The following is a 57,671-nucleotide window of genomic DNA, read 5'->3' on the forward strand; positions in this document are numbered from 1 at the left end:
CTTCGCTTGCCCTACTCCATCTGTTTACGACATGGTTTTTCGTCATCATCGTTCTATCACTGACGCTTCAACCTTTCATCCGTTGGTTTCAGCTGTTGAACCTCATCCTTCTCTATCAGGCCTTCTTTCTCGCTGTTTATGCACTCATCGTCTCATTCGGAAAACAATACGTTCCGATCGAGAACATTCAGTCGTTGCAACTTGGTCCCGTTTCCTTATCCCAACTTTATGTCGGTGAGCAAGGCAGTTTTCTCCGGTCAGCCAGTCTGACCAACAATCCGAATACGTTGGCAGCATGGCTCGTTCCTGGCGGTCTCATGGCCTGGATGTCTGTCCTGCAGTCGATTGCTCGCCGAAATCTCCGGTCATTCGTTCTGTTCGGGATTATCCTGATTGTGATTTTCATTGGTCTGATCCTTAGTGCTTCGCAGACTGGTCTCTATTCATTTTGTCTGCTTGCGCTGTTGACGACGATCTTATTGATTCCGGCCCATCGGTTGCGTTATCAGGTGACGGGGCTTTATCTGATTGGTGCCGCGATTCTCATCGGCTCACTGTCCCTCAACCACTCGTTATTCGCCAAGTTGATCAGCCTCAACGGAAGGAGTGAGTTATGGCAAGCCGGTCTGACCGCTTCACTCGACCGGTTTTGGTTCGGACACGGACTCGGCTCTGCTGTGATCGGGCTTGAACAACAGCTCGGACCGAGTACACTGTATACGTTCCACAGCACGCCTATTGTCTATCTGTATGAACTCGGATTTTTCGGACTGTTGCTGTATTCCGCGTCATTTCTGTTGATACTCGTCCGGTTCATTCAGGATTACCGCTACGACGATTCGTTAGCGATCAGTTTGTTGTTACTCAGTATCTGGTTGCTTTTGCTTCAGTTCACAGAAAGTGTCTTGATCCGGCCCAGTGGATTTTATTTCATTTGGCTCAGTTTTCTGATTTATGCGACACGCCGTCGCACGACCTCACAAGAAAGTACCCACACCTAGACGAACACCTACACGAAAGGGGTATGACATCATGAAGAAATGGACAGAACAACAAGTAATCGACAGCTTAATCGAGGCGAGTATTGCTTATCCTGCCTTGGACGCCAAGACGTATGCCCGCTGGTCGACCGGAAAAGAAATCCCGTCGATCACGACGATTATCAACGTGTTCGGATCATGGCGTGAAGCGTTGCATGCTGCTGGGTTATCATCCATTCGGCCATACTATTCCGATCAGGAGATCCTCGCTTTCATCAAAGAAGCTTCAGAACGTTTGCATCCGTTTCATAGCAACAGTTACCGCGAATGGGCCAAAGCCAAACACGGTCCTTCCTTGACGTTGATTAACCTTCGTTTCGGGTCATGGTCACGGGCCCTTGAGGAAGCACACATCGAGATGACACGTTCAATCTGTATGACAGAAGAACGCATTATCAACGCGCTCCTCGAAGCATCGGACGTTCTTCCGCGCCTGACGACCCAGACCTACTCGATTTGGGCGCAGGAAAACGGACATCCGACGGTCGCGACGATTGCCCGAAAATACGGTTCATGGGTTGATGCCCTCACTTGTCTCGACATCGCTCCCCCACGGCGGAAGTGGGTCGAAGAAGATGTCCTTGATGCGTTGAGACAGGCACAACGCGAGCTCCCATCGCTCAGCATCATCCACTACCGGAAATGGGCGGAAGGACGATCCGTCCCGAGTACGTCGACGATCAACGCCTTATTCGGGAGCTGGACGTCTGCTGTACAGTGCCTCAAACGATCCCGTGTTTCGATTTCTTGACGAATGTCATCTGTAATAAAAATGCCGACCGGATTTCTACACGAAACCCAATCGGCATTTTTTGCATTCATCGCTTGATTTGTTGCAGTTCAGCAGCAGAAACCAAGGTGACCGTGTCATGCTTTAGCATGTAGACATCACTCATGTACTGTCCGATTTGAGGGACGTTGACTTGTTGCATGAGATTCCGGTAAAGTTGCGCCGGAAAATTAATGCCACACTCGTAGGCGTGGGGATAGCCCCCACCAAAACGCGGATTAATTTCCGAAAGATACAATGTACCTGCGACATCAAACAAATCAAAATCGAGCGGACCCGTCAAGCCTGATTCTTCCAGGACGTGTTCAATTAATTCAAAAACGTCTTCCCGGACGACGGAACGACTTTTATCCGTCTCCCCTGCCCGCATCGTTAATTTCTCCTTGATGAAGATAGAGGTCACTTTTCCAGAAATCAAATCGACATACGCATCGACGCCGAGCTCTTGACCGACTAACAACTCTTGAACGATCAGATCGCGATTCTTCGTGAATAACTGTTCGACCTCTTCGAAGGTTTCCACCTGGCGGACTTCCGTACTGGCACTCCCGCTACGTGGTTTGACAAACACAGGCAGGCTCACTTCTCCTATGGAAAAAGCTTCTTGAAACGATTCCATCGAGGGATACGTCCGCGCATGGGCGATACCTTGACGCAGACAGTACTCATACATCGTATATTTATCGAAACAAAGTTGGCAGGCGGCATACGGTGAAACGACGACTGTCACCCCCACGGCTTGAAATCGTTCAGCTGATCGAGCCAGCAAACTGAGTTCCGGATCAATCAGTGTCAGGATGGCCGTCACTCCCGCCTCTTGACAAAGCTTCAGTAAATGATCGATGTAATCGACCTCATCTATCTTCGGAACGATGTAATGGTCCTCCGTCATATATAAGGCGGATGCCAATGGACTACAGTCTGCCGTACTGACACGTCCCGTCTTGAACTCTTTGACAAAATACTCGACGAGCTTTGCCCGGCGACCGGCGCTCGTAATCAATAGATGAGGATGCTGCATCCGATTTCACTCCTTTTAGTTAATGAGATTAATCTTTTTTTCGACTTCCATCATCAAAACCCTGCTTTTTCTCTAAAAAAACTAGGACAGAAGACTCACGGGCGCATCCATTGTTCACTTGGTCTTTTCTTCCAAAATAATCGATACAATAGAATCCCGATCAAAGCACCCGTGCCGTCCAGTAAGACATCCTGAATCAATCCGGTCCGTCCGCCCGTCAATATTTGATGAAACTCATCAAAGACGGCAATTGTAATTGCGACTGTATACGCAAACAAACCGGCCAACGCATACGGACGGATCATTCGATACGTTAAATCCACCAAGGCGATGCCGAGAACGATGAAGATGGACAGATGGGCTGCCTTTCGAATGAAAAACTCAACAAATCCAGAAGCACCAAGCGCTTCCACGCTGACTTCCCCATGGTAGTCAAACGAAATGAACCGAAGCTGTTCGACGAAACCTAAATCAAAGTACCTCGACAACCCAGGCTTTAACGACTGCTCTTCATATGGCATCGAACTCGAGATAAACAAGATGGTTACAATCAACAGGGTCACATAACCGGACCATGGAATTTTTTTAAACATATATGCCCTCCTTTTCTCGCTAACTATTAGAATAGCATGTTCTCTTTTAGAGAACTTCCCAATATTTTCAAATAACACATGATACCGTGAATTTTAAACCCATTAAATACATAATAATGTAATTATTTTTTATTAAAAACTTTTTTTTACATTTCAAAGGTTTGCGCTATAATGAAAGTGGTTATTTAGTACTAGTAAGCTTATCGGCAAGAATAGGAGGTGAGGCCCGTGGAACGTGCTCTCGGAAAAAAAATCATGAAATTGCGTAAACAACATCAGTTCACCCAAAAACACTTGGCTGAGCGATGCGGAGAAACGGTCACTTCGATTTCCGCTTACGAGCGTGGTCAACGAATGCCAAATACGCAAACATTAGAACGGCTTGCTCTTGCTTTGAATACGACTGTGATTGATTTGATTGATCCCCAATATGTCCAACATCCTTCATTACAAGAATTTATGGCTCAATCCCTCGAACCGACGCAACCGCTCGATTTCAAGCTCGTCCTGGAAGATGTTCTCGTCCACTTGACGCTCTCACCGGAAGTCTACTTTGATGGTCGTCTGCTGACACAAGAGGTCCGTGATCATATGGCGACAACCATTAATCAAGCACTCCAACAAGGTTTGCAATCGATTAAGATTTGACTTAAAAACACGATGAGAAGCGGACAGGATGTTTCCTGTACACATCTCATCGTGTTTTTACTTGCCGTTTCAATCAGATTTTAAGACATGGTGAATGTAAAGTTGACCGTCTTCATATGTCGCTTCCATCATCCGGTTGAAAAATGGAGACTTCGGCGTCTTTTCAGCTAAGAAAACACGTTCGAAGCGACTATGTGCTTGATCGACAAAACTGAGTTTGAGTTCCCGTGCAGCGGATTTGAATGTCAAATGTGTTCCGCTCTTACCAAAGGCATCGGGAAGAATAACATAATCCACAAACTCAAAACGCTCTTCCGGAAATAATGTTTCGATAAACGATAAACAACTGGCTTTCAGTTTTGCTACCTTCTCATCCATAACATTTACCTATCCTCCGATTGTCTGATGGCATCATGAAACTGATTAATAAGGGCTACTTTTGTTTATTACCCCACCTTTAGACCTAGTTAAACTAGTATTTAAAATATTTTTTATCCAATTTAAGGAACTAATCATCTTCAAAAAGGCTGACTTCTTTAATTTTTTTCTTCGTAACAACGATTTAAAGCACGCGATTTTTTTATGATACCAAAAAGGGACAGATCATAAAAAAATCTGCCCCTTTTGATAGTATAAGATAGATTGTAAAATCAACCGATTTTATCAAACTCTAAAATACTGATGCTTTTCCCGGCGTACAATGTCCGTCCCCGATACCTGGACAGTTTAGCAAATTCAAACAACGTATCTGTTTCGTACAGATGTTCCACTACATAACCAACCTTCTCATCAGAAGCCGATTTCAGATACGTATTAAAAATCAACCGGTCGCGATCGACCTTTTGACCGTAAAACAAGGTACAGTCCTCAATACGTCGCGAGGCAATCGGTTGGACATTTTGTCTTAAATAATCCGCTTTATGGATACTGATCAGTAATTGACCGTCCGTTGCCAATAAGTGACGGATATTCCGGAAGAACAACAACAGTTCCCCCCGTGAATATCGTGCAATTGTTGTACCCGGTAAAACGATTTTATCGAATACTCCATTCCCCATCACATCAATCAACTCATTGCTGAGACCATAGACCCGATTCAGGTATTGTTCAGAGATACCCGTAATCCGATTCAGTTCCGGTTCAACGAGATGCAAATCATATCCTTCTTCACATAGCAGATTGAAGAGATGCGGGGAAAAGTTCCCGTGCAGCAAGACACGGTCGTCTTTCTGCAGATACCGGCGATATAACATCAACTCATCAACTTCAGGCAAGGTGGACGTTTCTTGATAAAGTGCCATGAATCGGTCGTCTGCAAACAGATGATCGAGAACTTGAACACGTGAATAACTCCCTTTTCGCGCAAATGGACCGAATAATGGTCTGTCATCCATGATAGATCAACTCCTTATACGTCTGAATGGCCGATTCATAGTCTGTACCAAGCCGCTCTGGCAAAACATCAAACCGTTCCTTTTGATCAGCTTCGAGAATGGCGATGAATGTCTCATCCGTCTCAAACAACTGATTCGTCACCAGTTCGAAGGCGAAACATCCCTCGTTATTCTGAATCCCAATCATCGTCAGCGGACCAATCTTTCCGTCGGTCCGCGGCAGTTCAAATGCGCTGTAAGGCGTCACGAACTGACTGGTCTCTTGAAACGCTGAAGCGAGTTGAAACAGAACCGGATATAAGGCGAGCTGAGTAATCGGAGCGAGCGCTTCCCATCTCGCCAACTGATTTTGACGTAACTGACAAATATTTAAGTCGAACGCCGCACTAAGCAATAGCCGTTTTCCATAATCCGCGTAGATCCCGTCACTGTGAATGAACAGACGATGGGAGGACGGCATACCGGTGAGCGTCGCATAATCAAGAATCCCGATCCGCTGTTCCGGATTAGAGACGACACTTGTCTCATGCCACTGTTTGATAGCAGCATCCAACTCCTGGCGGTCAAACGTCGCCAATCGTTCTCTGACATTAAAGGATAACGTATCGGAAAAGGCTAACAAGACCGGCGTCCGGCTCATCAGTTCAATGACCGGCAAGTCATGACGCGTCGACTGATCAATGTACAACAAACTGTTAATCGTCATCTGATCAAACAGGGTGGGTACAATCGAGTCGAGTAACTCTGTTGTTTCGACATAGACGTGACGCAACGGTTGCGGCTCACGAGAAGCCGTATCCGGATAAACACCGGTGAATAAAGACATCAACGCATCTTGTAATTCAATCGGTTGCGTATGGACTGCCATCCCGTCTAACGGGATGGTTCCGTTCAAGAAATATGGATCACCGAACAAGACATCGCCCCGCTCATTAATCAGATGAAACTGAACATGTAACATCCGCTGTTGTAAATACGCGACAAGTCGCAAGGTCCGCTCCCCCGTTCCTCGCAGGACAAACAAATAATGTTCGAATTCTTGAAAGTCCATATAGTCGAGTAAATCCAAAAACGTATGCTGATCGTAATCATAACGATCCATTGAGAACCGGTGCTGCTCACAAAAAGTCGTGAGGGCATCGGTCGGGTCGAGTTGGTGTAACCAGCCTTCGCTTTCAGAAAGAACCGTTAGTCCGATCATATCCATGCTCCTTTCAGCAGTCTGTATTAAAAAAGGCTTCAAACCTGTGACGGAATGAAGCCACGTCAGCAAGAGACGTCATCATGAAGTTTTTAATTCTCGTTTCGCCGCCGGTTTGATCCGGTCCATTTCCCGACTTGCCAAGGGCGCGACCGAGACAGTAGCAACATTTAAGCACCAGCCGTAAGATGTCATCGTCCGGCGCGATTCTTTAAAGGTGAGATTCATAGGAGTTACCCCTTTCATTCGTTTAAAATGGCAGACAACACGTTGACGACTTTTTGAACTAAAAGTTTGGTATCAGATCCAGTTCCCTCTTATAATGGAAAAGGGTATCGTTTTCTCAAATCCACTGGACAGAAAGGACAGAACCCGATGGATCAATTCACGTCACCGCAGATTGGTCTGGCCCTTCGCCGCCTTCGCAAGAAACATAATCTGACGCAGAAGGATTTGGCGAATGGAATTTGCAGCCAGGCGGAAATCAGTAAGATTGAAAGTGGGACACATTCTCCGACCGTTGATTTGCTTTTTGCTTTATCACGACGATTACAGGTACCGATTACTGTTTTTTTGGATCATACTGAGCAACAAAACTCCATGAGACTTATCGATGACTCATTTTTAAGCAGGTTCAGAAATAAAGACTTTAATGCAATTTTTAATGAAACTAAAGCTTTTATTGAATCTTTATCAAATAATATTGAATTGAGCTTATTATATAAATATTACTTTCATTTGTGCGCTTACCGTCTAGGTAAAACCGATTTTAGAACTTGTATTATCGAATTACAAAATCTTTCTGATAAATACTCCACTATTTATTATTCACCAGATATGATCGTGAGAATTAAAGCAGCAATAGCAAATATTTATTATGAAAACAAAAGTTATAAGCACAGTTTAAGAGTATATGAAGAGATATTAAGACTTAATTTCGATAATGATGAAATGATTTTAAATAAAATCCGCATACAGTATAACTTTTCTAAAATTTTGATTGAATTAAAAAAGCCGGAAACTGCTTTAGCTTATGTTAACGATGGAATTCAACAAAGTATAAAGTTTAAAGACATGTCGTTACTTGGTCAGCTTTTATTTCAAAAAGGTGCTTGTTTGGAACTGACGAACTCTAGTTTAAAGGTTACAAGCGAGGTTTATCAAAAGGCATATTTACTTTTTGATTTACTCAATATGACAGAATACAAACAAATCATGCTTGAAAAGAAAAGTCATTACCTTAAGCCCCTTTAAAGACCCTAATTATACTAATGGTTTTACTGAATACTCCATTGGAAGATCGTTACGAGCCACGTCGCGTTTTACTGAATACTCCATCGGGAGATCGTTACGAGCCACATCGCGTTTTACTGAGTACTCCATCGGGAGATCGTTGCGAGCCACATCGCGTTTTACTGAGTACTCCATCGGGAGATCGTTACGAGCTACGTCGCGTTTTACTGAGTACTCCATCGGGAGATCGTTACGAGCTACGTCGCGTTTTACTGAGTACTCCATTGGGAGGTCGTTACGAGCTGTATCTATTGACTTCAAAGACTCAACTTCACTGAATCCAATTGATGCAGTTAATGCAAGCGCTCCAACAACTAATCCTAATTTCTTTTTCAAGTTCATAATGAACAACCTCCTAATTTTTTTGTCTAGCTCTGTAACAACATCATATAACCTTAGACCCCCTTCAGATATTCGAATACGAATATTCGATACATTTTGCACATTATTTACACTTACCATACCTTTCGTCTTAGGTCATAGGTCTCGAAACGTGCATATTATTTACATTTTATCCACCTTTGTGTCGATAAAGTGTATGAAAATAGATTTTTTAGAATATTCACTCACTCTCATCTTGATGATTTTTTCGTATACAAAAACCCGTTTCGTCTGCTGCACGCAAACGAAACGGGTTTAATTTATTTTGACGAACGGCGCAGTGCAATGAAATACCCTACTCCAAGTAAGACGATCAATCCGAGCAAAATGCTGCTAACCGTCGTTCGGGCAGGTGATTCCGGGATCCACAGACCGATCGCAAGATTGATTGCTGCAATCAATAAGACAAGCCAGACAATGATTTTAGGTCTCATTACTTCCTCCTCCACTTCGACGTTTCTTGATTTGTTTTTCTTCGTCAAAAACTTACAAAATCCCTCTTATTCGAAACATCCTGATATGATATGTTGACAGAAGACGATTTTTAACAAGGGGGACCTATGGATGAAAAAGTTAGCAGTATTTTGTGGTTCTAAAGATGGAGCAACACCCATTTTCCGTCAAGCCGCAACAACACTCGGGACGACGCTCGCAGCGCATCAAATCGGACTTGTCTATGGCGGTTCACGTGTCGGGACGATGGGCGCCGTTGCGGACGCTGTCCTCGCAGCCAACGGACAGGCAGTCGGTGTCCTGCCCCACTTCTTGCAGGAAAAGGAGATTGCCCATCCGAATCTGACAGAACTTCATCTCGTCGAATCGATGCATGACCGGAAAGCGAAAATGGCAGAACTGGCCGACGGATTCATCATCCTTCCCGGTGGTCCGGGAACGATGGAAGAGTTTTTTGAAGTCTTTACCTGGGCACAACTTGGTCTTCACGAAAAGCCGTGCGGCATCTTAAACATTGACGGCTATTACGATCCGCTCGTTGCGTTATTTCAACAAATGGAGACACAAGGTTTCCTGATTCCGGAACACGCGTCGATGCTGCTCGTCGAATCGGATCCGGAACGGTTACTTGAACGCTTCCGCTCTTACCGGGCACCGCAAGTAAAAACGTACATGAACACGAAGCAAACGTGACACATTCAGCTGACAACTACTCTCTTTCGACAGGGGTAACGGAACTCTCATCCGTCACCCCTGTTTTTTTAATCCTTCCAGCTCTCGACATACCGTTTGAGTAACTGCCGGACGTCTGCCTGAATCTCTGCGTCTTCGAGCGCAAAGGCTAACGTCGTCTCGACGTACCCCATCTTCTCCCCGACATCGAACCGCTTCCCTTCCACCTCATATCCGTAGACCTCTTCTTGTCCATTCAGCCGTTCAATTGCATCCGTCAGCTGAATCTCTCCGCCCGATCCCGCTCCTTGAGTCGCCAAGTATTCAAAAATCGCCGGAGTCAGGATGTACCGTCCGATGATCGCCATATTCGACGGTGCCGTTCCCTGGACCGGTTTTTCAACAAACTGACGGACCTGATATCGGCGTCCTGTCTGATTCAATGGATCGATGATGCCGTACCGGTGTGTGTCTTCCGTCGGGACGTGCCGGACGCCGACGACCGAGGCGTCCAGTTCTTCGTATTGATCAATCAGTTGTTTCAGACCCGGTTCTTCCGAGACGATGATATCATCTCCGAGCAAGACGGCAAACGGCTCATCGCCGATGAAGTGCCGGGCACTCCAAATTGCATGTCCCAGTCCTTTCGGTTCTTTTTGACGGATATAATGAATCTCCGCCATCGTCGTCGAGGCATCGACCTCTTTCAGCAAGTCGAGTTTCCCTTTTTGACGCAGGATGTTCTCGAGTTCCGGTGCGTGGTCGAAATGATCTTCGATTGCCCGCTTGTTCCGTCCGGAGACGATGATGATCTGTTCGATTCCCGATGCCACCGCCTCTTCGACGATATACTGAATGGTCGGTTTCGTTAAAATCGGTAACATTTCTTTTGGCATCGCTTTCGTCGCCGGTAAAAACCGGGTCCCGAGACCGGCTGCCGGGATGATGGCTTTTCTGACTTTTGACACGTACATTCCTCCTCAGCACTTGATCCGTTACTCGTAAGCATTCGCTTTCCAATCTCTTGTTCCCTGTTTTACTCAAAAAAAGACCAGAGACACACGTCTCTGATCCGTTCTTAAAATAGTTTAGTGAAGGCTTCTGTAAATGTCGCGAATGACGGTGTCTCATCGATAACCATCAGACTGCCGGCTGCAAGCACCAGTAAGCTGATCCCTGACAAGATCCATCCCGGATGTTTGACGGTATCTTCGGCATCCATGTTTTTCTTGCCCGGTTTTGCCTGGGCCCCCTGTTCCTTCAGACGATCCCGCCGGTACTGGTGCTGCTCTTCTTTCGTCAGCTTCTTGTATTCGGTCAGGAACTTCTTGTATTCCGGTACGACTTCCTTCGTCGTCCCGTCGAGTTTAACCTGTCCGTATTCGAGCCAGATGACCCGCTCACAAAAACTCCGAATCTGGTTCAACGAGTGACTGACGAAGATGATCGTCTTGCCTTCGTTCTTGAACTCGTTCATCTTGTCGATACACCGGTTATAAAACGTCTGGTCACCGACTGACAAAGCTTCATCGACGATCAGGATGTCGGCATCGACATTGACGGCGATCGCAAATCCGAGGCGCGATTTCATCCCGCTTGAATATTTTTTAATCGGTTGATCGATGAAATCCCCGATGTCCGCGAAATCAATGATCCCCGGCATCCGGCGTTCGATTTCTGCATCGTCCATCCCGAGCATCAAACATTTCAGGTGGATGTTCTCACGGCCGGTCAAAACGTTTTTCAACCCTTGGGAAACGGCGATGATCGCTACTTCCCCGTTGATCTCGACGTCGCCTTCGTTGGCATAGATGATACCGGAAATCAGATTCGACAGCGTCGATTTCCCGGAACCGTTGATTCCGACGAGACCGACGACTTCACCGGACCCGATATCAAGTGAGACATCGCGGAGCGCCGTAAACGTCTTAACGTTTTTACTTTGATTCTTAAACAGTAACTTAAATTTTTCTTTTGTCGTCGTGACCATATCGAACCGTTTCGTGACATGGTCGAGTTTTATCATAGACATGGCGATTTCCTTCCTTAAACGAGCTCGGTGAATGATTTACGGAACTTGATGTGTAAAAACGTTCCGGCTGTGAACAAGAGCAGTGTCACGCTCCAGAAATAAAGTCCCGTCGGCCACTCCTGCCAAACCCAGGCTCCGCCGAGCAGGCTCGCGCGGTATCCTTCCACAAGGTAAAAGACCGGATTCAGGCGAAGTACACCATGTAAGACATCCGGGAACCGTTCGATGTTCCACAGAATCGGTGTCAGGTAAAAGAGCATCCGCATCATCGACTGCAGGAATAATTGAATGTCTTTGACGAGCGTAATCAATGTCGAGAAACACAGGGAGAACGCGTAGACGAAGATGTAAGTCGCCGCCATATAATACGGGAGTTGGAGTAACTTCCATGTGATTGGAATACCGTTCAGGATGATGACGATGAAGACAATCAGGAGCATCGCGAAATGCTGGTACATCCGGGATAGGATGACATACGACGGAATCGCACTCATCGGGAAACGCATTTTTGTCACCATCGCCAGTCGGCTGTTGATCGAGTTCGATCCGCGCAACAAGGCATCATTGATGAAGAACCAAACGACGATCCCGCAGAGGAGCCAGACGATGAACGGCGTGTCACCGTCGACGTTTTTATTCCCTTTCAGACCGACACCAAAGACGAACCAATAAATAAAGATCTGTAAACCGGGATTGAGCAGCTCCCACAAAAGTCCAAGTCGTTGCTCCGCGTGCGCCGATTTAATCTCATAACGGGCGAGACGGCGAATCAGCGGAAAATTCTCCACTTGTTCGCGGATGATGCTTTTCATTTCTTTCCACATAATTAATTTCCTTCCGATCTGTAAAGGTACATGTATTTTAGTTCGGTTGCATCCAATTCAAAATAAAAAGACGGGCTCCGTTCGCGATTCTTCAAACGAACGACCGACTGCGGACAGGCAGACGCCTGCACGTTGATTCATTCCTCCCTTCCTTTTCAAGCACTCTTTTCCTATTAAAAAAGCAGGCACCGGGTGCCATACACTTAATCAATTCTAGCCATCGTTAAAATTCATGTCAATGTATTGGGCAAACCGACACCAAACTGTAGCTTTCTCCCCGATAAAAAAACCAGTCGGCAGCGGTATGAAAGACATCGCTACTGACTGGTTTGGAATGGGATAGAAGTGGAAATTCAATCGTCGTGGGCGGGGACGACAATCCCCAAATCAGTAAAATGCTCATCACACATAAGATGACCAAAACCATGGTGCCTTGAATCGTCTCTTTCATCGTCTTGTTGCTCTCCTCCCGCGGTTTCCTCATTTCTTCATCATACCGAACTCATGCACTGAACTCCACCAGTAGATTATCAATTAATGGGAATGTTTGACGATTTGATGTATATTTCCGTTTCTTTTTTCATTCGGACAGATTATAATGAAAGCGTTATCATTTTACATGTTTAGGTCAAATTAACCAGAAAAACGTGCTGAAACGGACGTCTCCCGCTGGTTGTCATGTCGTCCGACCTAAGAATTTACGAATTTTACAAAAGTTTTATCGCACCACCTGTCAAGAACGACTTATAGTAGAAGAAGAGGTCAACGATCGCATTTCGACCTTGTATTCATACACCCACTTTGAAGGAGGATTTTTACGCATGTATAAATCAAAACCGCTTTACGCGGCAGCCGTCGCTGTCGCCCTGACGACATCGGCAATCGTGCCGGTTGCACAGACTACTGTATCGGCAGCAACGCATGTCAAGGTCAAAACGGTCAAACTCAAGTCACTCGTCTTCACAAAAGGTGCCCCGGTCAAGTTACCTGCTACATACAAGGGCGAGAAAATCACGTGGAAAAGTTATGACCGTCACATCTTCAACCGCTATCAGACGGTCAAAGGAACGTATGGCAAGAAGAAATCACCGATCGAAGTGAAAATCCTCATTCAAAACTATGCCGTCAAGTTCGTTGAAAGTGTCAAGGAACAGACAATCTATGTCGGTGAAAAACCGGAACTTCCGAAAATGTTGGCTGTCCTCTATGCGACAGGCCGTGTCTACGACAAGCCGGTTCGCTGGTCGAAAGTCGATACGAGCGAAGCCGGCGTGAAATATGCCGTCGCGAGTTACACACGTCTCGGAAAAACAATCACACTCAAAGCAAAAATCAACGTCCTCGATATCAATAAAGATGATTTCTCAATCGGTTTGATGCACACGAACGATACGCACGCCAACCTCGATAAAGCACCAAAACGCGCGACTGTCATTAAAGAACTCCGCGCTGCCTATAAAGCAGACGGTACACCGTCACTGTTACTCGATGCAGGCGATGTCTTCTCCGGTTCCCTTTACTTCAACAAGTTCAAAGGACAAGCCGATCTCGAGCTGATGAACTATATGAAATACGACATGATGACGTTCGGTAACCACGAGTTCGATCTCGGGGATGCGGACAACCACTTAGCGTTACAGGAGTTCGTCACGAAAGCGAAATTCCCGTTCATCACAGCGAACGTCGATTTCAGCAAAAACGAATTACTCGGCGGTCTGCAATCGAAAACGATCACAGCCGGTCCTGAAAAAGGCAAAATCTATCAAGGCATCATTAAAGAATACAAAGGCCAAAAAATCGGTTTCTTCGGTCTGACGACAGAAGAGACAGCCGATATCTCGAGTCCGGGAACTGTCGCCTTCGCGAACTACATCGACAGCGCGAAAGCAGCCGTCAAAAAACTCGAAGACCGTGGCGTCAATAAAATCGTCGCTTTGACACACATCGGTTTTGATGACAATCCAGCCGTCGACAACGATCAGTTGCTCGCTCGTAACGTGGACGGCATCGATGTCATCGTCGGTGGTCACTCGCATACGAAACTTGAAAAATTCGATGTTAAGAGTGGAACAGTCGTCGATGATACGGTCGTACCGGGTAAAGCAGAACCGACGATCATCGCTCAAGCTTACCAGTATGGTGATTTCCTCGGAAATCTTAACCTGACGTTCGATTACAAAGGGAAATTGACAGAGTATAAAGGTTCATTGATCGACGTCTCGAAAGCAGCAGAAGATGCTACTGCCGCGTCTATCCTTAAACCGTACGCTGATCAAATCACAGAACTGAAAAACGAAGAAGTCGGCGCGAACATCGTCAACGAGCTCGCCAACCCACGCGCTGGTGATGGTTTCGCTCTAAATGTCCGGAACAGCGAAACGGCACTCGGAAACCTGATCACAGACGGGATGCTCCAAAAAGCGAAAGAATACAACAAAGATACAGTCATCGCGATGCAAAACGGTGGTGGAATCCGTGCTGCCATCAATGCCGGTCCACTCACGGTCGGTGAAGTCTTAACGACACTTCCATTCGGTAACACACTCGCAACAGCGAAATTGACAGGTCAGGAAATCAAAGACTTGCTTGAAATCAGCGTTGGCGTCGCTCCAATCGAAAACGGCGGTTTCCTCCACGTCTCAGGCATGAAGTTCGAATACAGCAGCAAACTCGCAAAAGGCGACCGTGTCACGAAAGTAGAAGTCAAAAACGGCGATACGTTTGAAGCCCTTGACCTTGCGAAAACGTATGTCATCGCAACTAATGCCTTCACAGCAAAAGGTGGCGACGGACTCACACCGTTCGAAGTGGCTTATAAAGCCGGCCGCGTGACGGATCTTGGTCTCTCGGACTGGGAAAACCTCCGCGACTTTACGAAAACACTCGGTCAAGTCGATTACAAAATCGAAGGTCGGATCGTCGATACAAAAGCAGAAACAAAATAATTCCGCAAAAAAAGACCGGGCTTAACAGCCGGTCTTTTTGCGTCTTCAGGAGGCGGATCACATCCCATCCTGTTGTTATATTCATAACGTCTGGGTCTGATTTTGTTTCAGCAAGATGATGATGTCATCAAGCTCATACTCCTGTGCCATCATCAATGGGGTATAACCATCGGCATTTTTGATTGCCGGATCGGCGCCCCGCTCAAGCAATAGTTGGACGGTCTCTTTTCCTTCGCCTTCAACCGCGTGATGGAGTGGTGTGTATTTCTCGTCGTCCTGTTGATTGATCTTCTCACCCCGTTCTAAGTACAGCTCAACCAATTCCTTGTTGTTGCTGTAGACCGCTGTGATGAACGGCCGTTCGCCGAACTCATTGACGGCGTCGACATCACTCCCGGCAGCAAGCAAGGCTTTAAAGACTGTTTCCAGCCCCTCACTCGACTTGCGGTAGCCGAGATAATGCAGGGCCGTATCGCCGTCGGCATCGACTGCCTGCATATCACTCTTCGGAATCAACGTTTCGATTTCTGCGAGCGTCCCCTTTTGAATCGCCGCCATCAGTTTCGATTCTCCAAGGTCTTCTTTCGCCGTCTGTTGGGCAACGGAAGAGGCACCATTCGACAACCAAGTGGGCAACTCAAGCTTGGTCACGGCGAAGACCAGACCGGCCAGGGCCAGACAGCTCAGACTGACGACGGCGGCACTCGCAATACGGGTCGACTGTTTTCGCGGAGCGTCGAGTCCGGCAAACGTCAACCGCCGGGAAATGGACGACTGATTTCGGAACAATTCACTGAGCGCTGCGGCAAACGGCATCGGTTGGCGTTTTTGACCGATATAGGCATCAAGGTTCAACGTCTGCCAGGAGACAGGACCGACAACGGACCGGACAAGCGCCGGGACACGTTCCTCTTCTGCAAGACAAGCCAGTGCCAGCCGGTCAGCCGTCTCTTCGCATGCCCGGAGATAAGCACTTCTCAGGAACGGCACCCAACTCCCGAGCAACAGTAGCATCCGTTTCTCTGCGTGGTTCTGTTTTAAATGGACGAGCTCGCGCAACAGTTCGAAACGCGTCGCCTCATCGACCGGATAACCGGTCGGTAAGACAAGCAGATACTTTTGAAACAAGCCGATCGTCCGTGGACGTTTGATTGTCTTATGGTTTGTTACGATGATTTCCGGCACCTTCCAGAATCCCAGTCGTTCCGCATCCTGCCGAAGTTGTTCATAAACAAGCGGCTGCTGCTGTTCACTCAGCACCATCCCGTCCGTCCGAATGGTCATGACACGAATCCACTGACGAACCCAGAACATACCGAGTAAAAGAAGGGCCGTTCCAACGATTATGATCCCTATTGTTTCAAGTGTCAGAATCCCGATGATTAAGCCACAACCCGTTACGAGTGTACTCAGCAAGAGTAACCAAAAATAAAGTCGCTCTCGTACGGTCGCGGACTGTTGTCTCTGTCTGATTTGTTTCACTTCCTCATACATTGGTTCACCTCTTTTTCTCACTCCTCTTATCATACCGATAATTCCATAAGAGTTCCAAGGCAATTCTTGTTAATCATCCGAATCATTATATTTAAATATATTTTAAGGATAAAAATATATTCTCCCCTAAGTATGTCTAAAGACTCATGAAAGTTATAAATAAGTTGATTAAAAGCCACTTTCAAACACCATTTATCTAGTTATACCAACATCAATCGTAACATTTGAAACATTAGACGAATGATTCTTTAGAACCATATAATTTTTAGTGACAGGTGCGACAATAGTCATTTATTTAAATTGCTATTCCCTCTTAAATACCATATACTAACTACTAGAATGAAGAATATGGGAGTGATTTTCTTGGGATTATTAGGCCTTTTTAATAAGGAATATACGATTCAATATCAAGTTATCGAACAGGATGAAATCGTGGACACAGATCGCCTGATCATTAAAGCCGGTGACCACACGGCAGCGCGGAAAAAAGCAGATACGATGCTTCGTAAACAATTCGGTCGGACACAGTACAAAATCGAATGGGTCCAACGCTTCTAATCGTCCAAATACCCGGTCGCCTCAGCAAGATTGAGACGACCGGGTATTTTTGTCTTTAACTCGACTGCAAGTACTCAGTCTTAACGATTCGGTCGGCTTTGATAAACAGGCGAATGGCCGTATACAGAACAATTCCAAATACAGCCCCACTGCCATCAATGAGGACGTCTCCGACGAGCGGGGTCCGTCCGCCGGTCAATTGCTGATGGAACTCATCGAACACTCCGACGGTCATCGCTGTCGTCGCGGCAAAGAAAGCAGCTGGAACCGGACGATAGCCGCGCAGACGCAAGACATGGACGAGGCTTGTCCCGAGGATGAAGAACAGGCCGGCATGCATCCCTTTACGGATGAAAAATTCAAGGAATGCTGCGGGTCCCAGGGCTGCGACACTAATCGGCACCTCATAATGAAACGAGACGAACGAAAAGGCGTAGACCCATCCGAGTGGGATATGATTCGTCAGAAACGGAATCAAGGATTGTTGCTGATAACTCATCGAACTGAATCCAAATAATAAAAGCAAAATAGCTCCTGCCATGATGTAGCTGATTGATGGGCGACGCATCCGAACATCCCTCCTTTTCAATACTTGCCATCGTACCATGGATTCCCGGGCGAGACATACGGCAAAAGTCGGAGTTCGCAACAAAAAAAGGCCTTACTCCTTTTAAAAAGAAGTAAGACCCTATCGTTTATGAGATAGACGTTTTCGGTTCACGCAAGAGGTGCTTGATTTCCCCGAACGTCACGAACGTTTTATTTTTAGCGTCATACAGCTTGTAACGCAGCGACTTCAGACTTGAGAACAAGCCGATTGTCGTTGCCTTTTGAAGCGGTGGTGTCGCCGTATGCGCTTTTTCTAAGTTGTAGTTCGGTACACGCGGACTTAAGTGGTGAACGTGGTGGAAACCGATGTTCCCTGTTACCCACTGCAAGACTTTCGGCAATTCATAGTATGAGCTGCCTTCGATAGCTGCCTTGACGTAATCCCATTCGCTCTCATCCTCGAAATACGAGTCTTCGAACGTATGCTGGACGTAGAATAACCAGATTCCGAGTACGCCTGCCGTGAACATCGTTGTTCCTTGAATGATCAGGAACGCCTGCCATCCGATGAAGTAAATCATGATGCCGTATAAGACGATTAGTGACGCATTGATGACATGCGTATTGATACGTTCTTTTTTCCGGGCATCTTTCCGGTTAAAGCGGCTGACGACTAAAATCAACAGGAGTGGTCCAAGACCAAACATGACGAACGGATTACGGTAAAGACGATATTTCAAACGCGTCCATTTTGAAGCTTCGACATATTCTTCGATTGTCATGACCCAAATGTCACCGACACCGCGTTTGTCCAAGTTCCCACTGGATGCGTGGTGAATCGAGTGCTCCCGTTTCCACTTCTCATACGGGAATAAAGTCAGAATGCCAGTAATCGTTCCGACGACTGCATTGGCCTTTTTGTTTTTGAAGAATGACCCGTGTGTACAGTCGTGGAAGATGATGAACATCCGGACGACGAAACCGGCTGCGACGATCGCAAGCGGAACAGCGAGCCAAACAGAAATCTGTAAGGCTTGATAGGCCAGGAACCAGGCGACGAGAAACGGCAGGATCGTATTGATCATTTGCCGGACGCTTGATTTGACGTCTGCCTTCTCAAAAGGCGAAACGTGTTTGCGAAGCTGGGCGATTTTTTCTTTACTCATGTGTTGCTTCCTCCTCGAATTCGTACAGCGTTCACGACGCTACTATGAAATGAACTTGATATGAAACCTGTAAACGGCGTTCGTGACGGTGAATTCGTAACATCCACATGAAGATCGACCCGACCGATATAGTTAAACGCTTGAATATTTTTATTACCAGGTAATTATAGCACATTAAAAATCAGATTGAATATTAAATTCTGATATCATTCGAAATATTTAAGGTCAGACGGACATAAAATATTTGTTTTCAGATAAATGAATATCAAGGGAAATACTTCCAAAAATAGTTTCTATTTCGTATACTAGAGGAATCTTATCAAATAAAAGGAGCGATTACTTATGAAAAAATCCTGGTTCATCCCCCTGCTGTCAGCGACATTACTTTTACCGTCCACTTTCTCTGTTGATGCAGCGACGAAACCGACCGTCATCACAAAATACGCAAAAGAGAAAAAGACACTGAAATACCCGTACGTCACAAAGGGACCATCGACGAGTGTCCAAAAAACGATCAACGCTGACCTAACTGATTTCTCCAAGTTCGCCTATGAAAACTATTTAGAGATCGAAGCCTTCGAGAAAGAAGAAAGAAAAACCTCTTACTGCAAAAAAAATCCGTCGATGTGCAACTATACATACAGCACGTCTTATAAAGTTACTGGAAATAACACGTCTTATTTGACATTCACTTTGTCGGATTATTCTTATACAGGCGGTGCCCACGGATTTGGTTATAAATATGGGGTCAACTACTCATTGAAAACAGGTAAAGAAGTGCCAATCACAAGCGTCTTAAAAACATCGACACAGTTTAAAAAAGTTGAGAAGTACATCTACAATAAATTAAAAAACAATGACGATTACTTCGTCGATACATTGGGTGACGTCGATGTCTCAAAAAAATCAGAATATCTGATGATGAAGGATGGCATCAAGGTCGTCTTCCAGTCTTACGAGATTGCGCCTTATTCGACAGGTCAGCCGGAAATCTTTGTTCCGAAAAGTGTTTACAACTAATCAAAACATCCACGCATCAATGGGCGTGGATGTTTTTTAGTCAGTTTAATTTTTTCAATGGTTTGACTGCCGGTCCTTCGAGCACGTTCCCCTCGTAATCAAACCGCGAGCCGTGACACGGACAATCCCACGATCGTTCCCCGTTGTTCCATTTGACGTCACACCCCATATGCGTACACGTCGTCTTGACGAGATGTAACTCACCGGATTCGTCTCGGTATCCTCCGACCGTCTTCCCGGCATGACGGACAAGTCCCCCTTCATCGATGTCGAGTTCGTCCGCTGATTGACTGGCACGGGTCACTTTCCCTTTCAGCAATTCGATTGCGACATCGGCATTATTTTTCGCAAATTGTTTCGCGTCCTGCTTGTTCAGCTTCGACCGGTTCGGATCAAACAATCCCTTGAAGCGGTTCGGCGTTCCCGTTAATAAATCGGAAAGTAGCAACCCTGCCGCAATCCCGTTTGTCATTCCCCATTTGGCAAATCCGGTCGCGACCAGAATATTCGGATCATCACTCGTCATCTGACCGATGTACGGTACTTTATCGAGCGAAATCAAATCCTGGGCCGACCAAAATTGGTCAATTTCAGCTACCCCAAACTCACTCTCGGCGAAATGACCCAACGCTTGATAGTTCGTTTTTGTATCCGTCTGATGGCCCGACAGATGGTTCTCCCCACCGAACAGCCCAAGCCGTTTCCCGTCAGCCGTGTGCACATGACGGAGCGAGCGGCTCGGTTTGTCCGCGCTCATGAACATACCGTCCGGGAACTCTTCCGGAACAAGTCCCGAGACGATGTAAGAGCGGTGAACTTCAAGTTTCGAGAAGTAGAGTCCCTTAAAGTCGTTGAACGGAAAGTGTGTCGCGACGATGACCTTTTTCGCTTCAATCTGATGACCCGATTCGAGCAGAACCGTCGGTGTCCGTTTCGATTCGACAGACGTCGCCCGCGTCTGTTCATACAACTTTCCGCCTTGTTCCGTGAAATAACGGGCCAGACCAAGTAAGTATTTCACCGGATGGAACTGAGCTTGATTGCGAATGACGAGGGCCTGTTCGACAGGATACGGTAACTTGCCTTTTACCTCTTCCGTCGCGTCTCCGCCGTTGATTCCAAGCCGGCTGTAGGCCTCTGCTTCTTTGATCAGTTGCTTGTGTTTCGGTCCGCTTGACGCGACATACAGATAAGCATCCTGTTCCTCAAGCTCACACTCGATCGCCAGGCGTGTCGTCTGATCACGGAGGAAACGAATCGCCTCTTCATTCGCTTCGTGATAGAGCCGTGCTTTCTCTTCGCCAAATGTCTGGATCAGTTCGTTATAAATCAAGCCGTGTTGTGAAGAGACTTTTGCTGTCGTATAGCCGGTCGTCCCGCTTGCAATCCGGTCAGCCTCGATCAACGTCACGTCATAGCCCCGTTCAATCAGTTGAACAGCCGTGACGAGTCCGGCGATGCCTGCCCCGATGACAACGACGTCACTTGTTAGATTTGTTTCCAGTTTCGGATAATTCGATGGTTCAATCGAAGTGCGCCAGTACGATGTTGGAAATCCATCCAGATTCTTCATTATTTTCCGCCTCCGTAAATGTCAGTTTTTATTCCCTTAGCTAACAGTTACAGTTACCCTTGTTCTTTTAAAAACATACATGAATAGTACATTTTAATTGGGTTCAGATAGTTATTCAATCAAGTGAAAACACACTCTTCACTTGGTCCATGAGACGCGTGATTTCCGATTTATTCCGATTAAGTACATCTTGTTGCTCGTCGTACGGTTCGAGTAGTTCCAAACGATTGTTGACGTCAAGAAGATATCCATTCAATCCTTCTTGAATCCAGACTTCGTACGTGTCGTCTTGAAACAAGTGTGGGTATACACCGACTGCCAATCCGGCTTGTTTGTCAGCGATCATCAGTCTACCTGTATAAGACAGGTAGTCAGGTGTCTCCACCGTATAGGAGAAACCGTCTTGCATCATACTGTGTACGCCATCAAAATCCGGTACAGCCGAAACGAATGGTTTGTACTCAACCGCCGTAACCCCGTACCAGACAAGATTTAGCAACAGGAAACCACCAATTAGGATGAGTGTTATGCGCGGGCGTTTTTTCTTTAAATTCATCCCATTTCAACCAACCTTTTCTTTTTAATAGTATTATTGTTCGTGTTGAAGATTAACGTTACCGGTTTAATTACCGTATCACCTTCAGCCAATCCGCTTCTACTTCTCTATTGCACATCAAGGAAAGCAGTATCTGAAAAATCTCGTCTTTTCTTTTAACCTTGGTTTTTCAGACTGTAGAATAATTGTGTAGTAACGACTTGCAAAAAAAGGATTTTCTTTTTCGAACACCCCTTAGGATAAGTAGAGTTATCCTCTCTTTTCAAATCGTCTTTTTTGAATCATGCCAACGGTTTTCTAAACTTTCCGATTTCCTACTGTCGTCATTTCTACGACTGAACACGAAAAACTTCTTGAAAAACCGCCTGTTTCCGCCACTTGCTTCAGGATAACTCTACTTATACTGAAACTACCGCGGAATACATAGATATGCATATCTCAGATTGGATCATCTCGTCATGAATGAAGCCTTAAAACAATGGATTCCCCTCGTCAACTCTCTTCTCTCCCGCCTTTCGATTCATCCGAATGAACAGGATGAATGCCGTCAAGCCGCACTTCTCCGACTCTGGAAATCCATCGAAGAAGGTAAGGTCATGACCGTCACCTTCGCCCGGATTCGCGCGAAGGGTGCGATGCTCGATTACTTGGCGACCCGCAACCGGACACTCGCCGGTGAAGTCGCTGTCGAGACGTTACCGGAACTCCCCCGTCAGCAGCAAGTCTCGTTCACTTATCTACTCGATCAACTGAAACAGGAACTGTCCCGCAAGGAATTTACGATTCTTCAAGCCCTCCTTCATGGTAACGAGGAAACCCTCGGCTACTCTCCGGCCCGCCTCCGGTCGCTCAAGTCGGAACTCAAACAGAAAGTCCAGGACATACTCCTATGATGACGTTTTACTTGGACCGGTTACTGGCCATCATCGAACAGTCACCGAGCTACAGTCCGCTGACGAAAAAAGCCTATCGCGCCGACGTCCGGCATTTTTGTGCCCACGCTAAAACGATTGATATCCCTTCCCTCCATCGCTATATCTCGTTCTTAAAACAAACCTATGCCCCAACGACCGTCTCCCGACGGATTCATGCATTGGCCACATTATTTGATGCCTTAGTCGCTGAAAAATCAATTCCTTCAAACCCGTTATCCCAGATTAAGAAACCGACCCGTCCACTTCCAAAACACCGGACTGCCTTTAGTTACACCGAAGCGAGACGTGTCATTGAGACCCTGCAAGACGATACGTTGTATACGTTCTACTTCCTACTGTTACATACAGGTCTTCGGTTCAACGAAGCACGACAGTTACGCCAAACCGATCTCGATCTCATCGAACGCCAACTGTTTGTCCGTCACGGCAAGGGACAGAAAACACGCTACGTTCCCCTGCATAACGAACTGGTTACTGTCCTGAAGCGCTATCTTGACATTCAACCAAATGATCCCTTATTTCAAAACACTGCCGGAGGCTTGCTGGACCCGAATCAGACCCGGAAACAACTCCGGCTTGCCAGTCAAAATGTCTTAAAACGGACACTCCGACCACACGATTTACGGGTCACGTTCGCGACGACAATTTATCGGGAACATCGCGCTGATTTACTGACTGTCATGCGCCTGCTCGGCCATAGTGACGCGAAGACGACGCAACAGTATATCTTACCGTCGTCAGAAGTCGCTCGTTCCTCAATCAACCGTCTCATGCCGATAACGCATTGATGATTTGCTGGAGCTTCGTTTCCTGACTGATGATATAGCCTTCTGTCGTTCGGGAACTACCGTGACCAAGTAACTGCTGAATTTCCAGCAGTTTCCGATTTCCTGTCTGATAGAGATACGTTGCAAACGACACACGTAAGTCATGCGGATGTAACGATCGTCCACGCTTAGCAAGCGACTGCTTACGTAATGCATCACGAGCCGACTGCTCATTGATGGCTTTGCCTCGGACAGACTGAAAGACGAGCCCTGTCGTCCGTCCTTCTAAAAACGTTCGAAGCTTACTCACCAGTCCTTCTCCAAGCGGAACCGTCCGCAATCGTCGTCCTTTCCCATGTCGTACAAGTAACGTCGACTTCGCAAACTGAATATCTTCAATCGACAACAAACGGGCCTCCATAAAGCGGAGGCCCGTTTGACTGATGAGTTCAAAGAAGAGACGATAGGTCGGATCCGTAATGTGACGAATCATTTGAATCGTTTCTTCGAGTGGATGATGCTCACGTTGTTGGATATGCTGGTGAACAATCGGACGGACTTGTTTCATCGGATTAACTTTGAGACGTTTCGCTCGGATGAGTTCATTTCCCAGTGCCATCAAGGCATGATATCGCCGCATCGCGGTCGTTGGTTTGTATCGTTTAATCAACTCATTAAAGTAACGTTGCAAGGATTTCATCGACCATTCAATTTGATGATTTTTCATTTGTCGTAAATCACTGCGATATGCTTTGATTGTCGATTTACTATAAAAAAGATGCGTTTTCAAATAGTGGTCTAGATATTCAAAATGTGTCATGAGAAGAACCTCCTTTTAGAAAGTATTTCCCCCTCAATTCCCCATTCACTTTTTATTCAATCCCATTCATATAATAACTCTACCCGTGAACTTTTTAAAATGTAGAAAAATCGGAAAGTTTGTACCATTTGATTGTTTCTTTCTTAATATTGTCACTCAGCCTAACTTCGTATATAAAGATAAAACTGGAAGAGACTACAGGTCAGCGGCACTTTAAAGCTTTACTTCATCTAAGGTTTTGAAAGGCAGTGATGACGATATGTGATTGATGAATGCTGGTATAGTATCCTTCATATTCCAGCAATCCGTTTGAGAGCTCTTTCATAGCGTGAAGCCGGATTGAAACATCCTGAAATCTATCCGTTAACTCTACAGTCAATCTATACTCCACTTCCTCTTTAACAGGAAAACGAATGTTAGAATAAAAAGTTAAGTTTTTCAAATTAGTTCTGCAAATCATGATGACAGAGGAGCCAATTTTCACCGGCACGTCGTCAATACGATCAATTGTCAATTTCGCCTGCAACGATAACGTAGCAATCTCTTTATTAGTAATCTCTTCTTTCGGTAGTAACAGTTGACGTGATAATACTTCAGCAAAATCCGCTTCTAGTAAAGGTTGACTGAATAAATAGCCTTGAATAGTAGGACAATCTAATCCGCGAAGAACTTGTAATTGCGCAGCAGTTTCTACGCCTTCCGCTACAATATTCAATCTAAACTCTTGACCAATAAAAATTGCGGACCTTACGATGGAACGGGCACGAATTTCTGAATCAATATCCTTGATAAACTTACGATCTATTTTAATCGTATCAATCGGATAGTCCTGTAGATAAGAAATAGAGGAATATCCTTTTCCAAAATCATCTAAAGAGATACTTATCCCTTTATCATGCAATTGACGCAGTGTTTCTGAGATTTTTACATTTTCATATAAAATATCTGTTTCTGAAATCTCAATTTCAAACAAGGAAGAAGGTAACTTATGTTTTCTTAAGTTTTTAAAGACAACCTCTGCAAAATCACCATGTAATAATCTTTTGGGAGAAACATTTATTGAGATAGGTACTAGTAAAAGATTTTGCTTTTTCCATTCCGATAGTTGTCTACATGTTTCTTCTACGACCCAATCTGCAATTTTCAGATGGACAGAACTTTCCTCTGCAAGTGGAATAAAATCATTCGGAGGAATACGACCCCACTTCGGATGATCCCAGCGAATTAATGCTTCTGCCCCTTCCACTTTACCAGTCCATGCATTTACTTTTGGTTGGTATTCCAAAAACAATTCTTCTCGCAAAACTGCATAGCGTAAGTCTGAATAGATTTTATAACGCTTGAAGGCCTCAATGTCTAAATAGGCATCATAAATATGGACTTTAGTAGTACTTTTTTTAGATCGATCCAAAGCAATATTAGCATGGCGGATTAAAGTTTCGGCTTTTTCGTCTTCACCAGGACTACTGTTACTTACTCCTAATGAAACTTTGGCATACCATTCGTACGACTCTAAACTAAATTTATGATTATTAAACGATAAAAGCGTTTCGATCCATTCCTCTTTATTGAACCCTATCAACTCGGGAAGTAAAATTACATAATCATCACCTATCAACTGTCCGATGAACGCCTCTTTAGGTGTGTTGTTTTTTAAGAGCTGTGCCGTCGCGTGAAGCCATACATCCCCATACGTGTATCCCAAAGTACGGTTTATTTCGCTGATTTGATTAAAACTAATTGCTATTACAGTCATGCTTTTATCTTCATTAAGCCATTGCTCTGCTGTATTCATAAGATAAAAACGATTCGGTAGCTTTGTAACATGATCATGAGTGGCTAAACGCCATACTTCTTCTTCATTTCGTTTTAACAATTCTGCATAATTCTTTTTAAAGGTTTGTTCTTCCGTAACATCACGCACGATGCCATATACTCCGCTAATTACGCCTTCTTGATAGTACGGAATATTTGTGATTTCCGTTGTAAGCGATTGGCCATTCTGCTGGCGAATTACAATTGAATAATGAACTGTCTTGCCTTTAAGAGTACTTTGAAAAGACTCTTTTACCTCTTCCTGATGAGTCAGTGGGACGACTTCTTCTAAAAAGCTTTTGAGTTCTTCCCTTTTGTATCCTAATAGAACAAGTAATTTACTATTACATGTTAATATTTCACCTTTTGTATTTAATATAAAAATGGCATCAGGGTGCCCTTCTAGGAAATTCATATCTTCATTCAGAGAGCCTGATAAAACAACGTGTGCACGTGGTTTTAAAATCTCACTTGATTTTTTAAAAACATTGAGCATATATTTTTACAGTCCTCTCATCAAGTCATTAATGATTTTGCCTAATCTTGTACTATATTATCGGACAACTTCATCAATTAGTTTAAACTGTAAATAGCATTTGTTTCTATTACACTAGTGAGTCTGACACGCATCATTTTAAAAAAAGTAATAAAAATAACTCTTACTTTAATCAAGTAAAGGTTGTATCACTAATATAGATTAAAAACTGCTTAACTATGCGCTTCTCATGCTCCAAAGGCTGAACTCCTTAATCAAACAAAAAGTTCCGCTTTTGTCCGTCTCTTCAAATTTCACTTCATCCAAACCCATTTTTGCTTTATCGTCTGTTCGAATATATGATCACTACTTCAACACTTGCCTATCGCTCAGCTCACAGGAAAATACCAAATTATCCATCCTCTAAAAATCTCCTGAAGACTATCTGACCCACACTTAAAAACGATACTGGTTTATGTCATCGTTTTCTCAATTAATACGTAATGTCAAACACCTCTTCCATAATATATCTAATTCTACTATGAGAATAATCTTTACTTTTTGTAGGACGTTTCATTCAGATATTTATAAAACAAGTTAATAACCTACTAGTATTAGAGAAATCCTCGGTAGAAAAGTCATGATTATTCTTTGAGTAAGATGCTCCAAAAGGACTTGTTCCTAATATTGGAATTTTTGTTACAATCAAGTGGAAGGAAGTTTTAATTTTCTCTTCAAAAAACTAATGCCATGTTTCATGAGGATGAATAACTTTCTATCTTAAAAGAGAAAGGAGGAATTCGGATGTCTGCAATGTTCGTGTCGTATCAGTTATCATTGGAAGAAAAATTCTTTAACATGATCGAAAACAAGTGGTTCTGGATGGTATTTGCGTTAGTCCTTTTAGTTGGAATTTTTGCATATGCCTTTTATTGCACAAGCCGCGGCTACAGCTTTAATGGAAACGTAAAGCTGAATTGGCCAAAGATTTGGCAAATGGGTATTGGCTGTAAAGCCTCGTAACGTACTTAATAGGCGGGGGCTCTTCGGGCTCCCGTTTTTCTTAGGAGGCGAGAAAATGATTGAAATCAAACAGTTAACGAAGTCGTTCAAAAAAAATTGTATTATTGATCAATTATCAACAACGTTCTCAAAAACCGGTGTTTCTGTGATCGTCGGGACAAACGGTAGTGGGAAAACGACATTACTAAACATGATGACAAACTTACTCGAAGCAGATCGTGGTGACATTTTGATTGATGAGTTATCTCCAGGAAGCAAAGCATATAAGTCTAAGTTCTTCTATCTACCTTCAGATTTTTATTTACCTGGATACATGACAGGCAAAGAATATGTACAGTTCGTTTTAAGTCGATACGAGACAAGTGAGTATGAGAAAGCACCCATCTTAATCGAACTACTCGATTTAGCGGATGGACAACATAAAACCATCGAATCGTACTCCTTTGGAATGAAGAAGAAAATTCAAATTGTTGCAGCACTCGCTGCCAATACTGAGTATATAATCGCAGATGAAATTTTCGGCGGACTGGATTTCGATACCTCCCTTCTTGTACAGGAGCTGTTCGCAGCGGTTGGCGAGACGAAGAAAATCATCATCGTATCGCATGAACGGAACACGATTGATCGTTTTCCGAATGACGTCAGACTCATGCGTCATGGTTCCCTTATACACTTTGAGGGGTCTCCCGAAGAATTGACACAAGTCATAAAACAAGAGGAGGTCTTGCGTGAGAAGTTCGCCATCGTCCAAAAACATTTTATGTCTTCTGAAGTTCTTCTATAACGATACATTTCATGGTTTGTTCAATCGTCCGTTCTTTCGTAGCCGATTGAACCGTTACGGATTATTACTACTGCTGACTGCAGCCTACCTCGGATACTTTTATTTAAATATGGTCCAACTTTCGACGTTGACGACCAATGCGAAAGAAGCTGATCAGGCGACACTCTTGTTAGCAGGAAAAATGACGTTGAGCAGTTACTTCAATGTCGTTTTCATTTTAGGAACGTTCATGTTCATTCTGTTGAACGCAACAGTCTCGTTGAATCGAAACTCTTTATTTTTCGCCAAGACACTTCCTTTTTCTGAACGGGAAGTTAATGTCAGCCAACGCTTGTTTAAACTGAGTGTCGCACTTGTCTTTTTTGAGTTATTGATGATTATCGTGGCACCTGCACTGAAGTTGATTCCGATGCAATGGGGAACTGCGCTTCTTGTGCTCTTAACGCTACATACTGTATTTATTGCAAGCTTTTGGATTCTTGATTTTTTGTACGCAGCCCTGTTACAAAACATCTCCGGACTGAAGCGCACCCTATTAGGATTCGTGCTCGATTTATGTCTGATCGGCCTAGTGACCTTTCATTTAATCAAGACACGATTTCAAATCGATGTTTGGGTCAGCACGCTGCCGTACTCTATTCTTACACTAACCCTATTCGTACTGGCAGGAAGCATCTTGATTGGAGGAGCTGCGTATCTCCTGCAAACCCTATTCTTCTCCCGCAACCATCTTTATGTGCGTCAGAGTTACTTTAAATTGGGCTTGCCCGCTTTTAATATTGGACTGGCAACAACGATGCCGGCCATTATTCGAAGTAAGAACTTCCTTTATTTCTGGGCATTACTAGCTGTCATGTCAGCCGGGGCGCTCTATCAAGTGGGTCTGGGGGGGACGATGCAACTGTGGTTATTCCTTTTACCGATTTTAGGAATCGTAACGATCACTTATGCAGATGCGACGTTGGCGGTACGCAAACTGTATGGATTATACCGCATCCATCCGTTGATGGAGCTTGGCTCCCTACTCGGAGTGTCAATCATTCTAATGGCCCCTGCCTTATATGTCGGGATTGTCGAGACAAGTAGTTTGAACCCCTATCTATACGGGATCAATATCTTTTTTGCGGCAACAATCGCAGGGTTTTTGTTTCCGAAATCACAAAGTAATATCAACGAGACGATTGCTTCCGTCTTGACGATTATCTTAATTATTCTCCTATCAGTACTTGTCAGCATAGACGGTGCGCTATACCCTGCATTATTGTTCTTGCTCGGTGTATTGTATCTCATACTAAAGAAAGAATACGAGGTGGCAAAATGAAAATCACAAAATTGATTGGTGTAGGAACTGTAATCTGGGCGGTCATCTTTTTGATTGATTACATTTATGAGCTTTTCCAAATCAATGAAACCAGTGTTGTGACAACGATGACCGGTCTGAAAATTTCTACTGTGATGACGAAAGAAGAACTGAATACGCATTTCTCACTCACATTACAGGCGCTCCTCATGTATCTCGCCTTTATCGTACTGTTCACTTTATTTGGATTATTCATGCAGACACGACGGACTTCTGCTCGACATGACAGCTGAGACACTGCTGCTCCTGATCAGTTATGTACTGTTAATTGGTTTAGTCGTGACTATTCATGAAAGTATCCATTGGTGTTTTGCGCTTCTCTTCCGACGTCAGCCACGCGTGACATTCGACCGTTTTCTGACTCCGACGGTCCGTTATCATAATACTCATGTAGACTGGCAAAATCTGATCATTTCAGGTTCAGCACCATTACTTCTTTTCTCTTTTGGTATATGGGTCGAAGGGGACGGCGGAGCGTGGGTAGTGGTGAAAATACTTTGTTTAGTAAATGTATTTAACTTTTTCCCGGTCACGACAGACGGACAGATGATATTTTTATCACTCGTTAAAATGATTCAAAAACAGAAGTGGATCAAACAAAGAAGCTGATTTGTAATGAAAAACAAAAGTGCAGACTTGTGCGACGACGATTTACCAGGAGCATCAAGCCGATTTACCGACCGTCATGCGCCTGCTCGGTCCTCGATCAATTAGCTCACGCCGACAATGCATCGATGACTTGCTGGAGCTTCGTTTCTTCCTCCAGGATATATGTCGTCCAGGAACTACTGTGACCGAGCAACCGTTGAATCTCATGTAATTTCCGATTACCCGTCTGATAAAGATATGTTGCAAAGGAAACACGTAAGTCATGCGGATGTAACGGTCGTCCACGGGCAGCAACCGACTGTGCACGTAACGTATCACGAGCCCGCTGTGCGTTGATCGCTTGACCACGGACGGAACGAAAGACGAGTCCTGTCGTCCGTCCTTCTAAAAACGCTTGAATTTTACTCGCAAGTCCCTCCCCTAGTGGAATCGTCCGCAAGCGCCGTCCTTTCCCGTGTCTCACGAATAACGCTAACTTCTCAAACTGAATATCTTCAATCGACAACAAACGGGCCTCCATGAAGCGGAGGCCCGTTTGACTGATGAGTTCAAAGAAGAGACGATAGGTCGGATCCGTAATGTAACGAATCATTTGGATTGTTTCTTCGAGTGGATGATATTCGCGTTGCTGGACGTGCTGGTGAACAATTAGACGGACTTGTTTCATTGGATTTTCTTTGAGCCGTTTCGCTCGGACAAGTTCGTTCCCAAGTGCCATCAAGGCATGATATCGTCGCATCGCCGTTGTTGGTTTATACTTTTGAACAAACTGATTAAAATACGTTTGAAGGGACTTCACTGACCATTCTACACAATTTTTCTTTATCTGTCGGAGATCACTACGATAAGCTTTGATTGTCTGCTTACTGTAAGTAATATGCGCAAGAAGATAACATTCTAAATAGTCGTAATGAATCATGAGAAGTCCTCCTTTGATTTTCCCATCAGAATTATTTCCAGACTATACTGTACACTATGAAATTTCTACTAATGAGAATTTAAATACAATCATATTCTAATAAATTAGATTCAACATCATCGCTGTAGAAACAGATTACCGTTTCAGAGTTTAATAAATAAAAATAAACCAATCTATATCATTTCATACATACCATATTAATAATATGTCATTTAAAACTATTTGTAAGACTATGTCATCAAAAGACACTGTTTAATTCCCCAACATTTTACTTAAAGCTTAGTGTGAATATTTCTATTACAAATTATAATTTGTTTCACTTAATTTAATTCTTTAATTTTTTTCGCAGGTGACCCTAAATAAAGACTGTTAGGTTCACAATCCTTTGTAACTAAAGATCCTGCTCCAATCACACATCCATTTCCAACTATTACACCTGGCAGTATAGTAACTCTTGCTCCAATCCAACAACCATCGCCAATATAAATAGACTGACCATAAGGCTTTCCTGCTCGTTTATTGCTTGCACCTAACTCATGCGTAGAAGTACAAAAGAGTACTTCCATTGCAATATCGCAGTTTTTACCTATTTTGATTTTTTCAAGATTTTCGAAATAACAACCTCCATTTACAGTTGTCCCTTTGCCTATTTCTATATTATTTCCACCAAAATAACAATTAGGTCGAATAGCTTTTGTATACGTCTTTATTCCAAAAATATTATAAATTTTTTTACGAACTATTAATGGCATAAAATAAGATGAAGCAATGGAATTAATTATCATATCTCTTAACTTTTGTTTAACAACAAAACTAATTTTATCAATCAAAGTCTATGCCTCCAACTTATTTCAATATTTTTTAAACATTTCATCGTGATGTGTTTAATATATATTCATCACCTATTTTGATTTTTCCCTTTATCCTATTTGGTACAAATATCCCTATATTATCTTTGATGTTTTTAGTATTAGTAACTTTAATGTTTATATAATTTTCACTCTCAGATAATCGTCCTATAGCAAAGAGTAAACCATATCCTTGGTTATTTTTTGTATACAGATTAACTATTTCCACATTTTGTAAAAATTCATCTGGACGATTAGGTTCTAAATCAATCCCACTTTCAGGTTTTGTACCATTGGTGTTGTTAACAGTAATATTAGTTGCTTTAAGATTAATTACTGAAATAATAGAAATTCCTTGACGTCTATTGTTATGAAATTTTACATTTTCTATAGTAATGTTTTTACTGTATTTTTTTTTATTAGACCTACCGATATATATACCATCCCCCCAACAATTTGTAATTGTAGATTTTTCAATATGAACCCCTGTAGACCCTTTTATGCTAATACCTATTCCCCATTCTCCTGTAACGCCTAAATGTTCATTTCTTTCGCCTATAATTTTTACAGCTCCTAATATTTCTATATTTTTTACATCATGAATACTCAACATTTCATATCCTTCTGCGCTGTTAGGAAGGGCTTTTAAAATGGAACCTTTTTTAAACTCTAAAGTAATATTATCTTTTAATTCAATTGACTTTAAAGCATCTATTAAATAAATCCCTTTTTGAAATTTAATTACTCCACCTCCATGCTTGTTCAAATGATTAATTGCTTCTTGGATTTGGTCAGTATCATCTATTCTATCGTTTGGAACTGCTTTAAAATCTTCTACAAAAACACTAGGAAGTGCTGTTTTTATATTATTAGTCCAATATATATATATAATGCTTGGAATCAATATTGTTATTAAAATTGCTAGCAAAAGTTTTTCCCTACAATTATTCAAAATATATTATCCTCTTCTTCTTTATTCATATAGTAGTGATAGCTAATAATAGCTAACAATGTCCAAATCCATGGTAAGAGGTATTGTGAAATTACTATAGAATGTATTAAAACAATTATGATAGAAAATAAGTAAACATATTTTATACTATCATTCATTTTGAAAATCATTTTAAATATAGCTATAAATAATGCTAGCATTAACAAAAAACCTACAAAACCAGTTTCAATAAGCACTTCTAAATAAAAATTTGTACTACCTGTCCCATTTTGTAAAGTTGCAATTCCAGCACCGTGTCCAAAAATAGGATTGCTTTGAATCAATGAAAAGGCATAATTCCACCGCTCCAACCTTGAACCTGCTGAAAATGATTCATTACTAAAAGTAAGCTTGACAAAAATCCCTTCAAGAAAATCAAAATCTATCCTTTTATATACAATACTTATTAAAGCTAAAATCATTAAAATTATAGTTAATAAAATTGAAAAAATCGGTATACTTGAAAAACCATTTTTAATTTTTTTCATTATAGCTAATAGAATAACAATCAAAAGAGCAATAAGTAATTCAATAAAACCAGCTGCGCTAAACGTGCTGAATATTGCCAATAAAATTATTACAATTGATCCTATAAGTTTTTTTCTGCTGATGTTAATAAATTTATAATAGTAAACTACAAAAGGGAAAAACATTAATAAATACATTGCTAAGACTCCAGATTCTTCAGTAGTTCCTCTTGATCTAAAAAATATTCTAAATCCAGTATTATAAATTGCATCAAACTGTTCTACTTGAGCTCTAGGGATGTATTTATCAAAATCAAACATAAAAAAATTCTTGCTGATAAATTCGATCAAAGTAAAAAACGAAACTATTAAGATTCCTTTAGATATATACTTAAAAATAATGCTAATCGAAACATTGTGTATTCTAAAAGATAACTCGATACTCAAAAAATATAGAATAATCACTAGAAAATAAGAAACAGTGTGAGTAAAACCTTTTATTTGAAAGCCGAATGTATTAACTTGCAATAAATAACTAAAAGAAGTTGCTAGTAAAAATAGATAAATATACATTGATATATATTTATTATTTATTAAGTTTACGTTGTTTTTGAATGCCAAAAACATGGTTTGAATTAATATCAGTAAAGATAATATTAAAGGAATGGACGCCCATTTGTTTATAGCAAATGCACTTATAAAACCAAATGAAACTAAATATAACAATAACAACTTCATTTTTGTATCTCTCCTTATATTCATAACTAAATAACTTATAAATTTAATTGTACATTTTTATAGATTTTTTAAAAAAAGACTATTTGATTTTAAACAAATCTATTAAATCAATTTTATAATATATTATTAATTACACTTAATTTAACTATTATAAAAAAGCAGTGAAAAGAAAATTAAGCAACTTTTTTCTTTTCACTGCTTTTACTGAGTTTTTTACCTAGTGTTATTGTAGGAATTTCTATGTATTTGTACAAAAAATGTGCGAATATTATTGAAAGTAAAGCTGAAATTAAAATTAAAAATTCTAAATTTAAAGTTTCTTTAAATAAATGTATTAACATCATTAAACTAATAGGATGTATCAAGTACAAACTAAACGAAATCTTACCTAGATATAATAATTCTTGTCTTTTCAAAATACTTTTGAATAATCCAGAACCTAATACAATAATAAACAACAAGCAAACGCTAAATGCTATCGTAAAATCGATCAAAAAATTAACTAAGAGCTTAAGATTTAAAAATTCACTATATTTCAAATAACTACCAAATGTTGTATTCCACTCAATAGTATAACCAAATATAAAGAGTAAAATTGCAAAAATTTTCATTTCTATTTTTGCTTTATAAAATACATTAGAAAGCTTACTTCTATATCTAGCTAACATTCCCCCAAATACGAAAAAAATACTATAATAAAAAGTATAACCGATACTATAAAATAAGTAAGAAACGACTTCACTTATACCAAGGTTAGATACAAACATAAATAATAACCAAATTGAGAAAAGTACACTAATAGCTATCATAAAGAATTTTAGTGGATTTTTTTTATTAACAAACAATATTATAAAAGGGAAAAAAATAGAAATTCTCATCTCATGAATAAGACTCCAGGTAACTGTATTTAAATTATGTGTTCCATAACCTAACATAAGTATAATTGAAATAATTGATTTAAAATCTGGATTTTCTGACCACATAGTATTAAACCAAATACTTGTACTTTCGGAAAAATTATCAATCAAGTTAAAGTTTTTATATATCATATAAAAAGTGTAAGAGAGTACCATAACAAATATATATGGAAGATATATTCTGCAAAATCTTTTGATTAAGTAGCTTTTATACTGAAGTGGTTTCCCATTCAAAATAGGAAGTGAAAGTACAAATCCACTTAAGACAAAAAATAGAATAACTGCCTCATGTCCAGCCCACACAACGTGTAAAGGCGAATTTGAAAAAACATTTACTAACATATCTGAGTTCTGTTGATGAAGATGAGCAGCATAAAAAATAGGTACCACTATTAAACAATGATGAAACAGAACGCTTAAAGAAGCAATCCCTCTTATCGAATCAAATTCTTCATATCTATGCCCCACTCGCTTCACGTCCCTTATTTTAATTCTTCATTAATTCTCTATTTAATCTCTACTGTATAAGTCTCTTGTATAAACTTTTTCTTCAACATCACTTAACTCAGGGTGCATTCTATTAGAAATTATCACATCTGATTCTTGCTTAAACGCTTCAAGGTCACGAATGACACGTGAGTTGTAGAATGTATCTTCCGTCAACACAGGTTCGAAGACTGTCACTTCGATTCCTTTTGCCTTGATTCGTTTCATGATGCCTTGAATCGAAGAAGCACGGAAGTTGTCTGAGTCTGTTTTCATCGTTAGACGATAAACTCCAACAACTTTCGGATTTTGCTTGATAATTGTATCTGCAATATAATCTTTCCGTGTCCGGTTCGCTTCAACGATTGCCCCGATAATGTTATTCGGCACTTCATCGTAGTTCGCAAGGAGTTGCTTTGTATCTTTCGGTAAGCAGTACCCACCATATCCGAAAGAAGGATTGTTATAATGATTGCCAATCCGGCTATCAAGCCCGACACCTTCAATGATTTGTTTTGTATCAAGATTACGGACTTCTGCATACGTATCGAGTTCGTTAAAGAACGCGACACGCATCGCAAGATACGTATTGGAGAACAACTTGATGGCTTCAGCTTCAGTCGAATCTGTCAAAAGAATCGGTACATCCTTTTTGATTGCTCCTTCAAGTAATAGATCCGCAAATTGCTGCGCTCGTTCTGATTGTTCCCCGACGACGATACGTGAAGGATAAAGATTGTCATGCAGTGCCTGCCCTTCACGCAAGAACTCTGGTGAGAAGATAATGTTTGGTGTATCAAACTTCTCTTTTAGCTCTTGCGTATAGCCAACCGGTACCGTCGATTTGATGACCATTGTCGCATCCGGATTGATGGCAAGGACTGTCGCGATGACGCTCTCAACGGTACGAGTATTAAAGTAGTTCCGTGTTGGATCGTAATCCGTCGGAGTCGCAATAATGACGAATTCAGCATCTTTATATGCTTCAAAATTATCGGTTGTCGCATGTAGATTCAAGTCTTTATTTTGTAAAAAGTTTTCGATTTCAGCATCCACGATTGGTGATTTTCGATCATTGACGAGCTCGACGCGTTCTTTAATGATATCAATCGATGTAACCTCATTATGCTGTGCGAGTAAGACAGCCATGGAAAGACCGACATATCCTGTTCCTGCTACTGTAATTTTCATTTAAAGTCTCTCCTTCCTTATAATTTGACGTTGTAGTACTCTTTATACCAGTCAACAAACTTGCCAAGACCTTCTTCAATAGTTGTGCTTGGTTTAAAATCAATATCACGCTCGAGTTCAGAGACATCTGCGTAAGTGCGAAGAACATCACCTGGCTGCATCTCCATGTACTGTTTGTTCGCTTCTTTACCAATCTTTTCTTCTAGTACATTAATGAACTTCATTAATGGGACAGGGCTGTTGTTCCCAATATTATAAACACGGTAAGGGGCAAAACTTGCACCCAATTCGTCAACACTTTCATCCCAATCCGAATTCTTTTCTGGTGCACGTGGAATGAGTTTGACGATTCCTTCTACAATGTCATCGATATAGGTGAAATCACGTTCCATTTTTCCATGATTAAACACTTTAATGGGATTCCCCTCAATAATATCTTTTGTAAAGGAGAAGTACGCCATATCCGGACGCCCCCACGGACCATATACCGTAAAGAATCGAAGTCCTGTCGTTGGGATATTGTAGAGATGACTGTATGTATGTGCCATCAATTCATTCGATTTTTTAGTCGCAGCATAAAGACTGACTGGATGATCAACATTATGATTAGTCGAGAACGGTGCGACCTTATTTCCACCATATACAGAACTAGACGAGGCATAAAGTAAATGATCGACTGGATAATTCCGACAAGCCTCTAAGATATTAAGGAATCCGGTTAAATTGGAATCTAAATAGGCATACGGATTCTCAATCGAGTATCGGACGCCTGCTTGAGCTGCTAAATTGATGACAACCGCAGGTTGATGTTCTTCAAAAATTCTATTGATACGTTCTTGATCCGTTAAGTCACATTCAACAAACGTAAAATTTCTATTATCGTTTAGCTGAGCTAGTCGGTCTTTTTTTAAATTTAAGTCGTAGTAGGTATTCATATTATCCAAACCTATTACACTATAACCATGATTCGTTAACTGATTTGATAAATGCACACCAATAAAACCAGCGGCACCTGTGATTAAAATTTTCGCAGTGACATTCACTATTTTCACACCTTATTTTCTAGAGTTTTTTCTTTAAATCTTGTCAGAGAATTTTTCCAAGTTGGTACCGCATAATTCAAATCGCTTATAGAGAGTAAGCTAAGAATTGAATTATGCGGACGTTCTGCTTTTTGTGGAAAAGCATCTGAATTACATGGATTTACTGTTGTAGTGGTATCTGCCAAAATTTCTGTTGCAAATTCATACCACGAACAGGATTCGTCATTAGAAAAATGATAAATTCCACCTGGAATTTTAGAATCTCCCACAAGATATAACATAAATTGTGCCAAGTCTTCTGAAAACGTCGGCCGACCAAATTGATCAGCAACTACATTGAGTTCAGAACGTGTCTGAGCTAATTTCATCATCGTATAAACAAAATTATTACCATGAACACCGAATACCCATGAAGTTCTTACAATATATCCGTCGCTTCCTAAAATACTTTGTACAGCCTGTTCTCCAACCAACTTAGCTTTGCCGTACTCATTCAACGGGTTAACTTGATCTGTCACTTCATACTCTGTTGATTTTGTGCCATCGAATACATAGTCCGTGCTGACATAAACCATTTTTGCTCCAACTTGCTTGGCTGCATTTGCAACATTTTCTGTACCTGTCGCATTAACAAGCCAATTCATTTCCTTCCCTTCATCTTCGGCTGCTTCAACATTGGTGTAAGCAGCTGCATGTAGAATCCAGTCCGGTTTAATTCGTTGAATTGTTTCTTCAACAACTGGATAATCCGTAATATCTAAACCCTGCTTCGTAAAAGCAACGACTTCATACAATGAGGAATCGACTAAATGAACTAAATCTGTACCTAATTGTCCGTTGGTACCTGTAATCAAGATAGTTTTTTTCATTTCACGAGTTCTGCTTTTTCTTTAAGTGGACGCCACCAAGCTTCGTTTGCTAAATACCAGTCAATTGTTTCAACGATTCCTGTATCAAACGTATATTTTGGCTTCCATCCTAATTCTGTCTCTAATTTGATTGGATCAATCGCATAACGACGGTCATGCCCTAAACGATCTTCAACATATGTTACCAAGTCTTTCGAAACATCCAAGCGGTCAACAATTAAATCAACGATTTGATTGTTTGTTCTCTCGTTATGTCCGCCAACATTGTAAACTTCACCGGATTTACCTTTGTGGAAAACTAAATCAATTGCCGCACAATGATCGGTTACATGAAGCCAGTCACGAATATTTTCACCATCTCCATAAATCGGGAGATTCTTTTGATCCATTGCATTCGTAATCATTAAAGGAATTAATTTTTCCGGAAAATGATACGGTCCATAGTTATTTGAACAGCGTGTAATATTGACATCCATACCGTATGTTTCAAAATATGAACGGACTAACATATCTGCACCAGCTTTAGAGGCTGAATATGGACTATTTGGTGCAAGCGGTGTATCTTCCGTGAAGTATCCTTCAGCACCAAGCGAACCGTACACTTCATCTGTTGAGACTTGAACATACTTCTTCAACTTGTGCTTACGAGCAGCGTCTAACAATGCCAATGTTCCTTGAATATTTGTTTCGACGAAGACTTCTGGATTCAAGATGCTACGATCCACGTGCGACTCAGCAGCAAAGTTAATGATGCCGTCTATTTTATAATCTGTAATCAGTTGATCTAACAAATCACGATCTGTGATGTTTCCTTCCACAAAAACATGTTTAGGATTATCGATTAAATCAGCCAAACTCTCTTTGTTTCCTGCATAGGTTAGCAAGTCAAGATTGATGATTGTATAGTCAGGATATGTATTGAGCATATGACGGACAAAGTTACTTCCAATAAAACCAGCACCACCAGTAACGATTAAATTCATAATCATTCACTCCATTTAAAATTATTTTCTGTATCTTTTAACATCGGATGTTTTGTATCTTTTTCTGATAGAATCGGGTTTGTCACTGGCCACTTAATATTTAATTCAGGGTCATTCCACTGAATGCCACAATCATGTTCAGCCGAATACAATTCATCTACTTTATAGAGAACATTGACATCCTCAGTCAGCGTACAAAAACCATGTGCAAAACCTTTTGGAACAAGCAACTGATGTTTATTATGTCCACTTAAAATAAATCCTTCCCATTCTCCGTAGGTAGGTGAACCAATCCGCATATCAACCACTACGTCATAGATTGCTCCTGATCCCACTCGAACGAGCTTTGTTTGTGCTTTTGGTTCCAACTGATAATGCATACCGCGTAACACACCGGCTTCTTTAGAAAGTGAATGATTATCTTGAATGAACTCATGTGTAATACTCAAATCATGAAAAACTTGACGATTATAGCTTTCCATGAAAAAACCGCGATGATCACCAAATACGTTAGGTTCTAGCAAAAGAACGCCTTCTAATTTACTTTTTATTACTTTCATAAAGTAAGACCTGCTTTCTTCTCAGAAGTATCTTTCACTGTTTTCGCAACATGAAGTAGGTACTGACCATAAGCATTTTTTTGTAATGGCTGTGCTAATTCAATCAACTGTCCTTTAGAAATGTACCCCATGCGATATGAAATTTCTTCAAGACAAGCGATTTTTAGTTTCTGACGTCTTTCAATCGTTTCGATAAACGTCGATGCTTCAAGCAACGATTCATGTGTTCCTGTATCAAGCCATGCAAATCCGCGCCCGAGTAACTCGACACGTAAGGAGTTATCTTCAAGGTAACATTTGTTTAAATCTGTAATCTCGAGTTCTCCCCTTGAAGAAGGTTTTAAGGATTTAGCAAAATCCACGACTCGATTATCATAAAAATAAAGTCCAGTAATAGCGTAGTTACTCTTAGCGACTTCAGGTTTTTCTTCGATTGAAATCACGTTTTGATCATCGTCAAATTCAACAACGCCAAAACGTTCTGGATCGTGAACATGATAACCAAAAACAGTTGATCCTTCTTCTAAAGAAGCTGCTTTTTGAAGTAAATCTGTGAACCCATGACCATAATAGATGTTATCGCCGAGCACAAGAGCAACAGAATCCTCTCCGATAAACTCTTCTCCTATTAGAAATGCTTGAGCAAGACCGTCAGGAGAGTCCTGAACTTTATATGACAAGGAGAGTCCAAGTTCTTCTCCATTACCAAGCAGTTGTTCAAAGCGTGGTGTATCCTCTGGTGTTGAAATAATTAATATTTCTTTGATTCCAGCTAACATTAAAGTCGACATCGGATAGTAAATCATCGGTTTATCGTATACCGGTAGCAATTGTTTAGATATTGATTTTGTCAGTGGATACAACCTGGTTCCACTTCCACCAGCCAGAATGATACCTTTCATATTTAAGGCTCCCGTCTTTTTTTTATTTTTAGTAACTTAAATAAAATTAAAGATAGTACCAAGTAAGTCACGTAGTATAACAATCCTATATACCATTCTTTTTCGCTTAACAAATAAAATATTGAGATGGTAAACAGCATGTATGTCCATTGCTTTATACTTATTCTAAACATTTTCAAATCAAATAACGTTATATATATATTTAGTAAAACAGAACTTAAAAATGAAGTAAAAGCTACTAAAATTACGCTCTCAAACATTAGTGATAATGATATACTTACGACCAAATTAAAAATACTTAAGTAGACAATTGATTTCAACATTTTAAAATTCATTGTATGCTTTTTATAATAATTAATGAAGGAAATATTATAAATCATTGTAAAAGGTAAACACATAATCAAAAATTTTAAAATACTCAAAGAAATTATGTAATCAACAAAAAATACATCTATAATCGCTTTTAATACAAAAAAAGAAGTAAATGAAATAAAGCCAAAGAATAGTAACATCTCATTTATTTTTTTTATTTTATTATCGTTTTCTTCAGAAAAAATATATTTAAAGAAAACAACACTTGCACTATTTACTATTAATAAAATCATATTTTGCATAGAATTTGCTAATGAATAATTTGCAAATTCACTATTGGAAAATAAAAAATTCACTACCCATAATCCAATGTTGTAAAAAAATAAAATTGCTAAATTCGAAATCAATACAATGTATCCAGTTGAAAATATGTTCTTAATGGTATAATCATTCTCTAAATTATTACTTAACATTTGTTTTGAAAATTTAATCATTTTATATTGTGCTACAAAATAAACCAACCAGTAACTTAATAAAGTAGCTATTATTAATACTTTATATCCAAATAAACCAAGATAAATTACAAAAGAGATACTTAGTGTATTGACAATAGAATATATTATATTTAATAAAGAGTAGTTTTTATATGACCCGGTGGCTTGGTAGATCATTTTGAAATATGTTGTCATATTTATAGGGAAAACAACTAATGCTAATAAAAATAGTATTAAATCTTTAAAAACTAAAGAAATAATTACAATAATTAAAGAAATGATTATTTGAAATTTCAAAATAAATCTAAAGTCTCTTTGAATGAATAATGTTTTATCTTCTAGATACTTATGCCCATATTTCAATAATGACCCATCAATAAATCCAAAACTAAAAAGACCAATGTATGATATATACAAAATATATTTTCTATATTCTGCAAAGTCATTTACAGATAAGTATATAGGAATCAAAAAAGTTAATAGCAAGCTTCCTGCTAACATTATAAAATTTGAGTTTAAAATAATGAGTATATTTTTAATTTTCAATTTTAATCTTCCTTACAACATTTTTTAATATGTACAACATAAGTACATGCATTTTAGTGAAGATTTTGATTAAAAATAGTTCTAAGGAATTAGCCAATTTATTTTTTTGGATCACATAGAAATAATTTTTTTTCTCGTCAAGCATTTTTTGGAGATTCGGTTTTTTATTGTTTGTAGATCCACCATGTAAATGATAAATATCAGTTGTATCTAAAACATAATTTTTCAAGCCCACGTTCTCTACTCTAACTGACAAATCTAAGTCCTCTGAATACATAAAGATTTTTTCATCAAATCCTTTTACTTCTTCAAAAGTACTTTTACGAATCAAAAAGAAACAACCAGAAACCCAATCCACATTAATTAATCCTTTATTTTTATATTTGTGGTATCTTATTTTTTTCATAAAATTGAAATTCCAAAATAAAAAACTTAATAAAAAGTCATTTTTTATACTTGGTTTTTTAAATCCTAAGCTTTGAATACTATTATCTTTATTGAGCACTTTCGCTCCTAATATTCCTATTTCTTGATTTTTAAAATAACTTAACATTTTTGGATAGTCCGTATTTTGAGAAATTGTATCACTATTGATACAACAAATGAACTTACCACTACTATTTGATACACCAATATTATTACCTTTGCCAAAACCATTATTTTTTTTAGAGTCTATAATTTTAATGTTTTTTAATGTTTTATATTTTTCAATAAGAAAAGGAACGGAATTATCTATTGACCCATTATCTACAACTACTATCTCAAATTTTATTTCTTCTAATGTTTTATTTTTTAATAAAGAATTAATGCAATTTTCTACTAGAAGTGATGTATTATAGTTAACGATTATAAAACTTAAATCCAATTTTTCATCCTCCTTTAATCTCTTTATACACTTTTAAGTACTTATCCATCATACTTTGTATACTTAAATTTTCTTGAACATAATCAATATTTATAGATTTTTCATCATTTCCTACCATAGAAATTGCTTTTAGTATTGTTTTTAACAATTCATCTTTACTAACAGGATCAAAAAATAATGCTTGTTCAGTTACTTCATCGATCATATCTTTTAAGCCCTCTATGTCAGAAAGAACTAACGTATTACCTGATATAGCTGCTTCAAGTGCTGACAATCCAAATCCCTCCCATAAAGAAGGCAAAACAAAAACATCACTGGCTTTTAAAAAGGTGTCAATATTCTTTATATTTTCTAATAAAGTGACTCTATCAAACAAATTTTTATTCTTTATTTTTTTTAGTATTTCTGGTTTTAAGCTTCCATTTCCAATTAAAATTAATTTTACATTAGGATCTCTAATCTCTGAAAAAGCATCTAGTAGTAATAATTGATTTTTTACTGGTTCAAGTCTCCCTACTGATATCAATAGAGTTTCTTTTTTCTTAAAACCAATCTGTTCTTTTTCAACTTTTTTATCATTAAAGTACTTTTCAACATCAATACCGTTATTTATTACAGAAAATTTATCTTTATTTTTTGAAATAATCCATTTTTTTAAATTTTTCTCTACACTATCAGTGATAGAAACAATTTTAGAGTATTTAAAATACATTAAGCTATCTATCAATTTGAATATTTTTTTGTTTCTTCTATTATTATTTGTACTATGTTCCGTTGTAATCAGTTTTTTCTTACTGATAAAAAGGCTTGAATATAATTGAGCATAATAAGTGTGTGTATGAATAATATCAAATTTTTTTGAAATATTATACAATGTAAATGATAACGCAAAGTCATGAAGAGAACTTTTATTTAAATTAATGACTTTTATTTTATTAATCATTAAATTTTCATACGGTACACCTTTTCGGTTCAAAATCATTAATACGGTAACTTCAAGCCCCTTTTTTTTACTATAAATCGCCATATCCGCAATTAATTTTTCTGCTCCACCATTATCTAAATGAGTAGTAATATATAATATTTTCATACAATTTTTCTTTCATGATAATTTGACAATGTAAGCTGCTCTATTTCTTTAAGATATCTTTCAATGATTATGTTACGATCAAACTCTTTATTAACTTTATATCTTGAATACAATGACATCTCATCTAACTTTTGATCGTCTAAACTCATAAGTTTATCTATACTATTACAAAGACTGTTTACATTCTTTTTATCGAAAATGTATCCATTTTTCTCGACTTCAATTGTTTCTTGACACCCTGGGATTTTTGAAGCTAATAATATTCTGCCTGTTGCAGCTGCTTCTAATAAAACATTAGAAAGTCCTTCTCCTCCATGTGAAGGCTGAATTAAACAGTGTACATTTTGAATATAATGTTTTACATCATTTTGATAGCCGTGATATTTTACAATTCCATTGGAATTTAATTTTTCTATTTCTTTACGTAAATGTATCTCAGTAGACTCTACAAATCCTACAATGTTAAATTCAATCTTATTCCCATACTTCTTTTTACTTTTCACTGCTGCTTCTAAAAATTCATGAATTCCTTTATCTCTCATTATTCGTCCAACAAAGATAAATTTAATTACAGAATATGAAGGCATTTTATGATATAAATATTCTTTTAAATTAACACCTGATCCAGGTAAAACTTCAAAATTTCTTCTTATAATTTTTTCATCTAGCAATATTTTTTTATCATGCTCATTTTGGAAAAACACCTTAGAAGAATCTTTTAAAGCTGTTTTATACAAAATTTTTATAACTTGCTTTAATAATCCTTTTTTATTAAAACCACTACCTAATCCAGTAATGTTATTTATATATGGAATTTTATATATTCTGCAAGCTATTCCTCCATATAAATTTGGTTTTATCGTATAGGTAAGCACTACATCAGGCTTATACTTCCTCAGAATTTTTAGATAGTGTTTAATTAATTTCAAATCCTTAAATGGGTTTGTTCCTCTACGATCAACATTTGTTTCAATAAATTTACAGCCCCATTCTATCATTTTAGGGACTTTGTCATCATCATATGGCATTGACAAATAAACTTCATATCCGTCCTTTAATAACTGTTTAATCAATTCTTTTCTAAAGTTATAGATAACAAATGCATGATTCCCAAGTAGCATAACTTTTTTTTTCTTCATAGTTATTCATCCTCACCTAGCTATTAACAATACTTTTTTGTATCGATGTCTCAAAATCGCAAATTTGATATTCATTAGATCTTGAAAGGTTTTTATCGTATATTTTATTACCAAATATTTTATTAACAATACTGATTCTTTTACTAGCTAACTTTATTAAAAAATTAAACGATGAAGTAAAATAGATTTTTCGTCCACTAGATTTTGCAGCAACTTCAATGATTTGTTTTGTACTTACATAGTCTGCATTTTGAGGATAAAATAAACCTGATCTATTATTGATAACTATTTGTTCAATTAAACTGCTCAAATTATCAATATAAATCATGCTTCTTTTATTATCTAAGTCAATGAAAATAGGTGTAATTTTCGATAGTTTTATTAACTTTTTAAAGTTACCTTTACATCCAGGTCCATATACAACAGGTGTTCGAACTACTGCAGTTTTAAAATCTTTACTGTTCATTGATTGGATTTTTAGGTCTGCTTGTAACTTACTATCTCCATAAAAGTCTGCTGGAGTCGGGACTGTATTTTCGTTGATGCTACTATAATCACCAATTTTACTATCTAATCCATAAACGATAATGCTGCTCATAAAAATAAACTGCTCGACATTTTCTTTCTTGGATTTTTCGGCTAATTCAATCGTCAAGTCTCTATTGATGTCATAATATAACTGTTTAAGTTTTGGATTGCGAGAAACATGCGCTATACCTGCAAGATGTAAAACCGTATCGTAAGTACTAAAATCAATTTTGCGCCAATCTTCTCCTCTTACAGAAATATAATTTAGCTCAATTTCTTTGTTACCTGACTGAATCCATTCCTTGAATTTGTTCCCTATATAGCCATTCTCACCTGTAACAAGCACTTTTTTCATCGTATTTTACTCCTTCGTACTTGCAACTTCTTTTACAGTAATCTTTCCTGTACCACCTTCAACTACTCCGTCACTTTTCAAAACACTAAAGATTGTTGCGACGAAACACCGTGTATCCATCAGGATTCCCATTCGTTGAATATACTCTCCATCAAGCTTGGCTTTTATTTCAATCGGTAATTCATCCCGGCCATTGATTTGCGCCCAGCCTGTCAAACCCGGTAATGTGTCATTCGCTTGATATTTATCTCGCTCGTCGATCAAATCATATTGATTCCACAACGCCGGACGTGGTCCGACAAATGCCATCTCACCTTTCAAAATGTTAAAAAGTTGTGGTAATTCATCGAGACTTGTTTTCCGTAGAATCTTACCAACACGCGTAATGTATACATCTGGATCTGCCAACAAATGCGTTGGTGTGTCATTTGGTGTTTCAATATACATCGTTCGGAATTTTAGAATATTAAAATGATTTTTATTCAGTCCTACTCGTTTTTGTTTAAAAAACACGGGACCTCGTGATTCAATTTTAATTGCAGCCATAATTAAGATAAAGACAGGAATCAACACTAAACAGGCAACACAGGCAATCGAAAATCCAAGTGGACGTTTGATTTTTAAGTAGTTCACATTTCATTCCTCCTTTTAGATATCGTTCGTCAGACTAGGTTTTCTTCACGAACCGCAACATCATTCGCAATATCGAGTAAGACGTTTCTTAATTGCAGTGGTGCATTCTTATGGCGATCCACTATTTTTAGAATGTTTATGACTGGTTCTTTTTGTCGAGTTCGACCAACAAAGATTTTTGGATAAATTGCTTCCGGATCCACTTCGCCATCCTTTAGTAGTTCTTCATACATTTTTTCACCCGGACGAATCCCTGAGAATACGATTGGCATCTCATCTTCTGTGAAGCCACTCAGTTCAATCATATTTTTTGCGAGATCCACAATCTTGACCGGTTCACCCATATCAAGGACAAATACTTCTCCACCATCCGCTAAAATACCGGCTTGAATGACTAACCGACTTGCTTCCGGAATCGTCATAAAGAAGCGCGTCATTTCCGGGTGTGTGACCGTAACTGGTCCCCCCGCTAAAATTTGTGATTTAAACAGTGGAATGACAGAGCCACGACTCCCCAGTACATTTCCGAAACGTACGACCGCAAATTTTGTTTTGCTGCGACATCCCAGTTCTTGAATAACCATTTCCGCAATCCGTTTTGTGGATCCCATGACGTTTGTTGGATTTACGGCTTTATCGGTTGAAATCATCACAAATCGTTCTGCTTCGAATAAGTCAGCTACTTCGGCAACATTTTTTGTCCCGTACACGTTGTTTTTAACTGATTCGTACGGGTTCGCTTCCATTAATGGCACGTGTTTATGCGCTGCTGCGTGAAAAACGACCTGTGGTTTATGTGTCGCAAACACTTCTTCGAGTCGCGTGCGATCTTGGACATCCGCAATGATCGGGACTAAGTTAATCGGAAACTGAAGTCCGCGTAGCTCTCGTTCGATCAGGTAAATACTGTTTTCACCATGACCTAGCAGTACAAGTGTAGTTGGATTAAATTGAATGATTTGTCGGCAAATTTCTGATCCAATCGATCCACCGGCTCCAGTCACAAGGACCGTTCGTCCCTCGATTTCAGATTTAATCCCTGAGATATCGAGTTCAACCGGTTCACGACCTAGTAAATCTTCAATCGAAACATCACGAATCGCACTGACAGAAACTTTTCCTGTAATCAACTCTTCAATCATCGGCAACGTTTGAACGTTTTTACAAAGCGTTTTCGCTTCCGTGATCAGTTCAATCCGTCGTTGTTGCCTCAATGACGGAATTGCAAGCACAATCGCTTCAATCCGGTGTTTTTCGATGACCAACTTTAAGTTCGCTGTTGTCCCGACCACTTCAATTCCTTGGATCATGAAATGCATATTTTTTGGATCATCATCTACAAAGGCAACTGGCTTTAACTCATGAAACGGTGACGCATACAATTGACGGACTAACGAGCGTCCCGCTCGTCCAGCACCAATCACAAGTGTCCGTTTACGTGATTTGACCATCCGGCGGGGTAATGCATATTTGCGCCAATGCTGTCCAATACCAAGTAATCGTAAAGCGACACGAATTGCTCCAAGCAATAACAAGGAAATACAAAAACTAAGAATCGTGATGCGTTCAAGCACTTGGTCGAACACAAAAATCTGATAAACCATCAGTCCAATCGAACTGGCACCGAGTGACAAGGACAAGGTCAGTGCCTCTTGGATACTGGCATACTTCCAGTTGACACGATACAACTTCATTAAAAAAGCCAATGTGACGAACAACAATGCAAAGACAGCAGCTGATTGAAGCAGTAGTTTACTATCAATCAAATCAAACAGTTCTTTCGGGTATAAGAAGAAGTAGGTGAATCCCATCGCAACCCCTAAGGCTACAGCATCAATGCAGGCTAATGTCAACGTGCGGTAATAATAGTAGAATTTCAAAGGACACTCTCCTTTCTCGTTTTATGATTACAGCATTTTTCAGACTAACGAAGATGCCTTCGCCCGTTCTGCGAGTAAGTCTGCCATCATCTTAGCAACGTCGTCTCCAAGATCATCGCGTTTTAAGGCAAACTCGAGTGTCGTTTGAATAAATCCTAGTTTTTCCCCGACATCATAGCGCTTGCCGTCGAATTCATAGGCAAAAACCCGCTGCATTTCATTCAGTCGTGTAATTGCATCCGTCAATTGAATCTCACCGCCGGATCCGACTTCCTGTGTTTCCAAGTATTTAAAAATTTCCGGTGTCAGAAGATAACGACCTAAAATCGCTAGGTTCGATGGTGCTGTTCCTGGTGCCGGTTTTTCAACAAATGATTTCACCTTATGTAAGTTCTCTGAGATGCTCGTGCTTGGATCGACAATACCGTAACGGTGTGTATCTTTATCCGCAACTGGTTGAACGCCGATGATTGAACTGTTCGTAATCTCATACTGTTCAATCAATTGCCGGGTACATGGAACATCGGCTTGGACGATATCATCCCCGAGCATGACGACGAACGGTTCATTACCGATAAATGCTTTTGCCTGTAAAATTGCGTCACCGAGTCCTTTTGGTTTCGATTGACGGATGAAATGGATATTGATGTTCGTTGTCGCTTCGACGAGATGCAATAACTCGGACTTATTTTTTGCGATCAAGTTCGCTTCCAGTTCCGGCACGGAATCAAAATGATCCTCAATCGCCCGTTTCCCTTTACCGGTGATGATTAAAATATCTTCAATCCCCGATTCAATCGCTTCTTCGATGATATATTGAATCGTCGGCTTATCGACGATCGGCAACATTTCCTTCGGCATCGCTTTGGTTGCCGGTAAAAAACGTGTGCCGAGCCCGGCAGCTGGAATAACAGCCTTTTTGACACGAGTCATGATACCCCTCCTCATCTCATTTAATTCTCCTATAATATAATTAATTTGGAATTCTTTATGTAATTTACATTAACACATCCATCAATGACACTTCTATAAAATTTTCCATATACCTAAAATGTAAACGATATCATCGAAAAAAGAGAGTGTATTTCCACTCTCTTTACAATTTCTTGACATTACATCTTTTATACCCACTGACCTTTCCAGTTTTTTTCAACCGGATTCGGAGGATTGATTGTCACGAGTTGGTTTAAAAGAATTGCTTCATTATTTTCATAAATTTCTTCATACAACCAGTCTTCTAATTCATGCTCCAAATATGTCCGGCATTGTTCCCAATAAAACGGGCGTTTTTCAGTATGGTGGGCGTCTGATGCCACAAGATGCGCCAAACCGTTTTCGAGTAACGCAACGGCAAAACGTTGGACATCTTTACCGTACTTACCGATCAGGCTGGCACATGTCACTTGGCTGATTGCCCCGTTTGAAATCAAATCAAACAACAATGTCGGGTTTTGAATGATCGCTTTGTTTTTTTCCGGATGAGCGATGACGGGAACATAACCATCTGAAATCAATTCGGCAAACATTTGTCGTGCATACGACGGAATTCCGGTCGAAGGAAACTCAATCAGTAAATAACGGGAATTCGCGAGAGGTAGCGCTATGCTCTTTTGAACTTCTTCGATTAAATCCCCCGTCAAACGAATCTCATGCCCGGGGTAAACAACAATCGGAATATTTCGTTGATGGAGTAAGACGTTTAGTTCATCGACGGTCAGTTTCACATCGACGTCTTCCGTCTCAAACTGCGGATGGAACAGGTGAGGTGTCGCAATGATTCGTGTGACACCTTCACTCGCGGCCTGCTCTGCCAGCTGTAACATTTGCTCGACACTCGCCGGACCATCGTCGACCAGCGGTAATAGATGACAATGAAGATCAACCATAATGGCACCCCTTATTCATAGGAATAATAGTATTGATAAGCTGAATCATCCGTCAGCTCCCGGCGGTTCAAGACGACACCGAGAATCTTCGCTTCTGCCAGTTCGAGTTGTTCTTTGGCCTTTAAGACCCGTTGACGATCTGACGTCATACAGCTGACGACCAAGACGACTCCGTCCGTCAATTTAGATGTGATCCGGCTGTCCGCGACTTGAAGGAGCGGGGGTGCGTCCAAGATGATGATATGGTACTCTTCCCGTAATTTTAAAATGAGGTTTTCCATTGATTTGGATGATAACAATTCAGCCGGGTTCGGTGGGATTGGTCCTGCCGTCAGGATCGATAAATTTTCGATTTTTGTCGGCATGATTGCTTTTTCAAGTTCCGCTTGCCGCGTTAATAAACTGGATAGACCAAGACCGTTTGCGACACGGAACGTATAATGCACGGTCGGACGGCGCATATCCGTATCGATAATCAATACCTTTTTCCCTTGTTGCGCATATGCGACGGCAAGATTAGAAGACGTTGTCGATTTCCCTTCGCTTTGTGTGGCTGATGTCACGAGTATGACTTGAATCTCTTTATCCACTGCCATGAATTCAATATTTGTCCGGATGGTCCGGTATTGTTCTGCAATCGGCGACTTCGGTTGAGTGACCGTAATTAAATTACGGGCATCTTTGTTCATCTTATTTTTCTTAGCCATATTGTTTTGCCGCCTCCCGTTTTGCTGCTTTCGCTGATGACTTAAAGACTTTGCTGTCGATATCCGGAATACTTCCTAAAACAGGCAGATCAAGAATTTGCTGAACCTGCTCCTCTGTACGGATCCGGCGGTCAAGCACTTCACGTAAGAAGGCAAGACCTACTCCCAATAAGAAGCCAACTACTGCAGCGATGGCTGTATTTAAAATAATGTTTGGACTGACCGGAGCTGTCGGAATGCCCGAAACAGATAACACTTTGACGTTATCGACATTCATTAAATCCGTAATGTCTTCACTGAACACGCTCGCAACTGAGTTTGCGACGTTCGACGCAAGAGCGGCATCCGTATTCTGAACAGAGACGTTGATGACTTGCGAATTTTGTTCACTTTCAACGGTGATCATATTGTTTAAGGCGTTAATGCTAGTGGGAGCATTTTCCACTTCTGCCTGAACCTTTTCGAGAATAGCCGGACTCTTGATGATGACGCGGTATGTATTGACAAGTGTGACGGACGATTGGACTTGTGAAGCATCAATCACATCGTTTTCCTGTTTTTTCGGTGTGACTAAAATTTGCGTACCGGCTTGATATGTGGGTTTGATCAAAAAGGTACTGACGGCAAATGAGATGACGGCTGCGACGATGGTCAATGCGAGAATCCGCCAAAGCGATTTTCTCAAAATTGAAAATAATTCCTGTAAGCTGATCGTTTCATTCATAGTTTAATTATTCTCCTTTATTTGTCTAATACGGTGTCTTTTTTCATCAACTAGAACTCAGTATAACAAAAAATTGGGAAATGGTTGATTAAATTTCAGGAAATAACATACGTTTTTTGAAATTTGTTGCGTATAATAAAGAATGACATGTTTCGTTTTACATGAATTTCCGGATATCAACATAGGAGGAAGATCTTCATGCATCGCTCTCTACAAACCCTTCAATACTATACATCGCACTCGGAAGAAGACATCCGTCGCCTTCATGAACGGATTCGTTTAAGCCTTGCTTCGACAGAATCGTTAACAGATACGATGATTCGTTTGACCGGCCAAACACCACTCGTTCCATTCAAGCAGGATACAGTGACCGCCGAAGAATGGTCAGCTTTTTTAGCCGGCAAACATCATAATGAATTGGCGGATTTTTATGGAACACTCGTGGCTCGTCCGATTCTTGAGGAAGATGGCCCTGTCGAACCTAAAGAGGACATCGAAATTGCTCCAGCCCTATCGCGGACGCACCGTGAACCAGAAGCCATCCGTCGAAACAAAGTGAAAACCCGACCAGAACAACGCATTAAAAGAAAAATCCCTTGGGGTTGGGTTGCTCTACTGATTTTATGTTTCCTTCTTGGTGCCGGTGGAACATATGTCTATTCCAATTACATCGCGAGTCCATCTTCCAGCAAACCGAAGTCAACAATCGAACAACCGGTCACTGTTGAAAAAGAAAAGGAAAAAACAAAAGAACCAACGCCGGAGGTCAAAGAAGAATCAAATGTCATTTACGTCAAAAGCAGAAACAGCAACATCTATAGTGACTCTGCCTTGACCGATCTACTTTTTGAAGCTGACTTTGGTGACGGTTACCGGGTTCTTGAAACGACCGACTCCATCAGTAAGATTGAATTGACGGATGAATTGACAGGTTATATCAAAAATAACGATACGACGAAGTCTTTAAAAGGAGACGCGATTGCTGACGAATCCTTATTGACGTGGGTCAATGACAATCTCGATACAAGCTTCGTCACCGAGACGCTCATTGACCTTATCGGCAAAAAAGCCGAAGATTTAAATAGTACTTATGGTCCACCGGAACGGACGTTTTCCGATGAAGTCAACACGTATCTGTTTTACGGAACTCATTTTTTTACCCTTCAAAATAACAAGGTCATTGCGATTGACTGGGCTGAAACAGCCATCACCAATGCTGAACTGGCGACACTCGCTCCTCTCCAACTCGAAACAGAGACGACTGGTCTTGTGACCAGTAATTCTTATCGCCTGCAACGGTTTGAACAAACAGAAACAAGTACCAGCCGGGTGCGATTGGCTGAACAAAATCTATAACAGTAAAAGGGACAATCCATTTTTCGGATTGTCCCTTTTGTTTACTCCAGACCAAGCGAGTAACGTAATGCGGTTTTCGTTTGGGCCAGTGAATCATCAGTCGGATGCCAGTAATAAATGCCATCCGCTTCTTTTCCACCTGTTCCTTCAAGCTTTAAATTCTTTTGATTTTTAAACGCATCCATGTAATCAAAGGCAAGTGTCCGCATCGGTTTGAATGATACATTTGTCTGAGCATTTTTACCTACGACATCCATGATCGCATTGAACTTACTGACGGAAACATCCGATGATAATTTAGCGACAACTTGTTCGATGACTTGGCGTTGACGCATTTGACGACCGAAGTCACCACGCGGATCTTCATAACGCATCCGTGTATACTTCAAGGCTTCATCACCGTTTAAGTTAATTTTTCCGACCGTGAACTGTTTATCGCCGACTTTGAAATCTAGATCGTTATTAACAGTCACTCCACCAACCGCATCAACGAGTGAGGTGAATCCTTCCATATTGATTTCTGCATAGTAGTTGATTGGAATATCGAGAAACTTCTCGACGGTTTTAATCGCCATTTCCGGTCCACCAAACGAATAGGCATGGTTGATTTTATCATTTTTCCCCTTACCGACGATCTCAACTTTCGTATCGCGTGGGATACTGATCAAACGACTTTCGTTTTGTGTCGGGTTGAGCGTCATGATCATAATCGAGTCGCTTCGTCCGTTTGTTTCGCCTTTACGATGATCGACACCCAGCAATAAAACAGACACCGGTTTTTGTTTCTCGACGACTTCGTCACCCGTATTTTTGATTGGCGACTGGATCTTTTTGACGGTTTGATCAACCTGATAATACGTGTAGCCGATAAACCCTCCGATTCCGACGACCAGTACTAGAGCGATTAACAGCATAACCTTTAACGGCGTCCAGCGCTTTTTGACTTTCCTTCTTTTTTTGACACGTTCCACTTTCCCACGTTCCCTTCTATTATATGTTGCTTGTTTCCTATGTAACTTCATGAGTTCTCGTTATTATCGGTCAAATAAAAACGATCTTACAGTCGAGTATACTGAAAATTACGGGCGAATTGTCAAAAACGGGAAATGATGAAAAAAAGAGTCTACCGGATAGTAAACTCTTTTCAATCAAAATCCGTATAGAGAGATTACGTTTTTAAGGATTAGAGCAAGGACTCCGTCGCCGAGACTTTCTCGTACATAAAGACTTCATAGATTTTTTTCTTAAAGTTATAGTCCAGACTGACAACCATCCGTTTTTTTGGATCCGTTGTTTGAAAGACGTATGACTTCATCATAATCGGTTCTGCAAGACCAAGCTTGATTTCTGATTTTGAAGCAACAGTCGAGTAATCAAAGTTTGACCAATCCATCCATTCTCCTAATCCCTTACCGGTTAAAACAGCATCCAGTTGTTTTTCTGTCATGCCTTCCGTTAACTTGGCGCCTTTCGTCAATTGCATCTTACTTTCCCGGACACCAATTTTTGTTTTTGCCGTCACTTCGAGCATTTTTGAAGTCAGGCGGTAAACTGAATCCTTGCTCTTCGTCGCGAATGACAGTGCCGTATAGGTCGGCGCAACTTTCAATTTCGTGTCATAGAAGTGATACGCCGCAAACTTCTGTCCATCTTCTTTATCCGCGAACTCTGGTTTTTTCTTCAGCATCGTTGACCCGTCTTTTTTTGTTAACTGCGTTTTATAGCTTTTGCCGTAAAGGACTTGCGCGACTTGTTCCATCGTCATCCCGGTTTTCAAGGTTTCGTACTGAACCGTTGCTTGTGTTTCTTCTTTTGTTGCTGCCTGTGCTGTTCCTGCGACCAATGTTGAACCGGCCAAAATCGCTGCAATTGTAAATTTACTAAATGTTGATGTCATGTGTATTCGCTCTTTTCTGTTTTAGGATTAGTAGAGTTCTTGCGTACTCGAGATAGTTTCCATCCAATCGACACGATAGGTTTTTTTCTTTGAATCAAATGTCATATGGACTTGTAACCGTTTGTTCGGATGATTTGTCCGAAAAATATAGATTTTTGTTTTGCCTTCACCAAGACCCATTTTTTTCAGCTCTTGTTTGGAAAAGCTATGACTGAAGTCTGTTGTCGACCATGTCATCCAGTCACCCAGACCTTTTCCTGTCAATACGTTGTCGAGCTGCTGCTCCGTCATATCGTACTGGACCTGTTTGCCCCGTTTGAGTTGTCGATCACTTTGCCGGACACCCATCGGATTTTCCCCACTGAAATCAAGGGACCTTAATGCCAAACGGTAGACTTTATCTTTCGGCTTAGCTGCAAACAAAAAGGTCATATAGTTTTTTTCCTCTTTGCCGGGAACGAAGTACACTGTGAAGTCTAAATCCTTAGATGTCTCTTCTTTTGGTGACTTTTCCTTTAAAATCGTCCGTCCATTCTTTTTCGTCAGGTGTTTTTTATAGGTCTTTCCATATCGTTGTTTCGCAAACTCGGCGATCGTCATGCCTGTCTTATACTTTGTAAAATCCGTCGTGACTTGTTTTTCCTGTTTCGTGGCCGCGTCGACCGGGATACTCACTACAGTCGAAGTCATGAGCGACACCAAGACCGCATATTTCAAAATTTCTCTTAGCATGAAAGACTGCTCCTTTTTACTTCGTTTTAATCGGGAGAATTGTATAGTTATTCAATTTATACTGTTTACTCGAATGATCAAACTTCATCGTCGTTTCAATCTGCTTTTTCGGATTTGAACTTTTGAACGTATAGATTTTGATCTGACCGCGGTACTTATATTCTTTTCGTTCCTGTTTGGTCTGGACGGATGTAAAGTCCCAGGACCATCGCATCGCGACCTGACCAAGACCTTTACCGGATAACAGCTCGTCGAGTTCAGTTTCCGTTTCATCTCCCCGAATGTAGGTTACGTGTTTGAGCGTTCGGTTACTTTCACGTAATCCGCTGTTCGTATCCGCTGCAAACTGTAATATTTTTTGGACCAGGAAATACGTCTTCTGATTCTTTTTCGTGTGGAATTCAAACATTATCAGTCGTGGTAACGTCTTCGATTGATCATAAAATGAATACTCCCGCGACCGGTATCCTTGTTTATTCTGAGTCCAATCGGCTTTTTTCTTAAAGACCGTCGCGCCATCGGTTTGTTTCAAATGTTGTTTGTATGATGGACCGTACATGACTTTGGCGACCTGCGTCAGCGTCAAACCAAATTTAAACGACCGGTATTCTTTTAATACACTTTGTTCTTCCTTGGATGCAGCTTGTCCGTGGAGTGTCCCGTTCAAAGACAGAACACCGATGACGAGCACCAGCATCAGTTGTTTAAAAAACTTCATGAGGTTCCTACCTTCTTCATTTCAGTAATCGAACCGCCCGATCGGCATCGAGGCGACCGTATCCGTATGACGAATCATAGCCTTTCGCGCCAAGATCCTGTGCT

The 57,671-nt window shown here is 40.6% G+C and carries 61 protein-coding genes (2 of these 61 cut by a window edge); 16 read left to right on the forward strand and 45 right to left on the reverse strand.

Annotated elements, in window-relative coordinates; all coding sequences use genetic code 11:
* Together ACP26N_RS13675 and ACP26N_RS13680 are read left to right on the forward strand one after the other, a co-directional pair.
* Nucleotides 1-1,001 carry the 3' portion of an O-antigen ligase family protein gene (locus ACP26N_RS13675; protein ID WP_426354102.1) on the forward strand. It extends 289 nt beyond the left edge of the window, so only the last 1,001 of its 1,290 coding nucleotides appear in the window; its start codon lies beyond the left edge, outside the window; it ends in the stop codon at nucleotides 999-1,001.
* Between the two features lie 31 nt (nucleotides 1,002-1,032).
* Complete coding sequence (locus tag ACP26N_RS13680) at nucleotides 1,033-1,791, forward strand: hypothetical protein (RefSeq protein ID WP_131502331.1); 759 nt, start codon at nucleotides 1,033-1,035, stop codon at nucleotides 1,789-1,791.
* A gap of 67 nt (nucleotides 1,792-1,858) precedes the next feature.
* Here the strand turns inward: ACP26N_RS13680 and ACP26N_RS13685 are convergent, their stop codons facing one another.
* Complete coding sequence (locus ACP26N_RS13685; RefSeq protein ID WP_426354104.1) at nucleotides 1,859-2,851, reverse strand: ATP-grasp domain-containing protein; 993 nt, start codon at nucleotides 2,849-2,851, stop codon at nucleotides 1,859-1,861.
* Nucleotides 2,852-2,946: 95 nt separating this feature from the next.
* Nucleotides 2,947-3,444 carry a VanZ family protein gene (locus ACP26N_RS13690; RefSeq protein WP_426354106.1) on the reverse strand — a complete coding sequence of 166 codons (498 nt, stop codon included), beginning with the start codon at nucleotides 3,442-3,444 and terminating at the stop codon, nucleotides 2,947-2,949.
* Between the two features lie 228 nt (nucleotides 3,445-3,672).
* Here ACP26N_RS13690 and ACP26N_RS13695 point away from each other — a divergent pair, with 228 nt between their 5' ends.
* Nucleotides 3,673-4,092: a helix-turn-helix domain-containing protein gene (locus ACP26N_RS13695; RefSeq protein WP_426354107.1), complete on the forward strand. Its 420-nt coding sequence runs from the start codon at nucleotides 3,673-3,675 to the stop codon at nucleotides 4,090-4,092.
* A gap of 69 nt (nucleotides 4,093-4,161) precedes the next feature.
* On the opposite strand, the gene ACP26N_RS13700 is transcribed toward ACP26N_RS13695, so the two are convergent.
* From ACP26N_RS13700 to ACP26N_RS13715, 4 genes are all read right to left on the reverse strand, one after another.
* Nucleotides 4,162-4,470: a hypothetical protein gene (locus tag ACP26N_RS13700; protein ID WP_131972206.1), complete on the reverse strand. Its 309-nt coding sequence runs from the start codon at nucleotides 4,468-4,470 to the stop codon at nucleotides 4,162-4,164.
* A 272-nt stretch (nucleotides 4,471-4,742) separates the two neighbouring features.
* Complete coding sequence (locus ACP26N_RS13705; protein WP_131502336.1) at nucleotides 4,743-5,486, reverse strand: hypothetical protein; 744 nt, start codon at nucleotides 5,484-5,486, stop codon at nucleotides 4,743-4,745.
* On the reverse strand, nucleotides 5,479-6,687 hold the full coding sequence (locus ACP26N_RS13710) for a hypothetical protein (RefSeq protein WP_426354110.1): 1,209 nt from the start codon (nucleotides 6,685-6,687) through the stop codon (nucleotides 5,479-5,481). Before ACP26N_RS13710 ends, ACP26N_RS13705 begins: the two co-directional genes overlap by 8 nt.
* Before the next feature lie 81 nt (nucleotides 6,688-6,768).
* Nucleotides 6,769-6,915 (reverse strand): hypothetical protein, encoded by a 147-nt coding sequence (locus ACP26N_RS13715; RefSeq protein WP_426354112.1) that lies wholly within the window; start codon nucleotides 6,913-6,915, stop codon nucleotides 6,769-6,771.
* Nucleotides 6,916-7,062: 147 nt separating this feature from the next.
* Here ACP26N_RS13715 and ACP26N_RS13720 point away from each other — a divergent pair, with 147 nt between their 5' ends.
* On the forward strand, nucleotides 7,063-7,941 hold the full coding sequence (locus tag ACP26N_RS13720; RefSeq protein ID WP_131502338.1) for a helix-turn-helix domain-containing protein: 879 nt from the start codon (nucleotides 7,063-7,065) through the stop codon (nucleotides 7,939-7,941).
* 9 nt (nucleotides 7,942-7,950) lie between these two features.
* On the opposite strand, the gene ACP26N_RS13725 is transcribed toward ACP26N_RS13720, so the two are convergent.
* Both ACP26N_RS13725 and ACP26N_RS13730 read right to left on the reverse strand, forming a co-directional pair.
* Complete coding sequence (locus ACP26N_RS13725; protein ID WP_426354114.1) at nucleotides 7,951-8,322, reverse strand: hypothetical protein; 372 nt, start codon at nucleotides 8,320-8,322, stop codon at nucleotides 7,951-7,953.
* A gap of 299 nt (nucleotides 8,323-8,621) precedes the next feature.
* Entirely contained in the window at nucleotides 8,622-8,795 is a 174-nt protein-coding gene (locus tag ACP26N_RS13730; RefSeq protein ID WP_012371451.1) for a hypothetical protein, read from the reverse strand.
* Between the two features lie 130 nt (nucleotides 8,796-8,925).
* Here ACP26N_RS13730 and ACP26N_RS13735 point away from each other — a divergent pair, with 130 nt between their 5' ends.
* Nucleotides 8,926-9,507 (forward strand): TIGR00730 family Rossman fold protein, encoded by a 582-nt coding sequence (locus tag ACP26N_RS13735; RefSeq protein ID WP_426354116.1) that lies wholly within the window; start codon nucleotides 8,926-8,928, stop codon nucleotides 9,505-9,507.
* Between the two features lie 68 nt (nucleotides 9,508-9,575).
* Here ACP26N_RS13735 and galU (ACP26N_RS13740) read toward each other — a convergent pair whose 3' ends face one another.
* From galU (ACP26N_RS13740) to ACP26N_RS13750, 3 genes are all read right to left on the reverse strand, one after another.
* Nucleotides 9,576-10,454 carry a UTP--glucose-1-phosphate uridylyltransferase GalU gene (gene galU, locus ACP26N_RS13740; protein WP_426354117.1) on the reverse strand — a complete coding sequence of 293 codons (879 nt, stop codon included), beginning with the start codon at nucleotides 10,452-10,454 and terminating at the stop codon, nucleotides 9,576-9,578.
* Nucleotides 10,455-10,564: 110 nt separating this feature from the next.
* Nucleotides 10,565-11,518, reverse strand: coding sequence for an ATP-binding cassette domain-containing protein (locus ACP26N_RS13745; RefSeq protein WP_131502342.1), 954 nt, complete (start codon nucleotides 11,516-11,518; stop codon nucleotides 10,565-10,567).
* Between the two features lie 14 nt (nucleotides 11,519-11,532).
* Nucleotides 11,533-12,342 carry an ABC transporter permease gene (locus tag ACP26N_RS13750; RefSeq protein WP_026827415.1) on the reverse strand — a complete coding sequence of 270 codons (810 nt, stop codon included), beginning with the start codon at nucleotides 12,340-12,342 and terminating at the stop codon, nucleotides 11,533-11,535.
* Nucleotides 12,343-13,163: 821 nt separating this feature from the next.
* On the opposite strand from ACP26N_RS13750, the gene ACP26N_RS13755 reads away from it, so the two are divergent.
* Complete coding sequence (locus ACP26N_RS13755; protein ID WP_426354120.1) at nucleotides 13,164-15,287, forward strand: 5'-nucleotidase C-terminal domain-containing protein; 2,124 nt, start codon at nucleotides 13,164-13,166, stop codon at nucleotides 15,285-15,287.
* An 81-nt stretch (nucleotides 15,288-15,368) separates the two neighbouring features.
* On the opposite strand, the gene ACP26N_RS13760 is transcribed toward ACP26N_RS13755, so the two are convergent.
* Nucleotides 15,369-16,781, reverse strand: coding sequence for an ankyrin repeat domain-containing protein (locus ACP26N_RS13760; protein WP_426354122.1), 1,413 nt, complete (start codon nucleotides 16,779-16,781; stop codon nucleotides 15,369-15,371).
* A 363-nt stretch (nucleotides 16,782-17,144) separates the two neighbouring features.
* Here ACP26N_RS13760 and ACP26N_RS13765 point away from each other — a divergent pair, with 363 nt between their 5' ends.
* Entirely contained in the window at nucleotides 17,145-17,339 is a 195-nt protein-coding gene (locus ACP26N_RS13765) for a hypothetical protein (protein WP_131502347.1), read from the forward strand.
* Between the two features lie 55 nt (nucleotides 17,340-17,394).
* Here the strand turns inward: ACP26N_RS13765 and ACP26N_RS13770 are convergent, their stop codons facing one another.
* Nucleotides 17,395-17,907 (reverse strand): VanZ family protein, encoded by a 513-nt coding sequence (locus ACP26N_RS13770; RefSeq protein ID WP_131502348.1) that lies wholly within the window; start codon nucleotides 17,905-17,907, stop codon nucleotides 17,395-17,397.
* Between the two features lie 127 nt (nucleotides 17,908-18,034).
* A complete protein-coding gene (locus tag ACP26N_RS13775) occupies nucleotides 18,035-19,054 on the reverse strand; it encodes a fatty acid desaturase (protein WP_131502349.1) in 1,020 nt (339 codons plus the stop codon).
* A 342-nt stretch (nucleotides 19,055-19,396) separates the two neighbouring features.
* On the opposite strand from ACP26N_RS13775, the gene ACP26N_RS13780 reads away from it, so the two are divergent.
* The gene (locus tag ACP26N_RS13780; protein ID WP_131502350.1) at nucleotides 19,397-20,074 is read left to right on the forward strand and encodes a DUF3298 and DUF4163 domain-containing protein; all 678 of its coding nucleotides are present in this window, start codon (nucleotides 19,397-19,399) and stop codon (nucleotides 20,072-20,074) included.
* A 40-nt stretch (nucleotides 20,075-20,114) separates the two neighbouring features.
* On the opposite strand, the gene ACP26N_RS13785 is transcribed toward ACP26N_RS13780, so the two are convergent.
* Nucleotides 20,115-21,647 carry an FAD-dependent oxidoreductase gene (locus ACP26N_RS13785; RefSeq protein WP_426354125.1) on the reverse strand — a complete coding sequence of 511 codons (1,533 nt, stop codon included), beginning with the start codon at nucleotides 21,645-21,647 and terminating at the stop codon, nucleotides 20,115-20,117.
* Between the two features lie 115 nt (nucleotides 21,648-21,762).
* Nucleotides 21,763-22,203, reverse strand: coding sequence for a hypothetical protein (locus ACP26N_RS13790; protein WP_188004750.1), 441 nt, complete (start codon nucleotides 22,201-22,203; stop codon nucleotides 21,763-21,765).
* Between the two features lie 458 nt (nucleotides 22,204-22,661).
* Between ACP26N_RS13790 and ACP26N_RS13795 the strand changes: the two genes are divergently transcribed.
* Together ACP26N_RS13795 and ACP26N_RS13800 are read left to right on the forward strand one after the other, a co-directional pair.
* A complete protein-coding gene (locus ACP26N_RS13795) occupies nucleotides 22,662-23,096 on the forward strand; it encodes a sigma factor (RefSeq protein WP_426354126.1) in 435 nt (144 codons plus the stop codon).
* The gene (locus tag ACP26N_RS13800) at nucleotides 23,093-23,926 is read left to right on the forward strand and encodes a tyrosine-type recombinase/integrase (protein WP_426354128.1); all 834 of its coding nucleotides are present in this window, start codon (nucleotides 23,093-23,095) and stop codon (nucleotides 23,924-23,926) included. The genes ACP26N_RS13795 and ACP26N_RS13800 overlap by 4 nt, the downstream gene beginning before the upstream one ends.
* On the opposite strand, the gene ACP26N_RS13805 is transcribed toward ACP26N_RS13800, so the two are convergent.
* Entirely contained in the window at nucleotides 23,907-24,725 is an 819-nt protein-coding gene (locus ACP26N_RS13805) for a tyrosine-type recombinase/integrase (RefSeq protein ID WP_426354130.1), read from the reverse strand. The genes ACP26N_RS13800 and ACP26N_RS13805 overlap by 20 nt on opposite strands.
* A gap of 226 nt (nucleotides 24,726-24,951) precedes the next feature.
* Complete coding sequence (locus ACP26N_RS13810) at nucleotides 24,952-27,036, reverse strand: EAL domain-containing protein (RefSeq protein ID WP_426354132.1); 2,085 nt, start codon at nucleotides 27,034-27,036, stop codon at nucleotides 24,952-24,954.
* Between the two features lie 783 nt (nucleotides 27,037-27,819).
* Between ACP26N_RS13810 and ACP26N_RS13815 the strand changes: the two genes are divergently transcribed.
* Genes ACP26N_RS13815 through ACP26N_RS13835 form a run of 5 tightly spaced genes read left to right on the forward strand, consistent with a single transcriptional unit; the run spans nucleotide 27,820 to nucleotide 30,791 of the window.
* The gene (locus ACP26N_RS13815; protein WP_026830228.1) at nucleotides 27,820-28,038 is read left to right on the forward strand and encodes a hypothetical protein; all 219 of its coding nucleotides are present in this window, start codon (nucleotides 27,820-27,822) and stop codon (nucleotides 28,036-28,038) included.
* 55 nt (nucleotides 28,039-28,093) lie between these two features.
* The gene (locus ACP26N_RS13820) at nucleotides 28,094-28,822 is read left to right on the forward strand and encodes an ATP-binding cassette domain-containing protein (protein ID WP_426354134.1); all 729 of its coding nucleotides are present in this window, start codon (nucleotides 28,094-28,096) and stop codon (nucleotides 28,820-28,822) included.
* A complete protein-coding gene (locus ACP26N_RS13825) occupies nucleotides 28,767-30,143 on the forward strand; it encodes a hypothetical protein (RefSeq protein WP_426354136.1) in 1,377 nt (458 codons plus the stop codon). Before ACP26N_RS13820 ends, ACP26N_RS13825 begins: the two co-directional genes overlap by 56 nt.
* Complete coding sequence (locus tag ACP26N_RS13830) at nucleotides 30,140-30,415, forward strand: hypothetical protein (protein ID WP_119923519.1); 276 nt, start codon at nucleotides 30,140-30,142, stop codon at nucleotides 30,413-30,415. The genes ACP26N_RS13825 and ACP26N_RS13830 overlap by 4 nt, the downstream gene beginning before the upstream one ends.
* Nucleotides 30,405-30,791 (forward strand): hypothetical protein, encoded by a 387-nt coding sequence (locus ACP26N_RS13835; protein WP_426354138.1) that lies wholly within the window; start codon nucleotides 30,405-30,407, stop codon nucleotides 30,789-30,791. Before ACP26N_RS13830 ends, ACP26N_RS13835 begins: the two co-directional genes overlap by 11 nt.
* Before the next feature lie 106 nt (nucleotides 30,792-30,897).
* Here the strand turns inward: ACP26N_RS13835 and ACP26N_RS13840 are convergent, their stop codons facing one another.
* From ACP26N_RS13840 to ACP26N_RS13945, 22 genes are all read right to left on the reverse strand, one after another.
* On the reverse strand, nucleotides 30,898-31,710 hold the full coding sequence (locus ACP26N_RS13840; protein WP_426354140.1) for a tyrosine-type recombinase/integrase: 813 nt from the start codon (nucleotides 31,708-31,710) through the stop codon (nucleotides 30,898-30,900).
* A gap of 320 nt (nucleotides 31,711-32,030) precedes the next feature.
* Nucleotides 32,031-32,540: an acyltransferase gene (locus tag ACP26N_RS13845; RefSeq protein WP_426354142.1), complete on the reverse strand. Its 510-nt coding sequence runs from the start codon at nucleotides 32,538-32,540 to the stop codon at nucleotides 32,031-32,033.
* A 40-nt stretch (nucleotides 32,541-32,580) separates the two neighbouring features.
* A complete protein-coding gene (locus ACP26N_RS13850; RefSeq protein WP_426354144.1) occupies nucleotides 32,581-33,486 on the reverse strand; it encodes a right-handed parallel beta-helix repeat-containing protein in 906 nt (301 codons plus the stop codon).
* Between the two features lie 20 nt (nucleotides 33,487-33,506).
* On the reverse strand, nucleotides 33,507-34,754 hold the full coding sequence (locus tag ACP26N_RS13855) for an O-antigen ligase family protein (RefSeq protein ID WP_426354146.1): 1,248 nt from the start codon (nucleotides 34,752-34,754) through the stop codon (nucleotides 33,507-33,509).
* A gap of 173 nt (nucleotides 34,755-34,927) precedes the next feature.
* The gene (locus ACP26N_RS13860; protein WP_426354147.1) at nucleotides 34,928-36,139 is read right to left on the reverse strand and encodes an acyltransferase family protein; all 1,212 of its coding nucleotides are present in this window, start codon (nucleotides 36,137-36,139) and stop codon (nucleotides 34,928-34,930) included.
* Between the two features lie 42 nt (nucleotides 36,140-36,181).
* Nucleotides 36,182-37,348 (reverse strand): nucleotide sugar dehydrogenase, encoded by a 1,167-nt coding sequence (locus ACP26N_RS13865; protein ID WP_426354148.1) that lies wholly within the window; start codon nucleotides 37,346-37,348, stop codon nucleotides 36,182-36,184.
* Nucleotides 37,349-37,365: 17 nt separating this feature from the next.
* Nucleotides 37,366-38,391, reverse strand: a complete 1,026-nt coding sequence (locus tag ACP26N_RS13870) for an NAD-dependent epimerase (protein ID WP_426354150.1) — start codon at nucleotides 38,389-38,391, stop codon at nucleotides 37,366-37,368.
* A 5-nt stretch (nucleotides 38,392-38,396) separates the two neighbouring features.
* A complete protein-coding gene (rfbD, locus tag ACP26N_RS13875) occupies nucleotides 38,397-39,260 on the reverse strand; it encodes a dTDP-4-dehydrorhamnose reductase (RefSeq protein WP_426354151.1) in 864 nt (287 codons plus the stop codon).
* On the reverse strand, nucleotides 39,257-40,243 hold the full coding sequence (gene rfbB / locus ACP26N_RS13880; protein ID WP_426354152.1) for a dTDP-glucose 4,6-dehydratase: 987 nt from the start codon (nucleotides 40,241-40,243) through the stop codon (nucleotides 39,257-39,259). Before rfbB ends, rfbD begins: the two co-directional genes overlap by 4 nt.
* 2 nt (nucleotides 40,244-40,245) lie before the next feature.
* Entirely contained in the window at nucleotides 40,246-40,803 is a 558-nt protein-coding gene (gene rfbC, locus ACP26N_RS13885; RefSeq protein WP_426354153.1) for a dTDP-4-dehydrorhamnose 3,5-epimerase, read from the reverse strand.
* A complete protein-coding gene (gene rfbA / locus ACP26N_RS13890) occupies nucleotides 40,800-41,705 on the reverse strand; it encodes a glucose-1-phosphate thymidylyltransferase RfbA (RefSeq protein ID WP_426354155.1) in 906 nt (301 codons plus the stop codon). Before rfbA ends, rfbC begins: the two co-directional genes overlap by 4 nt.
* A gap of 2 nt (nucleotides 41,706-41,707) precedes the next feature.
* On the reverse strand, nucleotides 41,708-43,057 hold the full coding sequence (locus ACP26N_RS13895; RefSeq protein WP_426354156.1) for a hypothetical protein: 1,350 nt from the start codon (nucleotides 43,055-43,057) through the stop codon (nucleotides 41,708-41,710).
* Nucleotides 43,047-43,922: a glycosyltransferase family 2 protein gene (locus tag ACP26N_RS13900; RefSeq protein WP_426354158.1), complete on the reverse strand. Its 876-nt coding sequence runs from the start codon at nucleotides 43,920-43,922 to the stop codon at nucleotides 43,047-43,049. Before ACP26N_RS13900 ends, ACP26N_RS13895 begins: the two co-directional genes overlap by 11 nt.
* Nucleotides 43,923-43,926: 4 nt before the next feature.
* Nucleotides 43,927-45,012, reverse strand: a complete 1,086-nt coding sequence (locus ACP26N_RS13905; RefSeq protein WP_426354159.1) for a glycosyltransferase — start codon at nucleotides 45,010-45,012, stop codon at nucleotides 43,927-43,929.
* Nucleotides 45,009-46,151 (reverse strand): glycosyltransferase family 4 protein, encoded by a 1,143-nt coding sequence (locus ACP26N_RS13910; protein ID WP_426354160.1) that lies wholly within the window; start codon nucleotides 46,149-46,151, stop codon nucleotides 45,009-45,011. Before ACP26N_RS13910 ends, ACP26N_RS13905 begins: the two co-directional genes overlap by 4 nt.
* Nucleotides 46,152-46,167: 16 nt before the next feature.
* Nucleotides 46,168-47,034: an NAD-dependent epimerase/dehydratase family protein gene (locus ACP26N_RS13915; protein ID WP_426354162.1), complete on the reverse strand. Its 867-nt coding sequence runs from the start codon at nucleotides 47,032-47,034 to the stop codon at nucleotides 46,168-46,170.
* A 6-nt stretch (nucleotides 47,035-47,040) separates the two neighbouring features.
* Entirely contained in the window at nucleotides 47,041-47,667 is a 627-nt protein-coding gene (locus tag ACP26N_RS13920; protein ID WP_426354164.1) for a sugar transferase, read from the reverse strand.
* Nucleotides 47,668-47,696: 29 nt separating this feature from the next.
* The gene (locus tag ACP26N_RS13925) at nucleotides 47,697-49,547 is read right to left on the reverse strand and encodes a polysaccharide biosynthesis protein (protein ID WP_426354166.1); all 1,851 of its coding nucleotides are present in this window, start codon (nucleotides 49,545-49,547) and stop codon (nucleotides 47,697-47,699) included.
* A 39-nt stretch (nucleotides 49,548-49,586) separates the two neighbouring features.
* On the reverse strand, nucleotides 49,587-50,480 hold the full coding sequence (galU, locus tag ACP26N_RS13930) for a UTP--glucose-1-phosphate uridylyltransferase GalU (RefSeq protein ID WP_131972137.1): 894 nt from the start codon (nucleotides 50,478-50,480) through the stop codon (nucleotides 49,587-49,589).
* A 188-nt stretch (nucleotides 50,481-50,668) separates the two neighbouring features.
* Nucleotides 50,669-51,433, reverse strand: coding sequence for a tyrosine-protein phosphatase (locus ACP26N_RS13935; RefSeq protein ID WP_426354168.1), 765 nt, complete (start codon nucleotides 51,431-51,433; stop codon nucleotides 50,669-50,671).
* Nucleotides 51,434-51,444: 11 nt separating this feature from the next.
* The gene (locus ACP26N_RS13940) at nucleotides 51,445-52,140 is read right to left on the reverse strand and encodes a CpsD/CapB family tyrosine-protein kinase (protein WP_426354170.1); all 696 of its coding nucleotides are present in this window, start codon (nucleotides 52,138-52,140) and stop codon (nucleotides 51,445-51,447) included.
* Nucleotides 52,133-52,864, reverse strand: a complete 732-nt coding sequence (locus tag ACP26N_RS13945; RefSeq protein WP_426354172.1) for a YveK family protein — start codon at nucleotides 52,862-52,864, stop codon at nucleotides 52,133-52,135. The genes ACP26N_RS13940 and ACP26N_RS13945 overlap by 8 nt, the downstream gene beginning before the upstream one ends.
* A 198-nt stretch (nucleotides 52,865-53,062) precedes the next feature.
* Between ACP26N_RS13945 and ACP26N_RS13950 the strand changes: the two genes are divergently transcribed.
* Entirely contained in the window at nucleotides 53,063-54,220 is a 1,158-nt protein-coding gene (locus ACP26N_RS13950) for a hypothetical protein (protein ID WP_214853409.1), read from the forward strand.
* Nucleotides 54,221-54,261: 41 nt separating this feature from the next.
* On the opposite strand, the gene ACP26N_RS13955 is transcribed toward ACP26N_RS13950, so the two are convergent.
* The 5 genes from ACP26N_RS13955 to ACP26N_RS13975 all read right to left on the reverse strand — a co-directional run.
* Nucleotides 54,262-55,191: an LCP family protein gene (locus ACP26N_RS13955; RefSeq protein ID WP_426354174.1), complete on the reverse strand. Its 930-nt coding sequence runs from the start codon at nucleotides 55,189-55,191 to the stop codon at nucleotides 54,262-54,264.
* Between the two features lie 212 nt (nucleotides 55,192-55,403).
* Nucleotides 55,404-56,117 (reverse strand): hypothetical protein, encoded by a 714-nt coding sequence (locus ACP26N_RS13960; RefSeq protein WP_131972125.1) that lies wholly within the window; start codon nucleotides 56,115-56,117, stop codon nucleotides 55,404-55,406.
* Nucleotides 56,118-56,144: 27 nt separating this feature from the next.
* Nucleotides 56,145-56,849: a hypothetical protein gene (locus ACP26N_RS13965; protein ID WP_131972123.1), complete on the reverse strand. Its 705-nt coding sequence runs from the start codon at nucleotides 56,847-56,849 to the stop codon at nucleotides 56,145-56,147.
* A 16-nt stretch (nucleotides 56,850-56,865) separates the two neighbouring features.
* Nucleotides 56,866-57,567 (reverse strand): hypothetical protein, encoded by a 702-nt coding sequence (locus ACP26N_RS13970; RefSeq protein WP_426354175.1) that lies wholly within the window; start codon nucleotides 57,565-57,567, stop codon nucleotides 56,866-56,868.
* Nucleotides 57,568-57,583: 16 nt separating this feature from the next.
* On the reverse strand, nucleotides 57,584-57,671 hold the 3' portion of the coding sequence (locus ACP26N_RS13975) for a S8 family peptidase (protein WP_426354177.1). Its footprint extends 1,481 nt past the window's final position; 88 of the gene's 1,569 nt are visible here — the last part of the coding sequence; its start codon lies beyond the right edge, outside the window; the stop codon is at nucleotides 57,584-57,586.

Source organism: Exiguobacterium sp. R-39, assembly GCF_049942815.1.
Lineage (GTDB): Bacteria > Bacillota > Bacilli > Exiguobacteriales > Exiguobacteriaceae > Exiguobacterium_A.

Coding starts and splice junctions, on each gene's coding strand:
- ACP26N_RS13835 (WP_426354138.1), top strand. CDS start 30,405: ATGACAGCTGAGACACTGCTGCTCCTGATCAGTTATGTACTGTTAATT.
- ACP26N_RS13680 (WP_131502331.1), top strand. CDS start 1,033: ATGAAGAAATGGACAGAACAACAAGTAATCGACAGCTTAATCGAGGCG.
- ACP26N_RS13815 (WP_026830228.1), top strand. CDS start 27,820: ATGTCTGCAATGTTCGTGTCGTATCAGTTATCATTGGAAGAAAAATTC.
- galU (WP_131972137.1), bottom strand. CDS start 50,480: ATGACTCGTGTCAAAAAGGCTGTTATTCCAGCTGCCGGGCTCGGCACA.
- ACP26N_RS13770 (WP_131502348.1), bottom strand. CDS start 17,907: ATGCGTCGCCCATCAATCAGCTACATCATGGCAGGAGCTATTTTGCTT.
- ACP26N_RS13970 (WP_426354175.1), bottom strand. CDS start 57,567: ATGAAGTTTTTTAAACAACTGATGCTGGTGCTCGTCATCGGTGTTCTG.
- ACP26N_RS13775 (WP_131502349.1), bottom strand. CDS start 19,054: ATGAGTAAAGAAAAAATCGCCCAGCTTCGCAAACACGTTTCGCCTTTT.
- rfbC (WP_426354153.1), bottom strand. CDS start 40,803: ATGAAAGTAATAAAAAGTAAATTAGAAGGCGTTCTTTTGCTAGAACCT.
- ACP26N_RS13795 (WP_426354126.1), top strand. CDS start 22,662: ATGAATGAAGCCTTAAAACAATGGATTCCCCTCGTCAACTCTCTTCTC.
- ACP26N_RS13945 (WP_426354172.1), bottom strand. CDS start 52,864: ATGAATGAAACGATCAGCTTACAGGAATTATTTTCAATTTTGAGAAAA.
- ACP26N_RS13830 (WP_119923519.1), top strand. CDS start 30,140: ATGAAAATCACAAAATTGATTGGTGTAGGAACTGTAATCTGGGCGGTC.
- ACP26N_RS13755 (WP_426354120.1), top strand. CDS start 13,164: ATGTATAAATCAAAACCGCTTTACGCGGCAGCCGTCGCTGTCGCCCTG.
- ACP26N_RS13705 (WP_131502336.1), bottom strand. CDS start 5,486: ATGGATGACAGACCATTATTCGGTCCATTTGCGCGAAAAGGGAGTTAT.
- ACP26N_RS13905 (WP_426354159.1), bottom strand. CDS start 45,012: ATGAAAATATTATATATTACTACTCATTTAGATAATGGTGGAGCAGAA.
- ACP26N_RS13710 (WP_426354110.1), bottom strand. CDS start 6,687: ATGATCGGACTAACGGTTCTTTCTGAAAGCGAAGGCTGGTTACACCAA.
- ACP26N_RS13915 (WP_426354162.1), bottom strand. CDS start 47,034: ATGAAAAAAGTGCTTGTTACAGGTGAGAATGGCTATATAGGGAACAAA.
- rfbA (WP_426354155.1), bottom strand. CDS start 41,705: ATGAAAGGTATCATTCTGGCTGGTGGAAGTGGAACCAGGTTGTATCCA.
- ACP26N_RS13730 (WP_012371451.1), bottom strand. CDS start 8,795: ATGAGACCTAAAATCATTGTCTGGCTTGTCTTATTGATTGCAGCAATC.
- ACP26N_RS13820 (WP_426354134.1), top strand. CDS start 28,094: ATGATTGAAATCAAACAGTTAACGAAGTCGTTCAAAAAAAATTGTATT.
- rfbD (WP_426354151.1), bottom strand. CDS start 39,260: ATGAAAAAAACTATCTTGATTACAGGTACCAACGGACAATTAGGTACA.
- ACP26N_RS13855 (WP_426354146.1), bottom strand. CDS start 34,754: ATGAAGTTGTTATTGTTATATTTAGTTTCATTTGGTTTTATAAGTGCA.
- ACP26N_RS13960 (WP_131972125.1), bottom strand. CDS start 56,117: ATGACATCAACATTTAGTAAATTTACAATTGCAGCGATTTTGGCCGGT.
- ACP26N_RS13685 (WP_426354104.1), bottom strand. CDS start 2,851: ATGCAGCATCCTCATCTATTGATTACGAGCGCCGGTCGCCGGGCAAAG.
- ACP26N_RS13700 (WP_131972206.1), bottom strand. CDS start 4,470: ATGGATGAGAAGGTAGCAAAACTGAAAGCCAGTTGTTTATCGTTTATC.
- ACP26N_RS13965 (WP_131972123.1), bottom strand. CDS start 56,849: ATGCTAAGAGAAATTTTGAAATATGCGGTCTTGGTGTCGCTCATGACT.
- ACP26N_RS13760 (WP_426354122.1), bottom strand. CDS start 16,781: ATGTATGAGGAAGTGAAACAAATCAGACAGAGACAACAGTCCGCGACC.
- ACP26N_RS13725 (WP_426354114.1), bottom strand. CDS start 8,322: ATGAACTTGAAAAAGAAATTAGGATTAGTTGTTGGAGCGCTTGCATTA.
- ACP26N_RS13800 (WP_426354128.1), top strand. CDS start 23,093: ATGATGACGTTTTACTTGGACCGGTTACTGGCCATCATCGAACAGTCA.
- ACP26N_RS13805 (WP_426354130.1), bottom strand. CDS start 24,725: ATGACACATTTTGAATATCTAGACCACTATTTGAAAACGCATCTTTTT.
- ACP26N_RS13865 (WP_426354148.1), bottom strand. CDS start 37,348: ATGAAAATTACAGTAGCAGGAACAGGATATGTCGGTCTTTCCATGGCT.
- ACP26N_RS13840 (WP_426354140.1), bottom strand. CDS start 31,710: ATGATTCATTACGACTATTTAGAATGTTATCTTCTTGCGCATATTACT.
- ACP26N_RS13790 (WP_188004750.1), bottom strand. CDS start 22,203: ATGAATTTAAAGAAAAAACGCCCGCGCATAACACTCATCCTAATTGGT.
- ACP26N_RS13720 (WP_131502338.1), top strand. CDS start 7,063: ATGGATCAATTCACGTCACCGCAGATTGGTCTGGCCCTTCGCCGCCTT.
- ACP26N_RS13735 (WP_426354116.1), top strand. CDS start 8,926: ATGAAAAAGTTAGCAGTATTTTGTGGTTCTAAAGATGGAGCAACACCC.
- ACP26N_RS13950 (WP_214853409.1), top strand. CDS start 53,063: ATGCATCGCTCTCTACAAACCCTTCAATACTATACATCGCACTCGGAA.
- rfbB (WP_426354152.1), bottom strand. CDS start 40,243: ATGAATTTAATCGTTACTGGTGGTGCTGGTTTTATTGGAAGTAACTTT.
- ACP26N_RS13935 (WP_426354168.1), bottom strand. CDS start 51,433: ATGGTTGATCTTCATTGTCATCTATTACCGCTGGTCGACGATGGTCCG.
- ACP26N_RS13910 (WP_426354160.1), bottom strand. CDS start 46,151: ATGAAGAAAAAAAAAGTTATGCTACTTGGGAATCATGCATTTGTTATC.
- ACP26N_RS13810 (WP_426354132.1), bottom strand. CDS start 27,036: ATGCTCAATGTTTTTAAAAAATCAAGTGAGATTTTAAAACCACGTGCA.
- ACP26N_RS13750 (WP_026827415.1), bottom strand. CDS start 12,342: ATGTGGAAAGAAATGAAAAGCATCATCCGCGAACAAGTGGAGAATTTT.
- ACP26N_RS13690 (WP_426354106.1), bottom strand. CDS start 3,444: ATGTTTAAAAAAATTCCATGGTCCGGTTATGTGACCCTGTTGATTGTA.
- ACP26N_RS13785 (WP_426354125.1), bottom strand. CDS start 21,647: ATGAAGAATCTGGATGGATTTCCAACATCGTACTGGCGCACTTCGATT.
- ACP26N_RS13780 (WP_131502350.1), top strand. CDS start 19,397: ATGAAAAAATCCTGGTTCATCCCCCTGCTGTCAGCGACATTACTTTTA.
- ACP26N_RS13715 (WP_426354112.1), bottom strand. CDS start 6,915: ATGAATCTCACCTTTAAAGAATCGCGCCGGACGATGACATCTTACGGC.
- ACP26N_RS13745 (WP_131502342.1), bottom strand. CDS start 11,518: ATGTCTATGATAAAACTCGACCATGTCACGAAACGGTTCGATATGGTC.
- ACP26N_RS13940 (WP_426354170.1), bottom strand. CDS start 52,140: ATGGCTAAGAAAAATAAGATGAACAAAGATGCCCGTAATTTAATTACG.